At 67.0% G+C, this 55,642-nt stretch carries 50 protein-coding genes (2 of these 50 cut by a window edge); 18 read left to right on the forward strand and 32 right to left on the reverse strand.

Translation table 11 applies throughout. From position 1 onward, the window contains the following. Positions 1–9: the 3' portion of an ATP-binding protein gene (locus AB4Z32_RS05935; RefSeq protein WP_441934996.1), read on the forward strand. It extends 2,823 nt beyond the left edge of the window; the window shows 9 of its 2,832 coding nt (coding positions 2,824–2,832); the start codon falls outside the window, past its left edge; it ends in the stop codon at positions 7–9. Positions 10–16: 7 nt separating this feature from the next. Here AB4Z32_RS05935 and AB4Z32_RS05940 read toward each other — a convergent pair whose 3' ends face one another. Further along, a complete protein-coding gene (locus AB4Z32_RS05940; protein WP_441934997.1) occupies positions 17–946 on the reverse strand; it encodes a LysR family transcriptional regulator in 930 nt (309 codons plus the stop codon). A 112-nt stretch (positions 947–1,058) separates the two neighbouring features. On the opposite strand from AB4Z32_RS05940, the gene AB4Z32_RS05945 reads away from it, so the two are divergent. Beyond that, a complete protein-coding gene (locus AB4Z32_RS05945; RefSeq protein WP_441934998.1) occupies positions 1,059–1,802 on the forward strand; it encodes an SDR family oxidoreductase in 744 nt (247 codons plus the stop codon). Positions 1,803–1,805: 3 nt separating this feature from the next. Here the strand turns inward: AB4Z32_RS05945 and AB4Z32_RS05950 are convergent, their stop codons facing one another. Then, the gene (locus tag AB4Z32_RS05950; protein WP_441934999.1) at positions 1,806–2,726 is read right to left on the reverse strand and encodes a DUF535 family protein; all 921 of its coding nucleotides are present in this window, start codon (positions 2,724–2,726) and stop codon (positions 1,806–1,808) included. A gap of 162 nt (positions 2,727–2,888) precedes the next feature. Here AB4Z32_RS05950 and AB4Z32_RS05955 point away from each other — a divergent pair, with 162 nt between their 5' ends. Then, positions 2,889–3,239 (forward strand): DUF6404 family protein, encoded by a 351-nt coding sequence (locus tag AB4Z32_RS05955; RefSeq protein WP_441935000.1) that lies wholly within the window; start codon positions 2,889–2,891, stop codon positions 3,237–3,239. Between the two features lie 4 nt (positions 3,240–3,243). Here AB4Z32_RS05955 and AB4Z32_RS05960 read toward each other — a convergent pair whose 3' ends face one another. The 3 genes from AB4Z32_RS05960 to AB4Z32_RS05970 are packed head-to-tail and all read right to left on the reverse strand — an operon-like array spanning position 3,244 to position 5,416. Then, positions 3,244–4,407: a threonine aldolase family protein gene (locus tag AB4Z32_RS05960; RefSeq protein ID WP_441935001.1), complete on the reverse strand. Its 1,164-nt coding sequence runs from the start codon at positions 4,405–4,407 to the stop codon at positions 3,244–3,246. Next, entirely contained in the window at positions 4,404–4,910 is a 507-nt protein-coding gene (locus AB4Z32_RS05965) for a hypothetical protein (RefSeq protein WP_441935002.1), read from the reverse strand. The genes AB4Z32_RS05960 and AB4Z32_RS05965 overlap by 4 nt, the downstream gene beginning before the upstream one ends. Beyond that, positions 4,907–5,416: a hypothetical protein gene (locus tag AB4Z32_RS05970; RefSeq protein ID WP_441935003.1), complete on the reverse strand. Its 510-nt coding sequence runs from the start codon at positions 5,414–5,416 to the stop codon at positions 4,907–4,909. The genes AB4Z32_RS05965 and AB4Z32_RS05970 overlap by 4 nt, the downstream gene beginning before the upstream one ends. A 101-nt stretch (positions 5,417–5,517) precedes the next feature. Here AB4Z32_RS05970 and AB4Z32_RS05975 point away from each other — a divergent pair, with 101 nt between their 5' ends. Further along, positions 5,518–5,688 carry a hypothetical protein gene (locus AB4Z32_RS05975; protein ID WP_441935004.1) on the forward strand — a complete coding sequence of 57 codons (171 nt, stop codon included), beginning with the start codon at positions 5,518–5,520 and terminating at the stop codon, positions 5,686–5,688. A 102-nt stretch (positions 5,689–5,790) separates the two neighbouring features. Beyond that, entirely contained in the window at positions 5,791–6,786 is a 996-nt protein-coding gene (locus tag AB4Z32_RS05980; RefSeq protein ID WP_441935005.1) for an alpha/beta hydrolase, read from the forward strand. Position 6,787: 1 nt separating this feature from the next. Here the strand turns inward: AB4Z32_RS05980 and AB4Z32_RS05985 are convergent, their stop codons facing one another. The 4 genes from AB4Z32_RS05985 to AB4Z32_RS06000 all read right to left on the reverse strand — a co-directional run bounded on the left by AB4Z32_RS05985 (position 6,788) and on the right by AB4Z32_RS06000 (position 13,011). Then, positions 6,788–8,737, reverse strand: coding sequence for a response regulator (locus AB4Z32_RS05985; protein ID WP_441935006.1), 1,950 nt, complete (start codon positions 8,735–8,737; stop codon positions 6,788–6,790). Then, positions 8,734–10,236, reverse strand: coding sequence for a sensor histidine kinase (locus AB4Z32_RS05990; protein WP_441935007.1), 1,503 nt, complete (start codon positions 10,234–10,236; stop codon positions 8,734–8,736). Before AB4Z32_RS05990 ends, AB4Z32_RS05985 begins: the two co-directional genes overlap by 4 nt. A 30-nt stretch (positions 10,237–10,266) precedes the next feature. Beyond that, complete coding sequence (locus AB4Z32_RS05995) at positions 10,267–12,021, reverse strand: sensor histidine kinase (RefSeq protein ID WP_441935008.1); 1,755 nt, start codon at positions 12,019–12,021, stop codon at positions 10,267–10,269. A 114-nt stretch (positions 12,022–12,135) separates the two neighbouring features. Continuing rightward, positions 12,136–13,011, reverse strand: a complete 876-nt coding sequence (locus AB4Z32_RS06000) for a LysR family transcriptional regulator (protein WP_441935009.1) — start codon at positions 13,009–13,011, stop codon at positions 12,136–12,138. Between the two features lie 106 nt (positions 13,012–13,117). On the opposite strand from AB4Z32_RS06000, the gene AB4Z32_RS06005 reads away from it, so the two are divergent. Next, positions 13,118–14,098 (forward strand): quinone oxidoreductase family protein, encoded by a 981-nt coding sequence (locus tag AB4Z32_RS06005; RefSeq protein WP_441935010.1) that lies wholly within the window; start codon positions 13,118–13,120, stop codon positions 14,096–14,098. A gap of 13 nt (positions 14,099–14,111) precedes the next feature. Here the strand turns inward: AB4Z32_RS06005 and AB4Z32_RS06010 are convergent, their stop codons facing one another. After that, positions 14,112–18,596 carry a translocation/assembly module TamB domain-containing protein gene (locus tag AB4Z32_RS06010; protein WP_441935011.1) on the reverse strand — a complete coding sequence of 1,495 codons (4,485 nt, stop codon included), beginning with the start codon at positions 18,594–18,596 and terminating at the stop codon, positions 14,112–14,114. Further along, a complete protein-coding gene (locus AB4Z32_RS06015; RefSeq protein ID WP_441935012.1) occupies positions 18,596–20,503 on the reverse strand; it encodes an autotransporter assembly complex protein TamA in 1,908 nt (635 codons plus the stop codon). The genes AB4Z32_RS06010 and AB4Z32_RS06015 overlap by 1 nt, the downstream gene beginning before the upstream one ends. Positions 20,504–20,655: 152 nt before the next feature. Between AB4Z32_RS06015 and queC the strand changes: the two genes are divergently transcribed. Beyond that, entirely contained in the window at positions 20,656–21,369 is a 714-nt protein-coding gene (gene queC, locus AB4Z32_RS06020) for a 7-cyano-7-deazaguanine synthase QueC (protein ID WP_441935013.1), read from the forward strand. Positions 21,370–21,444: 75 nt separating this feature from the next. Here queC and AB4Z32_RS06025 read toward each other — a convergent pair whose 3' ends face one another. Beyond that, the gene (locus tag AB4Z32_RS06025) at positions 21,445–21,822 is read right to left on the reverse strand and encodes a hypothetical protein (protein WP_441935014.1); all 378 of its coding nucleotides are present in this window, start codon (positions 21,820–21,822) and stop codon (positions 21,445–21,447) included. Positions 21,823–22,064: 242 nt separating this feature from the next. Here AB4Z32_RS06025 and AB4Z32_RS06030 point away from each other — a divergent pair, with 242 nt between their 5' ends. The 4 genes from AB4Z32_RS06030 (at position 22,065) to AB4Z32_RS06045 (ending at position 25,965) form a co-directional block, all read left to right on the forward strand. Then, on the forward strand, positions 22,065–22,274 hold the full coding sequence (locus AB4Z32_RS06030) for a hypothetical protein (RefSeq protein ID WP_441935015.1): 210 nt from the start codon (positions 22,065–22,067) through the stop codon (positions 22,272–22,274). Positions 22,275–22,388: 114 nt separating this feature from the next. Continuing rightward, on the forward strand, positions 22,389–22,883 hold the full coding sequence (locus AB4Z32_RS06035; RefSeq protein ID WP_441935016.1) for a hypothetical protein: 495 nt from the start codon (positions 22,389–22,391) through the stop codon (positions 22,881–22,883). 91 nt (positions 22,884–22,974) lie between these two features. After that, positions 22,975–24,936, forward strand: coding sequence for a GAF domain-containing sensor histidine kinase (locus AB4Z32_RS06040; protein WP_441935017.1), 1,962 nt, complete (start codon positions 22,975–22,977; stop codon positions 24,934–24,936). 12 nt (positions 24,937–24,948) lie between these two features. Continuing rightward, positions 24,949–25,965: an EAL domain-containing protein gene (locus tag AB4Z32_RS06045; RefSeq protein ID WP_441935121.1), complete on the forward strand. Its 1,017-nt coding sequence runs from the start codon at positions 24,949–24,951 to the stop codon at positions 25,963–25,965. Here the strand turns inward: AB4Z32_RS06045 and AB4Z32_RS06050 are convergent. Further along, positions 25,911–26,330, reverse strand: coding sequence for a PPC domain-containing DNA-binding protein (locus AB4Z32_RS06050; RefSeq protein WP_441935122.1), 420 nt, complete (start codon positions 26,328–26,330; stop codon positions 25,911–25,913). The two genes, AB4Z32_RS06045 and AB4Z32_RS06050, sit on opposite strands and share 55 nt — an antisense overlap. 199 nt (positions 26,331–26,529) lie before the next feature. Here AB4Z32_RS06050 and AB4Z32_RS06055 point away from each other — a divergent pair, with 199 nt between their 5' ends. Next, positions 26,530–26,862 carry a hypothetical protein gene (locus AB4Z32_RS06055; RefSeq protein WP_441935018.1) on the forward strand — a complete coding sequence of 111 codons (333 nt, stop codon included), beginning with the start codon at positions 26,530–26,532 and terminating at the stop codon, positions 26,860–26,862. Between the two features lie 10 nt (positions 26,863–26,872). On the opposite strand, the gene AB4Z32_RS06060 is transcribed toward AB4Z32_RS06055, so the two are convergent. From AB4Z32_RS06060 to AB4Z32_RS06070, 3 genes are all read right to left on the reverse strand, one after another. Then, a complete protein-coding gene (locus tag AB4Z32_RS06060) occupies positions 26,873–29,077 on the reverse strand; it encodes an ATP-binding protein (RefSeq protein ID WP_441935019.1) in 2,205 nt (734 codons plus the stop codon). A gap of 50 nt (positions 29,078–29,127) precedes the next feature. Then, the gene (locus tag AB4Z32_RS06065) at positions 29,128–30,633 is read right to left on the reverse strand and encodes an HD domain-containing phosphohydrolase (protein ID WP_441935020.1); all 1,506 of its coding nucleotides are present in this window, start codon (positions 30,631–30,633) and stop codon (positions 29,128–29,130) included. Positions 30,634–30,825: 192 nt separating this feature from the next. Beyond that, positions 30,826–31,575, reverse strand: coding sequence for a DNA-formamidopyrimidine glycosylase family protein (locus AB4Z32_RS06070; protein WP_441935021.1), 750 nt, complete (start codon positions 31,573–31,575; stop codon positions 30,826–30,828). Positions 31,576–31,734: 159 nt separating this feature from the next. On the opposite strand from AB4Z32_RS06070, the gene AB4Z32_RS06075 reads away from it, so the two are divergent. Continuing rightward, positions 31,735–32,232 carry a DUF3016 domain-containing protein gene (locus AB4Z32_RS06075; RefSeq protein ID WP_441935022.1) on the forward strand — a complete coding sequence of 166 codons (498 nt, stop codon included), beginning with the start codon at positions 31,735–31,737 and terminating at the stop codon, positions 32,230–32,232. A 127-nt stretch (positions 32,233–32,359) separates the two neighbouring features. Then, positions 32,360–34,750 (forward strand): catalase, encoded by a 2,391-nt coding sequence (locus tag AB4Z32_RS06080; protein ID WP_441935023.1) that lies wholly within the window; start codon positions 32,360–32,362, stop codon positions 34,748–34,750. 60 nt (positions 34,751–34,810) lie between these two features. Here AB4Z32_RS06080 and AB4Z32_RS06085 read toward each other — a convergent pair whose 3' ends face one another. From AB4Z32_RS06085 to AB4Z32_RS06125, 9 genes are all read right to left on the reverse strand, one after another. After that, positions 34,811–35,911 carry a hypothetical protein gene (locus tag AB4Z32_RS06085; RefSeq protein ID WP_441935024.1) on the reverse strand — a complete coding sequence of 367 codons (1,101 nt, stop codon included), beginning with the start codon at positions 35,909–35,911 and terminating at the stop codon, positions 34,811–34,813. 20 nt (positions 35,912–35,931) lie between these two features. Beyond that, positions 35,932–36,420 (reverse strand): hypothetical protein, encoded by a 489-nt coding sequence (locus AB4Z32_RS06090; RefSeq protein ID WP_441935025.1) that lies wholly within the window; start codon positions 36,418–36,420, stop codon positions 35,932–35,934. 14 nt (positions 36,421–36,434) lie between these two features. Beyond that, positions 36,435–37,046: an RNA polymerase sigma factor gene (locus AB4Z32_RS06095; RefSeq protein ID WP_441935026.1), complete on the reverse strand. Its 612-nt coding sequence runs from the start codon at positions 37,044–37,046 to the stop codon at positions 36,435–36,437. Positions 37,047–37,112: 66 nt separating this feature from the next. Then, entirely contained in the window at positions 37,113–37,556 is a 444-nt protein-coding gene (locus AB4Z32_RS06100) for a thioesterase family protein (protein ID WP_441935027.1), read from the reverse strand. 40 nt (positions 37,557–37,596) lie between these two features. Continuing rightward, positions 37,597–38,946: a M20/M25/M40 family metallo-hydrolase gene (locus AB4Z32_RS06105; protein WP_441935028.1), complete on the reverse strand. Its 1,350-nt coding sequence runs from the start codon at positions 38,944–38,946 to the stop codon at positions 37,597–37,599. A gap of 69 nt (positions 38,947–39,015) precedes the next feature. Further along, positions 39,016–39,333 (reverse strand): hypothetical protein, encoded by a 318-nt coding sequence (locus AB4Z32_RS06110; protein WP_441935029.1) that lies wholly within the window; start codon positions 39,331–39,333, stop codon positions 39,016–39,018. Then, positions 39,330–40,154: a hypothetical protein gene (locus AB4Z32_RS06115; RefSeq protein ID WP_441935030.1), complete on the reverse strand. Its 825-nt coding sequence runs from the start codon at positions 40,152–40,154 to the stop codon at positions 39,330–39,332. The genes AB4Z32_RS06110 and AB4Z32_RS06115 overlap by 4 nt, the downstream gene beginning before the upstream one ends. Before the next feature lie 10 nt (positions 40,155–40,164). Then, a complete protein-coding gene (locus tag AB4Z32_RS06120; protein WP_441935031.1) occupies positions 40,165–40,737 on the reverse strand; it encodes a DUF882 domain-containing protein in 573 nt (190 codons plus the stop codon). Positions 40,738–40,850: 113 nt separating this feature from the next. Next, complete coding sequence (locus AB4Z32_RS06125) at positions 40,851–42,947, reverse strand: MASE4 domain-containing protein (protein ID WP_441935032.1); 2,097 nt, start codon at positions 42,945–42,947, stop codon at positions 40,851–40,853. 137 nt (positions 42,948–43,084) lie between these two features. Here AB4Z32_RS06125 and AB4Z32_RS06130 point away from each other — a divergent pair, with 137 nt between their 5' ends. After that, positions 43,085–45,856, forward strand: coding sequence for a M16 family metallopeptidase (locus AB4Z32_RS06130; protein WP_441935033.1), 2,772 nt, complete (start codon positions 43,085–43,087; stop codon positions 45,854–45,856). A 60-nt stretch (positions 45,857–45,916) separates the two neighbouring features. Here the strand turns inward: AB4Z32_RS06130 and AB4Z32_RS06135 are convergent, their stop codons facing one another. Then, complete coding sequence (locus AB4Z32_RS06135; RefSeq protein WP_441935034.1) at positions 45,917–46,684, reverse strand: PEP-CTERM sorting domain-containing protein; 768 nt, start codon at positions 46,682–46,684, stop codon at positions 45,917–45,919. A gap of 352 nt (positions 46,685–47,036) precedes the next feature. Between AB4Z32_RS06135 and AB4Z32_RS06140 the strand changes: the two genes are divergently transcribed. Further along, the gene (locus AB4Z32_RS06140; protein WP_441935035.1) at positions 47,037–47,420 is read left to right on the forward strand and encodes a hypothetical protein; all 384 of its coding nucleotides are present in this window, start codon (positions 47,037–47,039) and stop codon (positions 47,418–47,420) included. Positions 47,421–47,525: 105 nt separating this feature from the next. Here the strand turns inward: AB4Z32_RS06140 and AB4Z32_RS06145 are convergent, their stop codons facing one another. Then, positions 47,526–49,244, reverse strand: coding sequence for a M1 family metallopeptidase (locus AB4Z32_RS06145; protein ID WP_441935036.1), 1,719 nt, complete (start codon positions 49,242–49,244; stop codon positions 47,526–47,528). A gap of 145 nt (positions 49,245–49,389) precedes the next feature. Between AB4Z32_RS06145 and AB4Z32_RS06150 the strand changes: the two genes are divergently transcribed. Continuing rightward, positions 49,390–49,983, forward strand: a complete 594-nt coding sequence (locus AB4Z32_RS06150; RefSeq protein WP_441935037.1) for an isochorismatase family protein — start codon at positions 49,390–49,392, stop codon at positions 49,981–49,983. A gap of 24 nt (positions 49,984–50,007) precedes the next feature. Here the strand turns inward: AB4Z32_RS06150 and AB4Z32_RS06155 are convergent, their stop codons facing one another. Together AB4Z32_RS06155 and AB4Z32_RS06160 are read right to left on the reverse strand one after the other, a co-directional pair. Next, entirely contained in the window at positions 50,008–50,271 is a 264-nt protein-coding gene (locus AB4Z32_RS06155) for a hypothetical protein (protein WP_441935038.1), read from the reverse strand. Positions 50,272–50,396: 125 nt separating this feature from the next. Continuing rightward, a complete protein-coding gene (locus AB4Z32_RS06160) occupies positions 50,397–51,383 on the reverse strand; it encodes an LLM class flavin-dependent oxidoreductase (protein WP_441935039.1) in 987 nt (328 codons plus the stop codon). Positions 51,384–51,492: 109 nt separating this feature from the next. Between AB4Z32_RS06160 and AB4Z32_RS06165 the strand changes: the two genes are divergently transcribed. Further along, positions 51,493–52,695, forward strand: a complete 1,203-nt coding sequence (locus AB4Z32_RS06165; protein WP_441935040.1) for a serine hydrolase domain-containing protein — start codon at positions 51,493–51,495, stop codon at positions 52,693–52,695. Between the two features lie 246 nt (positions 52,696–52,941). Here the strand turns inward: AB4Z32_RS06165 and AB4Z32_RS06170 are convergent, their stop codons facing one another. From AB4Z32_RS06170 to AB4Z32_RS06180, 3 genes are all read right to left on the reverse strand, one after another. Next, complete coding sequence (locus tag AB4Z32_RS06170; protein ID WP_441935041.1) at positions 52,942–53,526, reverse strand: hypothetical protein; 585 nt, start codon at positions 53,524–53,526, stop codon at positions 52,942–52,944. Positions 53,527–53,610: 84 nt separating this feature from the next. Next, complete coding sequence (locus AB4Z32_RS06175; protein ID WP_441935042.1) at positions 53,611–54,564, reverse strand: alpha/beta fold hydrolase; 954 nt, start codon at positions 54,562–54,564, stop codon at positions 53,611–53,613. A gap of 57 nt (positions 54,565–54,621) precedes the next feature. Further along, positions 54,622–55,642: the 3' portion of an acetyl-CoA hydrolase/transferase family protein gene (locus AB4Z32_RS06180; protein WP_441935043.1), read on the reverse strand. The gene runs 485 nt beyond the window's last position; the window shows 1,021 of its 1,506 coding nt (coding positions 486–1,506); its start codon lies beyond the right edge, outside the window; it ends in the stop codon at positions 54,622–54,624.

The following is a 55,642-nucleotide window of genomic DNA, read 5'->3' on the forward strand; positions in this document are numbered from 1 at the left end:
GCGGCCTGACACCGGGTCAGCGGCTTGAAAAGCGTTCCGCGCCACCGCCGGTGCGGAACGCTTCCACCACATACTCCACGAAGACCCGCACCTTGGCCGGCAGCAGCTTGCGGCTCGAGTAGTAGATGGCCAGCGGGCGGTTCAGCCCGTGCCAGTCGGGCAGCACCCGCAGCAGTTCTCCGGTCTCCAGCAAGGGCAGTGCATGCGGCATCGGCAGCATCGCGATGCCCAGGCCGATGGCGGCCGCGCGCGCGATCGCTTCCGGATCGTCCAGCACCGCAACCGGCCGCACGTTCGCCACGACTTCCCGTCCCGCACCGCTCTTCAGGGTCCACGGCATCAGGCGGCCCGACCCGAGCGCGCGCCGCAGCAGGCCGCGATGGCGCGACAGCTGCTCCGGCTCTTCCGGCGCCGGGAAGCGCCGCAGATAGCCGGGCGCCGCCACCAGCACCGACCTCGCCTGCGCCAGTTCGCGCGCCACCAGGGCGTCCGTCAGTTCCACGCCGCCGCCGATGGCGACGTCGAAGCCATCACCGATCAGGTCGACCTGGCGGTTATCGAAATGCAGGTCGGGCACCACGTCCGGATAGCGTTCCAGGAAGCCCTCCAGCAGCGGCACGAAATACATGCGGCCGACCGCCGGCGCCATCGCGATCTTCAGGGTGCCGGCCGGCTTGCCGGCGTCCTGGCGCAGGTCGGCCAGGGCATCGGCGATCTCGGTCCAGGGCAGGCGCACCTGGCGGTAGAGCCGCTCGCCTTCCGCCGTCAGGCTGAGGCTGCGCGTGCTGCGCTGGAACAGGCGCACGCCGACGCCGGCTTCGAGCCGCGCCACGCTCTTGCTGACGGCCGCCGGGGTCAGGCCCAGGCGCCTGGCGGCGGCGGAAAAGCTGGCCTCGTCGGCGGCGGCGACGAAGCAGTCGAGGTGGGGGGAAAGATCGGTTTGCATGCTTTCATCTTATACCAATGGTTGAAAGTGTAATACCGGATTGCCGACTACCGGGAACAAGTGGTCCGGACCATACTTTCCTCACCAACCACCCACACGAAAGGAAAGCATCATGGACTCCAGACTGAACAATCGGGTCGCCTTCATCAACGGCGGTTCGCGCGGCATCGGCGCCGCCACCGCGCGCCGCCTGGCCCGCGAAGGCGCCAGGGTCGCGATCGGCTACCAGTCGTCCGCCATCGCCGCCGAAGCCCTGGTGGCGGAGATCGAAGCCGGCGGCGGCGAAGCGATCGCGATCCGCGCCGACGCCGCCGATGCCGACGCCCTGACCCGCGCCATCGACCGCGCCGCCGACCATTTCGGCCGCCTCGACATCCTCGTCAACAGCGCCGGCGTGCTGCGGCTGGGTTCCGTGGAAGAGTTCTCGCTGGCCGACCTCGACCAGACCCTGGCGGTGAATGTGCGCGCCGTGTTCGTGGCCTCGAAGGCCGCCGCCGCCCACATGCGGGATGGCGGGCGCATCATCAACATCAGCAGCACGAATGCCGTGCGCATGCCGTTCGCGGGCGGCGCCGCCTATGCGATGAGCAAGTCGGCGCTCACCGGATTGGTCAAGGGGATGGCGCGCGATCTCGGGCCGCGCGGGATCACCGTCAACAATGTGCAGCCGGGTCCGATCGACACCGACATGAACCCGGCCGAAGGCGAGTTCGCCGAGAGCCTGCACGGCCTGATGGCCTTGCCGCGCCATGGCCATGCCGACGAAGTGGCGGCGATGGTGGCCTACCTGGCCGGCCCGGAAGCGGGCTTCGTGACCGGCGCCGACCTGCTGATCGACGGCGGCTTCGCTGCCTGAGGATCAGTGCGCGGCGCTGCCGGCCAGGTGCCGCTGCAGCGCCAGCCGCGCCGACCGTTCGATCGCCTGCCAGCACCCGCGCCGCAGCGCGGCCCGCTTGCGGTGCCTGGCGGGCACGCCGGACAGCGGCTTGAGGTAAAAGGGCAGGGCGATGCGCCAGCACCGGCCCGCCATCGGCACGCCGCCGAGGCTTTCCCAGAAGCCGTCGTAGGCGTTCGCGAAATGCCTGGCGTCGGCCGGCTTCCAGGCGCTCTGGCATGCGGCCTTGACGGCCACGGCCTGCCGCATGCCGAGGGCCAGCGCGATGCCCTGCAGGGCGGCGAAACAGAAGAAGCCGGGCGAGTTGTGCAGAAAGGCCTGCTCGAAGGCGGCAAAGGCGGCGCCGGCATCGAGACGGTGGCCCTGGTTGCGTGCGATGAATGGGACGACGGGCGCGGCGACCCCGGCGAAGGCGCCCTCGACCCAGCTGAAGGACAGGCGGTGCAGGCAAACACCGCCGGCGCGCATGGCGATCGTCAGGTCGCCTTCCGCGCTCAGGCGCGGCGCCATCTCCAGCCGGATCTCGAAACGCCCGCCGCCGGCCGCATCCGCATGCCGCCACAGGAGCAGGCCGCCGTTGCGGTAGACGGCGCGCTTGTAGGCGGCGTCGAAGGCGCCTTCTTCGAAACGGTAATGGGCGAGTACGCAATGCACCCGCTGGCGCAGCGACAGCCCTTTCGCCAGGTAGTGGCGGTGGCTCAGGTGGTGGAAGACGTCGTCGTGCGCCAGGGCCACGTAGCGGCGATGGATGTCCAGCGCCAGCAGTTGCCGGTGCGCGTGCCGAAACAGCAGCACCCGCAGGCTGCGCGCGACGCAGGCCAGCCAGGACGGTAGAGGATAGTGGCGCCGCGCCAGCCAGTGCCTGGCCAGGAGGGTAAGGACCATGCGAGCTCCGGGAAGCGTGGTTTTACGGCGATTCTCTGCCGGGCCCGGTACTGCGTATTAGAGCTGCGCAAGATCCTTGCCGAAATACGTGCGTGAGAATTGACGCATTTCCCGGCCATCGTCGGCTGATATCATCGGGAAACGTTTTCGATGAGGGAAAGAATGGAATTCCAGGCAAGACGAGACAGGGCCATCGAGTTGCTGGAACAGAGCGGCATCGAATGCAGCAGCTACGCGCCGCCCTTGATGCGTCTGCTGTGGCGCTGCGGTGTGCAGGTGCGGCCGCCGCATTTCATGGGTTTCGCCGCCGCCGCCCTGTTGTCGGGCAGCTGGTTCGCCGTCGGCTGGGGCCTGGTCATGTGGGTCGGATTCTGGTCCCGCCACAACACGGAGATGCCCTCGGCCCTACTCAGCGCCTGCGGTGCCGGGCTGTTCTTCGGCTTGTCGATGGCCGGCTACTATGCCCACCAGCGCAGGAAGCATGATTTGCCGAGCTGGGAGTCGCTGGTCTAAGTACTTAGCCTGCCAGCGCCTTGAGCAGGTAATCGGTATCCCGCCGCAGGATCGACTCGTTGAAGCCGAGCTGCGCCTTCCCCTCGTTCAGTTTGCTGAGCCGTACGTTCGCCTTCTGCAGGCGCTCTTCCAGTCCGGCCAGGCGCTGCGGCGCGAACTCCAGCACCGCCAGGTTGCTGCCGTTCTCGATGCGTTTCACCTTGAAGCCCGGCGTGCGCTCCAGCGCCGCCAGCAGGCGTTCGCCGGCCGCGCGCACGCGCGCATAGCGCTCTTCGACGCCGTCCAGCGCGTCGAGGGCGGGCAGGGCGGCCTGCCAGCCGTGGTAGATCGCGCCGCCGAAGAGGTGGCGCAGCTCGCGCGCCTTCGCCATCAGCGGCCTGGGGCCGGACAGCACGCCGCCGAAGGGCGCGCCCAGGTATTTGTAGAGCGAGACGTAGACGGTGTCGAAGTGCGCGCAATAGTCCGTTACGCGAAAGCCCTCCATGCCGCTCATGAGCAGCAGGCGGGCGCCGTCCAGGTGCAGCGGGATCTTCTTCGCGCGCGCGATGTTGGCGATCCCGGCCACCAGCGCCGGCGTCAAGCTCGCGCCCTGGGCCCGGCGCACCGGGCTTTCCAGCGCGATCGCGCCGACCTTGATCGGGTAGGGCCCGGCCTCGGCGCGCTCGATCGCCGCGTTCAGTTCTTCCAGCGTGGGCGCGGCCCCGCCCGGCGCCAGCGGCACCAGGTTGATGCCGCTGAGGGTGGTGACGGTATTCGATTCGTCGCGGTAGACGTGGCTTTCCTGCTGCACCAGCGCGTGCCGGTTCTCGCCGCACAGCAGGCGCAGGGCGATGTGGTTGGCGAGGGTCCCGGTCGGCATGAAGACCGTGTCTTCCTTGCCCAGCAGGGCAGAGAACTTCGCTTCCAGTTCCGCCACCGCACCGCCCGCCAGGTAGCCGTCGGCCGGCTTCGCATGCCTGTCCAGCAGCGCCTGCAGGCGGGCCGGTTCGGCGGCCGGGTTGCGCGGCAGGGTGTCGCCGGCCAGCACGACCAGGGTGTCCATGTCCGCGGAAGGCATCGCGCCGCCTGGCGGCGCGCCGCCGTATTGCGCGTGGGCGCTGCTGCCCGCCGCCAGGCCCAGTGAAGCGATCGGTACGGCTTCGAGGAAACGGCGGCGGTTCAGTCTCATGTGTTCTCTCTTCTAAGGCGCAGGCGCCAGCGCATCAGGCTGGCCGAGAAGGTGGCGAAATAGCTGGCGGTCATGCCCAGGCAGTACATCGTCAGCGGGCTGTCCGAAAAGCGCGGATTCGGCTGGTTGCTGCCCTGGTTCATGTAGACCTCGATGCCCAGGTAGATCACGCGCGCCACCAGCAGCATCCCCACCAGCACGCCCATGCGCATCGGCGGGGTGAAGTAATAGCCCTCGGCGGTGTCTTCGAAGCGGGTGCGGCGCAGGCCGTAGATGCCGAGGGCGATGCCGGCGACGGCGCCGAGCGCCAGCGCGGCCAGCGACAGCGGCCGGCCGCCCATGCCGGCGGCGGGCACCAGCAGCATGGCGCCGAACACCAGCAGGCCGGTGTAGTGGCGCGACATGATCGAACGCTGGCGCGTCATCTGGGCTTTCAGGCGCTGGTAGATGCGCCAGACCAGGATAGGAAGAAGGAGGATGAGGGCAAGTGTGGTGATGCTCATTGGGCGATTGCGGCGGCGGCGGTGCGCTTGCGCCAGGCAAGCAGACCGGCCGCGAAAGTCATGTAGTAACCGGCGAGGACGCCGAAGATGCACAGGGTCAGGGGGCTGGTGACGAACTCGTGGTGGGCGAAGGAGCCCAGCGCATAGTACTCATAGGCGCGGTAGCCCATGCGGCCGATGAACAGCAGCGCGACCAGCATGCCGATCGGCGCGTGCGGCGTGAAGTAATACTCGTCGCCGGCCTGCTCGAATCTGGTGCCGGCGCTGGCGATCCGGCCCAGCACGATGCCGAGCACCAGTCCGGCGCCGAGGCCGGCAATGGCGATCGGCGCGGTCTGCAGGCTCAGCGCCGCCAGCATCAGGACCAGCAGCGGAAAGAAGACCAGGGTCGTGCGGTGACGCCACACTTTCGAGCGCTGGCGGGTCGTCAGGCGCTTGATGCGGCTGTAGACGCGCCACAGGACCAGCGGAGCGAGGACGGCGGCAACGACGGGAGTGGGCAGCATGGCGATTTCCTTGGTGTCGAATCCGCCATTGTAATCCAGCCGGGCGTCGGCAAACCGCTGCCCATGTTAATGTTTTGGCTCCGCCAGCAGGAGAACCGACCATGTTCGTTGCACCCATCGAAGCGCACCGCGCCCCCGATCCGGCGCCCATCGAAGAGCCGCCCAAGGAGCCTTTCGACTCGCCCGACCCGCACCAGCCGCCGATCCGCACGCCCATGAACGACGAACCGGACACCGATCCGAACCCGAGCGTCGCGCGCACGCTGCACTGATTATTTCCATCCCGCTACCCGCCGTGCATTGACGCACGGCCGGCTGCGCGCTTAATATTTAGATGAATGTCTAATTAGATGAACTTCAAATTTGGAGGCGCGATGAAACTGCATACCGGTATCCGATCCCTGAAACTGTGGCCGATGCTGTCGATGTTGTCGATGTTGCTGTTGGCGGTGGCGGCGCAAGCCCTTGCCGCTCCGGCCGGCGACCAGCCGATCTCGCTCGACACCGCCGGCGGCACGGTCGCGGGCACCCTGCACCTGCCGGCGGGCGAGGGCAAGGTACCGGTGGTACTGATCGTCGCCGGTTCCGGTCCCACCGACCGCGACGGCAACAACCCCGCCTTCCCCGGCCCCAACAACAGCCTCAAGCTGCTGGCCGAGGCGCTGGGCCAGGCCGGCTTCGCCTCGGTCCGCTACGACAAGCGCGGCATCGGCGCCAGCAGGGCCGGCGCGCCGGACGAATCGGCGCTGCGCTTCGACACCTACGTCGACGATGCCGCGGTCTGGATCGCGAAGCTGAAGGCCGATCCGCGTTTCGGCCAGGTGGCGGTGATCGGCCACAGCGAAGGCGCGCTGATCGGCATGCTGGCCGCCGAACGCGCCGGCGCGGCCGCCTATGTGTCGCTGGCCGGGGTGGCCGAAGGACCGGGCGCCGTGCTGCGCAAGCAGCTCGCCGGCAAGCTGCCGCCGACGCTCGCGGCCGACAACGAGCGCATCCTCGCCAGCCTGGAGCAGGGCAGGACCGTGGCCGAGGTGCCGCCCGCGCTGGCGATGCTGTACCGGCCAAGCGTGCAGCCCTATCTGATCTCGTGGATGAAGTATGTGCCGTCCCAACGCATCGCCGCGCTGCGCATGCCGGTGCTGATCGTGCAGGGCACGACCGACATCCAGGTCGGCGTCGAGCAGGCGCAGGCGCTGAAGGCCGCCAGGCCGGACGCCGTGCTGGCCATCATCCCCGGGATGAACCACGTGCTGAAAGAGGTACCGGCCGATCCGCAGCGGCAGATGGCATCGTATGGCGACCCGGCGCTGCCACTGCATCCGCAGCTGGCCGGCACGCTCACGGGCTTCCTGCGTAAAGCGGCACCCTAGGCTAGGCAGCGCCTGGAGCAGGCTTGCCGGCGATGGCCTGCAGCAGCCGCGCCATGTCGACCGGCTTCACGAGCCGGACATCGAAGCCGCTGCGCAGCGCGCGGTCGCCGTCGACTTCCTGGCCCCAGCCGGTCACGGCGACCAGGGTGGCCTCCGCGCCCCAGGGCTGCCGCCTGGTCCACTCGGCGATCTCGTAGCCGGTCGCGCCGGGCATGCCGATGTCGAGCACCAGCAGCCGCGGCCGGATGCGCGAGGCCAGTTCGATGGCGGCCTTGCCGTCGTAAGCCGTGTGCACCGTGTAGCCCTGCAGCGCGAGGAATTCGGCCAGCAGGTCGGCGGCATCGCGGTTGTCGTCGGCCAGGACCACCTCGAGCGGGACCCGCGTTTCGGCGCTTGCGGGGCCGGCGTCCGTGGCGGCGGCCGCCCGTTCGCCGGCCTGCTCCGCGGCCAGCGGCAACGTCACGCGCACCCGCGTGCCGAGGCCCAGGCCGGGGCTGAAGGCGGCCACGCTGCCGCCATGCAGCTCGACCAGGGACCTGACCACCGCCAGGCCGATGCCGAGTCCCGGCGTGCCGCCATGGGCCTTGGTCTGGGCCTGGGAAAACATCTCGAACACCTCTTCCAGCCGCTGCGCCTCGATGCCGATGCCGTTGTCGGCCACCTCGACGACCGCCCGGCCGTCTTCGCGCGTCACGCGGACGTCGATCTCGCCGCCGGCCGCCGTGAACTTGGCGGCATTGTTCAGCAGGTTGCTCAGCACCTGGGTCAGGCGCACTTCGTCGCCCTCGACCATCACCGCCTCCGGCGGCAGGGACATGCCGAGCCTGTGCCCCTTGTCCTTGAGCGCCGCGCGCACGCTGTCGCAGCCCATCTCGGCCACCCGGCGCAGGTCGATCCGCTGGATCTCGAGCTGCAGGCGGTCGTGCGTGATCCGGCTCAGGTCCAGCAGCTCGTCCAGCAGCCTGGCCATGTGGCTGACCTGGCGGTCGATGACCTCGGTCGCGCGGCCCACGGAGGCCGGGTTGGCGGCGGCCTGGCGCAGCAGGGCGACCGAGTAGCCGGCGGCGGCCAGCGGGTTCCTCAGCTCGTGGGCGAGGATGGACAGGAAGTTGTTTTTCTGGCGGTCCGCCTTTTCGAGCTGCCCGCGCTGGCGCTCCAGGTTCTGCCTGACGTTCACGTCGGCGGTAACGTCGCGGGCGGTGCCGATGATCATGGTCGGCATGCCGGCCGCATTGCGCATCACCTTGCCGCTCGATTCGATCCAGCGCACGATACCGTCGGCGCCGCAGGCGCGGAACTGGGCCTGGTAGTCGTGCCTGCCCGCCAGCGCGGCGTTCCATTGCGCCAGCACCGCCGTGCGGTCGTCCGGGTGGATGTCGTCCAGCCATGGCTCGGCGTCGGTATGGACGAAGCCCGGCGCCCGTCCGTACATCGGGCCGATGGCCTCCGAATACGACAGCTCGCGCGTGCCGAGGTCGAGCTGCCAGGTGCCCATGCCTGCCGACTGCAGGGCGATCTCCAGCCTGGCCTTGGCGATCGACTCGCGCGCCAGCGCCTGCTCGACCTGGTCGCGCTGGCGCACGCGTTCGAGGCAGGAGCGCACCGCATAGCCGATGCGCGGATAGTGCTTGGCGGTCTTGGTGATGTAGTCGTCCAGGCCTTCCTTCATGGCGGCGACCGCGACTTCCTCGGTGCCGCTGGCGGTGAACATGATCACCGGCCGCTCCGGGAAGCGGCGCTTCAGTTCGCGCAGCACGGTGATGCCGTCGCTGAAGCGCAGCTGGTAATCGGTGATCGTGACCTCGAAGCCGCCCTGGTCGAGCGCCGCCGCCAGGGTCTCGGGCGTGCCGGCCTGCAGGATGCCGATGTCGCCGAAATGGCGGCGCAGTTCGCGGGCGACCAGCGCGCGGTCGTCGGGACTGTCGTCGATCAGCAGGACGGTGAACGTCATACGCTGTCCTGCGCGGCCGGCAGCTCGACGCGGAAGCTCGCGCCTTCGCCGGGCGCCGAGCCGACGCCGACGCTGCCGCCCATGCGCTCGACGCCTTTCTTGACGATCGCCAGGCCGATGCCGGTGCCGGGGAATTCTTCCTCGCTGTGCAGGCGCTCGAATACGTTGAAGATCCTGGCCTGGGCCTGTTCGGGGATGCCGATGCCGTTGTCCTCGACGGTGATGCGCACCATGCCGCCGGCCTGCCGGGCGCCGATGCGGACCATCGGTGCCACGCCCGGCGCGACGAACTTGACGGCGTTCGATACCAGGTTGACGAGGGTCTGCACGAAAGTCTGGCGGTGCGCCCTGACATGCAGGTCGGCGGGCACGTCGACGCACAGTTCGGCGCCGGCCTGGCTGGTCTCGGCCTGCAGCATGGTGCGCATGTCCCGGATGGCCGCGGCCACGCCGACCGTCTCGATCGGGATCTCGGTGCGCGACAGGCGGGCGAACTCCAGCAGGTCCGACACCATCGTGTCGACCCGGCGCGCAATCGCCTCGATGCGGTTGACGTAGACCGCCGACTGCTCCATGCGGCCTTCGTCGAAGTCCTGCTTGAGCGCGTTGGCATAGCCCTGGATGGTGCGCAGCGGCTCGCGCATGTCGTGCGAGACCGAGAAGCCGAAGGTCTCGAGGGCTTCGTTGGCTTCCTGCAGCTGGCGGGTGCGTTCGGCGATGCGTTGTTCGAGGTCGGCGTTCAGGCGGTGGATCTCGAGGTCGGCGCGGCGCAGCGAGGTGACGTCGTTGACGATGCCGTCGACGGCGTCGTGCCCGTTCACCCGCACGCGCACGAGCTTGACGGTGTGGGCGCGGCCGCCGGCGCCGAGCTCGCCGCTCAGGACCTGCAGCTCCGCGGTGTCGAGCGTGGCCCCGAGTTCCGGCAGCCGCTGCTTCACTTCCGCGACCAGGGGATGGCCCGGCGCCTTCGAGTATTCGCCGGGCGCCAGCCCGAGCATGGTCCAGAAGGCCTTGTTGCCTTCCTCGAGCTCGCCCTCGAGCGACATGCGGAACACGCCCAGCTCGATGTTTTCGAGCAGCGAGGCCAGCCGGGTCTCGCTGCGGATCGCGCGCGAGCGGATTTCGGAGCGGTCGAGGCAGGTGCGCACCGCCACCGGCAGGCGTGCGTAGTGGCGCGGGCTCTTGATCACGTAATCGTCCAGCCCGTGCTTCATGGCGTCGACCGCGATCTCCTGGGTGCCGGTGGCCGTGAACATGACCACCGGCAGCTGGGGATCGTGGGCCTTGACCCGCTTGAGCACGTCCAGGCCGGTGGTCCAGCGCATCTGGAAGTCGGTGATCACCACGTCGAAGGGGAAGCCGGCTTCCTGGGCGCGCTCCAGGCCCGTGCGCTCGCCCACCTCGGTGACTTCGCAGCCGGGGAAGTGACGTTCGATTTCCCGCCTGGCCAGCAGGCGGTCGTCGGGATTGTCGTCGAGGATCAGGACGCGCAGGGACATTGTGAACCGATCGTATGCGGAATCGTTAAATTATAGAGGAGGTTCGGCGCCACATCGCATGGGCAGGCATAGCCGCAACACCGTGCCGGCGGCTGCCGCTTCGACCCGTACGCTGCCGCCCAGGCGCTCCATGGCCTTGCGGACGATCGCCAGGCCGATGCCGGTGCCCGGATAGGCTTCCTCGCCATGCAGGCGCTCGAACACGCCGAAGATGCGCTCGCGCTGCTCGGGCGGGATGCCGATGCCGTTGTCGGCAATCCAGACCAGCGCGTGATCGCCGTCTTCGCATCCGTGGATCCGGATCGAAGGCGCGACGCCGGGCGCGACGAACTTGATCGCATTGCCGATCAGGTTCTCGAATACCTGCACCAGGATGGCTTCGTTGCCGAGCGCGGCGGGCAGGGGAGAGGCGATCTCGACCTGGGCACCGCTGCGCGAGACCTGGGTTTCGATGTCGGACAGGGCCAGCCAGGCTACCCGTTCGAGGTCGACCGTCCGCAGCTTGAGCTCGGCCCGCGACAGCTGGCTGTAGGCCAGCAGTTCGGTGATCAGGCGGTCCATGCGGCGCGCGGCCTCGCGGAGCCGGGCCAGGAAGTGGCGCCCCTGTTCGCTCAGGCGCGGCGATTCGTCCTCGCGCAGGGCGTCGGCATAGCCTTCGACGTTGCGCAGCGGCGCGCGCAGGTCGTGTGCGACCGTATGGGCAAAGGCGCGCAGTTCCATGTTCGCTTCAGCCAGCCTTTCGGTACGTTCCTGGATGCGGCGTTCGAGCAGCAGGTTGGCGTCGGCCAGGTCGCGCTGGGCCTGTTTCAGCTCGGTCACCTCGTGGATGCCGATCACGGTCCCGGCCGGCTTGTCGTGCACCAGCATCGGATGGCAACTGAGGATCCAGTCGCGCGCGGTTTCCGGATGCAGGGGCGTGCTGCCCGACAGCGCGATGCGCGCGGGCGCCATGGCGCCGGCGACGATGTCGCGCAGCAGCGCGGGCAGGTCGAGCGTCCCGGGGGCGGCCGGCAGGATGCGCAACACCTCCTCGAGCGGCCGGCCGGCGGCCTGGGCGGCGTTCATGCCGGCCAGGTCTTCCGCCACCGGATTCATGAACTGGACCCGGCCGCGCAGGTCGGTGGCGATCACGGCGTCGCCGATGCTGCGCAGCGTGGCCGCCAGGCGCGCCTGCCCGGTCTGCATCATGAGGGCTTCGTGGCGGGCCATGGCGCGCACGAAGAACAGCAGTGCGATCGAGAGGAAGGCCACCGCGCCGGTGGCCACGATGGTGCGGGTCAGGTCGCGGTCGACCACGGCGGCGCGCAGGGCCAGCAGCCTTTCCTCTTCGCCGCGCAGGGCCGCTTCCTGGGCGGCGATGGCCCTGCGCAGGGTGCGCATGCCGGACTGGGTATGCCGCTCGGGATGCTGCAGCCCCTCGGCCAGCGCCTGCGTAAAGCCGTCGAGCAGGGTGCGGTAGCGCAGCAGCGCCTGTTGCTGGACCGGATTGTCGCGGGTCAGCCGCTGCAGGGTCTGCCACTCGTGCGGGATGGCGGCAAGCCCGGCGTCGAGCTCGGCGCGGTCCTGCGGGTCGTGGTCGAGCAGGAGCGATTTCTGCAGGGCATCCACTTCGTTGACCAGGCTGATGGTCTCCTGCAGGCGCACCAGCACGTCCTGGGTGTGCACCACCCAGCGCCGCGACTCCACCGTGCGGCCGATGCTGCCGATGAGCGTCGCGATCGCGGCGGCCAGGATCATGATGCTGGCCGCCGTTGCGTAGTTGACGTAGCGGGTTGTTCCTTGCATGAGCACTGGCCTTGTAAACCCCGTGTTTTATGCGCTGAGCATGTCGATCCATTCTAGCAAATGCACTCGGGGCCGGTCGCGTGCGAGTAACGGTGCGAGTAACGCACATCGGGATCACGCCAGGACCGGCCCGGCCTGCGCCAGCAGTTCGGCCAGCAGTTCCGCCACCAGGGTCACGCGCGGCGAGCGGCGCACGTCGGGATGCACCACCAGCCAGATCGGCCGGCTCAGCACCTGGGCGTGGTCCGGGTGCACCGCCAGCAGGCTGTCGCTGCGGCCGAGGAAGTGCGGCAGCAGGCCCACGCCCAGGCCGGCGCGGCAGGCCGCCAGCATGGATTGGGCATTGTTCGACCAGAAGGCGTACGGGCGGCCGGCGCCGAATCTGTCCAGCCATTTCTGCTGCGGCGAGGTCTTCATCGCCTCGCCGTAGCCGACGAATTCCCATTCCGCTTGCGGGCGCGCGAACCAGTCGGGGGTGGCATAGAGGCCGTATCCCATCTGCGCCAGCGGGCGTCCGGCCAGGCCAGGTTCCTCGGGACGCGACAGGCGCAATGCGAGGTCGGCTTCGCGCCGGTACAGGTTGGCCTGGCGCACCTCGGCGACGATCTCGATCGCGATCGCCGGCCAGCGCGACCGCAGGGCCGCCAGCCGCGGCACCAGCAGGGTACTGGCGAGCGCCGGCGGCGCCGACACCTTGACGACGCCGCGCAGGGTGCCGGCGCCGGTTCCGGCGCGTGCGAAGGACAGCGCCTCGTCCTCGACGCGGCGCGCATACGCCAGCAGGTGCTCGCCCTCCGCGGTCAGGATCCAGCGCTTCGGCAGGCGGTCGAACAGGCGCAGGCCGATCCGGGCTTCGAGCATGCCGATGCGGCGCGACACCGTCGAATGCTCGACCGCCAGCGCCCGCGCCGCCGCGCTCAGGCCGCCCTGGCGCGCCAGTTCGACGAAGTAGCGGATGTCGTCCCAGTCGAGCGGGCTGGGCTTTGTCATCTCGAGGTCATCGGTGAATTTTTGCACAATAAGTGGCGATTTTTTGGGATTTCGGTCGAATTTCAATCAATCTACCATGTGCTCGTCTTTTCAACAGGAGCATGGAATGGAAACCTTGATCGAACATGTCGTCATCCGCCGCCAGGGCGGACCCGAGGAGCTGCGGGTGGAACAGCTGGCGCTGGCGCCGCCCGCCGCGGGAGAGATCCGGATCCGCCATCTGGCGGTCGGGGTGAATTTCCTGGACGTCTACCACCGCAACGGTGTCTATCCGCTGCCGGCGCTGCCGGCCACCATCGGGGTCGAGGGCGTGGGCATCGTCGAGGCAGTGGGCACGGGCGTAAGCGGGATGCATCCCGGCCAGCGCATCGCCTACGCCGGCCGGCCGGGTGCCTACGCGGCAGTGCGCAACCTGCCCGCCGACTACGCGGTGGTGCTGCCGGACGCGGTGCCGACCGAGGCGGTGGCCGGCGCACTGCTGCGGGGGATCACGGCGCATATGCTGTTCCATCACGTGCGTCCGCTGCAGGCCGGCGACACGGTGCTGGTGCATGCGGCCGCCGGCGGCCTCGGCCTGGTGCTGGTGCAATGGGCGAAGGCGCTCGGTGCGCGCGTGATCGGTACCGTGGGCAGCCGCGCCAAGGCCGAGCTGGCGCTGGCCCATGGTCTCGACTGCGCGGTGCTGTACCGGGAAGAGGATTTCGTCGCCGCCGCGCGCGAGTTCACCGGCGGGCGCGGCGTCGACTTCGCGATCGACGGCATCGGCGGGCCGACCCTGCTGCGCAGCTTCGATGCGGTGCGGCCCTACGGCATGGCGGCCAGCATCGGCCAGGCCGGCGGCATGCCCGGACCGGTCGATTTGATGCAGATCGGCAACCCGCGCGCCATCTCGTTCTCGCGACCCGGCGTGATGCGCCTGATGCGCGATCCGGCGCTGTACCGCGAAGGCGCCGACGCGACCCTGGCGCGCCTGGCCGACGGCCTGCAAGTACGCATCGGCGCCGAACTGCCGCTGGCGCAGGCGGCCGACGCGCACCGGATGCTGGAAGAGGGCAGGACCACGGGCGCGTTGCTGCTGCGGCCCTGACCCCGGCTTGTCGTTAGTCGAACGCCCAGGAGTAGAGCACGTCCAGCGCCGTGTTGGTGCCGGTCTGCAGCGCCAGCGTGATGCGCGGGGTGAGCTTGTAGCGCAGGCGCACCACGCTGGTGGCGGTGGCGGCGCCCTGTTCGAAGCTCAGGTAGAGGCGGGAAGAGATGCGCTTGCCGACCGTGACCACGGTGTTCGCCAGGCCGGTATCCTGGCCCGCGCCCTGGCGCACGCCGAATTCGTCGACGCCCAGCGCGTTCGCCAGCTTGCTCTGGATGCCGCCGGTGCCGCCTTTGCCGCCCAGCAGGGCGCCGGCCGCCGCGCTCAGCACATCGGCTTCGTTGCCGGTCGTGCCCTCCATGCCGTGGCCCAGCACCAGCCAGGACAGCTTGTCGCTGTCGGACACGTTCGGCGTCGACACCAGCTTGGCCGTCGGCGACAGCGCCGTGCCGCGCACCTGCACGCCGGCTTCGACATTGGTCTCGCTGAGCTGCTCGCCATCCGGACGCTTGCGCACGGCCAGCACGTCGATCGACGGGTTGTCGTAGGGACCGCTGAAGGTGGCGACGCCGCGCTCGATCGACAGGCGCTGGCCGTAGGCGGCATAGGTGCCGCTCACGGTGCGCACGGTGCCGTTGATGCGCGGTGCGCCGTCGCCGACCTTGCGCACGTGGACGCTGCCGGCCAGGTAGGCGTCGGCGCCCATGCCGCGCAGGTGGAAGTCGTCGCCCAGGTCGGCCGTCAGGTCGATCGTCAGCGGCACCGCCGCTGCCTTCTTCGCCGCTCCTTCCTTGGCATTGGCGCGGCCGAGCACGATCACGTCGTCGGACAGGGTCGGGCGGTCCTGCGGCGCGAACTCCACCAGCGCGCGGTCGGCCTTGAAGCTGCCCTCGACCGCGAAGCGGCGCGCGTCGCGCACCACGCTGGCCTGGCCGCTGACGATCACGGTGCGGTCCGGGCGCGACAGCGCTTCGAGCTTGTCGGCCACCAGCTTGAGGTTCATGGCGGTTTCGCTGCCGGCAAAGCGCACGTTGCCGTCGATGGTGGCGCGGCCGCTGTTGCCTTCGAAGGCGAAGCGCTGCAGCTGCAGGCTGTCGCCGGCCAGCACCGCGCGCAGCTGGCCATTGCGCAGGCGGACGCCCTGGTCCGGCCAGCGCACCGCGAGGCGGTCGCCGTTCACGGTGCCGTTCAGGGTCGGCGCGCCGACCGTGCCTGTGCCGGTGACGGCCAGGTTCAGGGCGCCGTCCACTTCCAGGCCCGGCTGGCCGATCAGCGGCGAGACCCAGGCCAGCGAGCCCAGGTTGGCGCTGGCGGTCAGGCGCAGCGGGCTGTCGTTGTCGAGACGGCCGTGGATCATCTGCGCGGTGGCGTCGACCTTGGCGGTGCCGATCCGGCTGCCGTCGACCGCCAGCTGGGCGCGCAGGGCGCCGCCGTTGACGTCGGCGCGCAGGTCGAGCTGGCGCAGGCCCAGCACCACCGGGGCGACGTCGCCGGCGATCAGGTCGCCCTTCTCGCGGAACACGTGCAGGCTGCCGTCCAGCGCCGGCGCGGCGCCGCTGCCGGCGGGCGCGCGCATGTCGAGCGCCCAGTCGGCGCCGAGCGTCATGTCGCCGCGCAGGTTCTCGCGGATCGCGTCGGACGCCTGGGCCAGGTAGCCGACCGGGACCCCGGTGGCGCTGCCGCGGCTGGTCCAGCGCGGGCCGTTCTTGACCAGCGACTGGATCGTGACCGAACCGGCCGGCAGGCGGATCGTGGCATCGTTGACGCTGATCTGCTCGGGGCTGGCGAGTCCCTTGACGCCCGAACCCGGCGCGCCGGCGATGCGCAGCGGGGCCGGCGCCGCCAGCGCGAGCGCGTAGCGGCCGCGGTTCTGCAGCGTGTTCAGGGTGCCGGCCCAGGCGCTCAGTTGCCCATTCGTGGTATAGCCGCCGCTGATGGCGAGGTTGGCGTCGAAGGCATCGCCGCGCGCCGCCGCCGAAATCGTGTGGGCGCCGCGGGTGCCGGTCGATTGCAGGCGGGCCGTGGCGATGCGCGTTTCGCTGCCCGGCGCGCCGCCGGCGTAACCGGCGATCTGCACGTCGAGCGCCAGCGGGTCGGCCGCGCCGCGACCGGAACCGAGGTTCGCGGTGGCATGCAGCGACGTCAGGTTCTGGGCCTTCATGCGCAGGTTCTGGCCGTCCAGCGAGGCGGTCAGCGAAGGCGTGTCCATGGTGCCGGACAGGGTGCCCGAGCCGCGCAGCACGCCGCCGAAGTCGGGGCCGAGGGCGGCCAGCTGGGGCGCATCGATGCGCCATTGCAGGGTGTCGCGGCCGCTGCCGAAAGCTCCGCGCGCGGCCACCACGTTGGCGCCCAGGTGCAGGTCGACGTCGGCGTTCGAGACGTGGCGTTTGTCGGCCGTGAGCTTCGCATAGCCCCACAGCGGCGAATTCGACAAGGTCGATTGCTGCAGGGTGAGGTTGACCGAGCCGCCCATGTTCGCGCCGGTGCGGCCGCTGGCGTCGAAATTGCCGTTGATGCTGCCGGCGAAGGGCGAGCCGAAGGCGGCCGGGTTCAGCTTCTGCATCGAGCCGCTGGCCTTGACCTCGACCACCTTCGCATCCTTGGCGCCGGACAGCCAGGCTTCGCCGCTGGCGTGCAGGGCGCCGTTGTCGAGCTTGCGCTGCTGCGCCACCCAGCCCAGGCTGCGGGCGTCGACGTCGAAGCTGGTGCGCGGCGCATCCATGGTGCCGCTGACGACGCCGTTCGCCACCAGCGCGCCGTACAGGTCCTTGCGGATGGCCGCCAGCTGGCGGCCGTCCACGCGCCAGGCCAGCTTCTCGCCCGGCTTGCCGAAGGCACCGCGCAGGTCGACCGTGTTCTGGCCCAGCGCCAGGTTGGCATTCACGTCGTGCACGTGGACGCCGCCCGGCACGCCGCCGTCGGCATCCAGCTTGCCCTTGCCGGACAGCGGCTGGTCGAACAGGCGGCTCGGGCGCAGCGCGAAGTCGGCCGCGACCTGCCATTGCGGGGCCAGCGCCCCCGAGGCGTTGATCTCGGCATTGATGTCGGCCTTCGGGAAGTCGCCGAAGGCCGCCGGGTCGAGCCGGCTGGCGACGACGTTCGCCTTGAACGGCTTCTTGTCCGTCAGGCTGGCGCTGCCCGTCACGCGCACGCTGCCGGTGCCGGCGGCCAGGCGGGCGTCGCGCACGGTCAGCACATTGTTGGCAAGGGCGGCTTCGGCCACCAGGCGCAAGCCGGCGTCGGACAGGTTGACGTCCAGGGTCTGCGTGTCCTGGCTGTTCGCCACCTTCAGGTTGCCGGCGATGGCGGTCTTCTTCATGCTGCCGTGGATCTGCCTGAGGTCGATGCGGTCGGTGTGCAGCGCGAACTGCGCGGTGCCGATGCCCTTCTCGTCCGGACCGCGTTCGACGCTGCCGCTGCCGGTGAAGCTGCCGGCGCCGCCCAGGTCGAGCAGCACGTCGCCGATCTTCATCGACGAGAGGTTGCCGCCCAGCTGGCCGCGCATCGCCCGCAGCGGCAGGCGCTGCTGGTCGATGGTGCCCTGCGGTCCGTCGTTGGTCAGGTTCACGGAACCGCTGATGTTGCGGTCCGGGTCCAGGCGCGCGTCCACCGCCAGGTTCAGGTCGGCGGTCGGCAGCGAGGGGTTGAAGAAGCCCGGATCGATGTTCTTCGCATTCAGCGTGAACGCCTGCAGCGGGATCTCGGCGAAGGGCGACAGGACCAGTTTGGCCGTGCCCTGGGCGCGCGCGGCCTGGCCGCTGGCGTCGAGGACGGTCTTTTGCAGGTCGCCGCCGGCATGCAGCTTCAGCTGCGGCAGGATGGCGCCGGGCTGGGCTTGCGAGGTGGACTGGGAAGCGGGAGCCTGGCTCAGGCTGGCGTCCGCATTCAGCTTGTAGGGCAGGGTGTTGGCGATGGTGCCGCTGGCGGCGGCCAGGCCCCAGGGCGTGTTCGCCTTCGCGTAGTCGAGCTTCCACTGCTGCTTGTCGCCGTGCAGGCTGGCGCGGATGTCGTCGATCCGGGTCTCCGCGCCCTTGTTCACGAACACCGCCGTGGCCAGGCGCGCATCTTCCACCGCGATCTTGAAGGGCGGTGCCAGGCGGGTCGGCATCGTGCTCGGCTCGGTGCTTTGCTTGAGCGTTTCCATGCGCAGCGACTTCGCGTACAGCTTGTCGATCTCGACGCCGTGCGACAGGTATTGCCAGGGCTTCCAGTCGATGTCGATGTCGTTCATCGTCATCAGCGAGGTCTCGGTGCGGAACACCAGCTGGCCGACGTGCATGTGGCCGTACAGGGAACCGCTGACGCCGGAAAGCAGCAGCTTGCCGCCGCTGGCATTGGCGACGCGCTGGGCGATCATCTGCAGCGTGGTCTCGCGGCCGCCGTACCAGACCACGCCGCCGATGACGACGGCGGTGACGGCCACGCCGATCGCGACCCGGCGCGGCCAGCGGCGCGGCTTGTTTTCTTCCGGCGTGTCGGGAGTGTGTGCTTCGCTCATCAGAAGGTGAATCCCAGTGAGAAGTGCAGGCGGACCTTGTGCACCGCCTTGCCGTAGGCGACGTCGACGGCGATCGGGCCGACCGGGCTGCGCCAGCGCGCGCCCACGCCGTAGCCGACCTTCGGCTTCAGGTCGGCGAAGTTGTCGGCGGCATTGCCGACGTCGTAGAACACGGCCGCGCCCCAGGGCGGCTTGAACCACCAGTCGTATTCGGTGCTGGCGGTGAACAGGTAGCGGCCGCCCGTGATGGCGCTGCCGACCGGGATGCCCAGCTGCTGGTAGCCGTAGCCGCGCACCGACTGGTCGCCGCCGGCGCGGAACAGGAAGGTCGACGGCACGCCGTCCTTGTCCCTGGAGAGGACCGCGCCGAACTCGCCGCGCACGATCAGGGTGCCCGAGGTGCCGACCGGCTTGTAGCCGATCGCCCGCACATAGCTGCGCACGAAGGGCTGGTCGGTCAGGATCGGCAGCGGCGCCGCGCCCAGCTGCAGGTTGACGATGTAGCCGCTGTTCGGCAGCACCAGGCTGTCGAGGTGGCGCTTGGTGATCGAGAAGGTCAGCGGCAGGGCTTTCGCGCGCGTGGTGGGCAGGTGGTCGATGGTGACCTGCTCGGTCAGCGCTTCCAGCCGCAGGCTGCGTTCCAGGGTCGGCGAGCCCCAGGCGCGGGTGGCGTGGATGCTGGTGGTGCGGGTGATCTGGTCGCGCACGTCCTCGCGGTCGTAGCCGGCGCCGACGCTGTTGCTGTAGCCGTTCGAGGTGGTCGGCCAGAAGAAATCGGTGCGCACCTGCTGGTGCAGCTGCTCGTACAGCACATTGCTCTTCATGCGCTTGCCGAACACGTTCAGGTCGTCGTAGTTGGCCTGGGCCCGGGCCCCGGTATTGGTCGAGAAGCCGAGGCCGAGCGACACGTTCTTGCGCTTGTTCTCGGACACCCGCACCAGCACCGGCATCGTGACCGCGGCGGACGGGGCTTCGGGTTTGGCGCCCTGTCCCTGGTTCAGTTCGCTGACCTGTTCCTGCAGGGCCGAGGACATGTCGAGGCTCACCTCGACGCTGCTGAAGTAGCCGGTGTCCTGCAGGCGGCCCTGCAGGGCCTGCAGCGCGGCTTCGTTGTATTCGTCGCCCGGATGGATCTGGTTCAGGTTGTTGATGATGGAGGGCGAATAGCGGCTCAGGCCCTCGATCCTGAGGGCGCCGAAATGCACGTCCGGTCCGCTGTCGATGACGACCTTGAGGCGGGCCTTGTGGCTGTCCGGATCGACGGTGGCGCTGGAGTCGATCAGCTGGGCGCGCGGGAAGCGCGACTGCGTGATCTGGCGCACCATGCCGCGCTTGGCCGCTTCCCAGTCGGCGGTGCGAAAGCGCGAGCCGACCGGCAGGGTCCAGCGGTTGCGCAGGGAGGCAGCGTCGACCGGCGCTTCGGTTTTATCGAAAGGCACGAAGCCGCGCAGCTCGATGTCGACGTCGCTCACCGCCACCGCCTGGCCCGGATCGACGATCACGCGCGCGACCGGCGTGCCGCCCGAGGTATCCAGCCCGCTCGAGATCGTGGGCGTGTAATAGCCCTCGGTGGCGACCAGGGTTTTCGCTTCCTCGGGGGCGTTGCGCACCAGGCGCTGCAGCTGTTCGAGGTCGACCCGCGGGTTGCCGCGCCAGCGCATCAGGTCGAGGTTGCTTTCCAGGAGCTCGCGCAGGTTGCGCGGGGCGTCGATCTTCACTTCGTAGCGGACCGAGCGCTGTTCGGGCGCCTCGACCGGCAGCGGCGTGGCCGGCTGGCGCTCCTGTTCCTGCAGTTCCTTCTGGGTCTGTTCCTTGCCGGTGGTCGGGGCCGGGACGGGGTCCTGGGCCTGGGTTGCAACCTGGCCTGCAGCGCCCACGGAGGCACACAGCGCGTTCACGACCAGCACGATTTGTGCCAAAATCCGAGATCGCGCCGGCGCAAGTGTCTCCATCGTGTCGGGTCGTGCGGTTACCATGTCTCTCCATTCTCCAGTCTGCCGGCCACATCTTAACGGATTGTCAAAACCGGCGGCGGACGCTTTACTTCAGGAACATCAATATGCATCAAGCTGACACCGCGCTCGTCCTGTTCAGCGGCGGACAAGATTCCACCACCTGCCTGGCCTGGGCCCTGCAACGCTATGAACGGGTCGAGACCATCGGTTTCGATTACGGCCAGCGCCACGCGATCGAGCTGGCGGTGCGGCCGACTGTGCTGGCCAAGATGCGCGCGCTGTCGCCGGAATGGGACCGCCGCCTGGGCGAGGACCACATGATCGACCTGTCGCTGATCTCGAAGATTTCGGATACGGCGCTGACCAGCAACGTCGCGATCCAGATGCAGGAAAACGGCTTGCCGAACACCTTCGTGCCGGGCCGCAACCTGCTGTTCATGACGGTGGCGGCGACGGTCGCCTACCGCCGCGGCCTCACCGTGCTGGTGGGCGGCATGTGCGAGACCGATTTCTCCGGCTACCCGGACTGCCGCGACGACACCATGAAGGCGCTGCAGGTGGCCCTCAACCTGGGCATGGCCACGCGCCTGAAGGTCGAGACCCCGCTGATGTGGATCGACAAGAAGCAGACCTGGGAACTGGCCGAGCAGTGCGGCGGCGAGGCGCTGGTCGACCTGATCCGCTTCGACACCCACACCTGCTACCTGGGAGAGCGCGGCGCCGCGCACGACTGGGGCCACGGCTGCGGCAAGTGCCCGGCTTGCGAGCTGCGCGCGCGTGGCTACGCGCAATACGCCCAGGCCCGCCGCGGCGCCTGAGGCGCGATCGTCAACGTGCGTGGGCTCGTGATTCTAGCCCCCGGCTTGAATCACCCCATCCTGGGCACTAACTGCTTATACCGTCTGTTCGCGGATCGTGCGGTTCTTGTTGGAGCGCTTGACCAGGTACCAGACCAGGGCCAGCGGCAGCAGCAGGGGCAGCAGCAGCGGCGAGATCGCCAGCGCCAGCACCAGGGCACCGATGCCGAGGCCGCCGATCAGCAGGATGCCGACGCCGGCGAACACCACCGCCAGCACCGCGCCCACCACCAGCATGATCAGGCCGGCCAGCAGCGTGCCGCCGCCCGCGAACAGCATCGCCAGCAGGGCGCCCAGCGGACCGTCGATCTCGTCGCCGTCGACGTTGAAGACCATGTCGCCGCTGGAGACGAACACATTCCACAGGAGCAGGGCAAACAGAAACAGGATGACGAAAGCGGCGGTCTTTTTCATGATGGTCCTCGCGGTGTTCGGTTGTAGATTCGGGCTTTGAAGCGCTATGTCCGTGTCGGCATGGTTCCAATGTATCTGTATCGTTCGGACGCCTCCATCGGCATGCGACAGGCTGCAATTTTCAGGGGCCAGGCGTGCTCCGGCGGCCGACGAACGGTGGGAAAAATTGGCGGGAATCAAGCCTTGCAATGTCAAGCATGAGGTCTATACTGACAGCCTGCTCTGTCGCAGGAGGGAATCCTATGCATTACATCCAGGACCATCCGACCTGGGCGCCATTTGCCCGGCTCGACAGGGGTGGCCACAAGAATCCGCCGTCGGCGCCACCGGCCATTCCGCCCATCATCATCACGCCATTCAACAAGCAGATTCCGAATCCGGCGATCGATCCGCGCAGTACGCCACCGGGGCCGCCCATCGTCCCGCCGCGCAGGCCCGACCTGCGCATGTAGCCTGCGCATCCAGCCCGCGCGTCTCGCCTGTTTCTGTGCCGTCTCTTGCCCTCGCTGCCGGAATTTCCTATGATCTGGCCTCTGGGCGCTTGCCCGCAGCAGGATAGGAACGACATGAACGACGAAGCACCGGATCACCACGACGACGACGCACCGGTACAGGAAGCACGTGTGTGGCAGGACAATGGCTGGACCGCACGAGTCATCAAGAACGAGGATGACGAAGGCTGGGCCGTCGCGATGTACAAGGACGGCGAAGCGGAACCGGCCCTGGTCGGGCCCTGGACCATGGGCCGCGACAAGAAGAACCCGAAGCCGCTCGACGTGAACGCCTTCAACACCCTGGTCAAGACCGCGTATGAAGTGCTGCGCCGCCACGAGCAGCAGCTGCACGCCCGGCTGCACAAGAGCACCGTCGTGTCCGGCCCGGACGGCGAGCTGAAGGTCACGCTAGACATCGTGCCGGACGAGGACAATCCCTATGCCTTGCTGACCGCCATCGACGAGATGGGCGAGCAGGTGGCCCAGGTGCGGGTCGATGCCGGCTTCAAGTTGTCGCCGGCCTCCGCGCTGGCCTGGGTCGAGAACGATTTCCGCGCCCCGCGCTGAAATCGCCGCAAATAAGCCACAGTTTTCTCCTGGCAGGCGCGCGAGCTGATAATATTTCCCAGACGCACTATTTCGTGTTTTAGGGGGATCGATGGAAAACCGTCTCGCGCGCCTGGAAGCGGTGCAGGCCATGCTGCTCGAAATCGGGCACTTGTCCGCCAGCTGCACCGACATCACCGAATTCATCGGCGCCGTTCACCGCGCACTGGGTCGCATCATGTATGCGGAAAACTTCTATGTGACCCTGGCCGAGCGCGAAGACGGTACCGTGCGCTTCGTGTATTTCGTCGACACCGTCGATGAAGGCCCGAGCCCGGACGAGCGCGTGCGCCTGGCCTCGCCCGAGCAGTCGCCGACCGCCTGGGTGATGCTCAACAAGCAGGCGCTGTCGATGACCGCCGACGAGGAACGCGCCCGCGAAAACGGCAGTACCTGGGGCACGGGCAGCGTTGCCGAGCACTGGATGGGCTGCCCGCTGCTCGACCAGCAGCACGAAGTACTGGGCGCCATCGTGATCCAGAGCTACCTCCCGGAACACACCTACAGCGAGGAAGACCAGGCGCTGTTTGCCCTGATCGCCAACCACGTCTCGAATGCCCTGCAGGGCCTGCAGAGCATGGACCGGCTCGAGCGCGCCGTGCAGGAACGCACTGCGGCGCTGGCGCGTGAGGTGGGCGAGCGCCGCCGCGCCGAGCAGGTGCAGCATGCGCTCTACCAGATTGCCGACCTGTCGGCCTCGGCGCTGGACACCGACGAACTGGCCGCCAGCCTGCACCGCATCATCGGCGAGCTGATGGTGGCGAAGAATTTCCTGATCGCGCTGACCCATCCGGACACCGGCGAGATCAGCATCCCGTATTTCGTCGACGAGAAGGACCGCGACGCCCCCAGCAAGCGCTTCCCCTTCGGCATCGGCATGTGTTCGTACGTGCTCAAGACAAAGCAGGCCCAGCTGCACGACGCCGGCAGCTTCGCGCGCCTGATCGCCTCCGGCAAGGTCCAGAATCCGCTCGGCAGCACCGATATCGCCAGCTGGATCGGCGCGCCGATGCTGGTACACGACCGCGCCTATGGCGTGATGGTGGTGCAGAGCTACGACCCGACCATCCTGTATACCAAGACCGAGCTCGACCTGCTGGCCTTCATCGCCAGCCACGTGGCGGTGGCGATCGCCCGCATGCAGGCCGACCGCGCGATCCGCAAGGCCAAGGAAAGCCTGGAAAGTCAGAACGCGGCCCTGAACCAGGCGCTGACCCAGCTGCAGGAAGCGCAGACGGAACTGGTGCGCCAGGAAAAGCTCGCCTCGCTGGGCCAGATGGTGGCCGGCGTGGCCCACGAGATCAACACCCCGCTGGGCATTTGCGTGACCGCCACCAGCCACCTGGTGCAGGAACTCAAGCTCACCAAGGAAGAGCTGGCGGCCGGCGAGATGACGGAAGACAGCCTGAACGCCTTCTTCGACGTGGTCGACCAGTCGCTGCGGATCATGACCACGAATACCCAGCGCGCAGCAAACCTGGTGCGCAGCTTCAAGCAGGTGGCGGTGGACCAGTCCTCGGACAATATCCGCAAGTTCAACCTGTGCAAGTACGTGGGCGAGATCCTGCTCTCGCTGCAGCCCAAGCTGAAAGGGCGGCCGGTCAAGGTGGAGGTCGATTGCCCGCCCGAGCTGGAAGTCGACAGCTTCCCGGGCGCAGTGTCGCAGATCGTCACCAATATGGTGGTGAACTCGCTGGTGCACGGCTTCGAGCGCGACCAGCCCGGCAACATCACGATCCGCGCGCGCATGGAGGAGGACGACATGATCGCCTTCGACTACGGCGACGACGGCGCCGGCATGGACGCCGATACGCTGGCCAAGATGTTCGATCCCTTCTTCACGACCAAGCGCGGCAGCGGCGGCAGCGGCCTGGGCGCCCACATCCTCTACAACCTGGTGACCGGTTCGCTGGGCGGGACGCTGCGGGTGGAAAGCAGCCCCGGCAAGGGCCTGCAGTATTACCTGCGCTTCCCGCGCACGGCCAGGAAGGTGGAGCTGGCGCTCCCGGCTTGACGCGCGGCGCTGCTGAAGACCCTGACCGCGCAGCTCCTGACCCAGCTCATGCACGATATGAGCGGCACCCTGGGCGCGGACATCCGCATTTCCTTCAACGTCAGCGTGGAGGACTTCGAAGACGATGCGCTGAGCGACATCCTGCTCGGCGCCATCCGCGACCACCTGCTGCTGCCGGCCAGCCTGGAACTCGAGATGACCGAAACCCAGGCGCTGCAGGCCTGCGACCGCCTGTTCGGGCGCATCCAGCGCATCGTCGATGCCGGCATCAGCCTGGCGATGGACGATTTCGGCATAGGCTATTCGAGCATCGACACCCTGAGCAGGCTGCCGTTCACCACCCTCAAGCTGGACCAGGGCCTGATCGGACGCATGCTGGCCTCGCGCAAGGATGCGACGATCGTGCGCTCCTCGATCCGGATCGGCCACGAACTCGGCATGGAGGTCGTGGCCGAGGGCGTGGAGACCCAGGCCCAGCGCGATTTCCTGGTCGAATCCGGCTGCAAGCTGATGCAGGGTTACCTGATCAGCCGGCCGCTGCCGGTGGACGCATTTCGCCAGTTGCGCGCGACGGCGGACGGTTCGCGCAGCTTTCCGGTCGGGCAAGTGCACCTGGCCATCCTCGACCACGTGCAGTGGCGGCGCCAGCTCGTCAGCTATGCGGTCCAGCGCGCCACCTTGCCGCGCAATTGTCCGACCCGCAAGGCGGACGGCTTTCCGGAGATGAGCGCAACCCACTGCGCGCTGGGGCGCTGGTATTTCGGCGAAGGCCGCCATATCGCCGCCACACCCATCTACCACGCGATCGACGCCCCGCACCGCGAGCTGCACCGCATCGGCGACGACATCATCGAGAAAGTGCGCCGCGGCGCGACGCTGAACGAACTGGCCGGCTTGCTGAGCTCGATGAAAGCGGTGTCGACGACCTTGATCCGCCTGCTTGAGGACCTGGAAGATACCGGCCTGCAGGAACTCTACCGCGATGTCGCGATCGAGGACTCGGCGGGCCCGACGAACAATTCCTTGTAGCCGGTTGCCGGATCGATCTCCCGGCTGAAGCGGTGGCCGGGCAGCAGCATCACCAATACCTCGGCCGTGGTGCGCACCACGCAGCCCGGCCCCATATGCCCTCCCGTCACCTTGCCGGCCGCATCCGACACGGCGATGTGCAGGTGCGGCCCATCCGGCGACAGCGAGCCGCCCAGGCTCAGGATTTCGAGGTCGCCGCGCAGTTCCGTGCAATCCGGCGCGCCGGCGAAGCGGATGCGGGCCACGCTCAGGCTGCCGATGCCCTGCACCACGAAGGCGGCGCCCACGCCGTGGCTGGCGCACAGTCCGGCCAGCGTTTCACGCAGGTCGGCCTGGGCGGGAATGCGCAAGGGGAGGGGAGTCATGTCCATGGGATGTCACATTCTGGCGGCCGTAACTAACAGTTGCCTTGCGTCAATTCTATACATGTTGCCATTCGGCTTTTAACATTACCCGAATAACAACAGTCATTGTGACGATGTGATAGTTTTCCGCTAATCAATTCCGTATAGTATGCCGTGCCCGTCGAGGCAAACAACAAAAAACGTTCAAAACTGCGGAAAAATGTCACAAAAATTCACACTGATGGCCTGCCTGGGCATGCTCTTGTCCGGCTGCGCCATGTTCACGCCTGCTACCGAAAGTCGCTATGTCAGCGCGGACGGCACACTCCAGATTCGCGGCGAGCTGGTCGACAGCACCGGCGTCAAGATCTTCGTCAACGAGAACAAGGTCATCGACGAGCATGTCTCGCTGCTGCGCGGCGACGGCGAGTTTGCCGGTACCTTCCAGGGCAAGCGCGTGAGCGCGGACTGCTCGACCACCGGCGGCCGCAAGCTGCATGCGACCACCTGCATGGTGGCCGTCGGCGCCGAACGTGTGCGCCTGATCCTCTGAAGCAGGCCGATCAGGCCTGTCTCGACAGGCCGTCGAGCAGTTCCACCAGCTGGCCGATCTCGTAGGGCTTGGCCAGCACCTGCACGCCAGGCATGGTGGCGCGTTGGTCGGTGTAGCCGGTCGCCAGCACCACCGGCAGGCCGGGCCGGCGGTCGCGCAGGATGCCGGCCAGGTCGATGCCGCTGATCTTGCCGGGCATGACGATGTCCGAGAAGGCGACATCGATGTCCAGTCCGGCCTCGATCATCGCCAGCGCGCGCTCGCCGTCGGGCGCCACCAGCACTTCGAACCCCGCTTCCTCCAGGCCGCGCGTCACCGCTTCGCGCACCAGCGCATCGTCTTCGACGAACAGGATCCTGCCGCTGGCGTGCATCTCTTCCAACTGGGCGCTGCGGCCGGGCAGGGGCGACAGCGGCAGGATCGAGCGCGGCAGGTAGAGTTCGACCCGGGTGCCCTGGCCGGGCGTGCTGGACAGCACCAGCGAACCCTGCGACTGGGTCGCGAAGGCATAGGCCTGGGCCAGTCCGAGTCCGCTGCCCTTGCCCGGCTCCTTGGTGGTGAAGAAGGGGTCGAGGGCGCGCGCCAGCACCTCCGGCGCCATGCCGGTGCCGGTATCGGTGACGGTGACCAGTACGTAATCGCCGCCGCCGCGCCCGACGGTCGGCTCGAGCGCGCAATTGCGCGCGCTGACGGCGAGGCGGCCGCCCTCGGGCATGGCGTCGCGCGCATTGATGCCCAGATTGAGCAGGGCGAGATCGAACTGCAGCGGGTCGACCGTCACCGGCCAGAGATCGTCCTCGCAGCTCAGTTCGAGCTCGATCCCCTGGCGCAGCACGTTGCGGATCAGCTGCAGGGAATTGCGCAGCTGTTCGGCGGGGGCGACGGTCGACAGCTTGGCGTCCTGCAGGCGGCCGAAGGAGCCGAGCTGGCCGGTGAGGGCGGTGGCGCGGCTGACGGTGCGCTTGCAGGTGTCGATCAGGCTCTGCACCTTGGGCTGGTTCGAGGTCAGCGCCGCCAGCTGCAGCGCCGTGGTCAGGGTCTGCAGCAGGTTGTTGAATTCGTGCGTGATGCCGCCCGTCAGGCGGCCCAGGGTTTCCATCTTCTGGCTGCGCATCATGGCCGCCTGCGCCTGTTCGCTGGCGGTGACGGCTTCGGCCACGCGCTGCTCCAGCTCGGCCTGGGCGCGGCGGATCCGCTCGCTGGCCTCGGCCATGCGGCGCGCCACCACGTCGATCTCGACGATCTCCTGCGGCGCGTAGGCTACCTCGCGGCCCTCGCCCAGGTCTTCGGCGCTGCGGCCCAGGTATTCGATGGGGCCGATGGCGCGCCGGCCGAAACGGCGCGTCAGCACCACCGAGAGCACGAGCAGCGCGGCCATGATGCCCGCAAGGTAAGTTGCCGCATGCACGGGCACGCGCTGCAGCTCGCTTTGCGGGATGCTGACCAGTACCCGCCAGCCGGCGTCCGGCACCGTGCTGAAGAAGCCCCGGGCCGGGGTGCCGGCCATGTTGCGGCCCTTGAACGCGCCCTCGCTGCCGGCGGCGAACTGGCGCAAGGCGGCGCTGCTCACCGAGCGCCCGCGGTACTGCTCGGCGTCGCGCGAGCGCGCCACGATCTTCCCCTGGCGGTCGATGATCGCAGCCACCCATTCGGCCGGGAAGCGCTGCTCCGCCATCAGCTGCTGCAGGCTGGCGGCGGTCACGCCCATGTTGAGGAAGTGGCGGATGCGGCCGTCGATCCGCACCGGCACCTGCACCACGAAGTCATGCTGGCCGCCCAGCGGCGATTTGAACAGGTCGGATACCAGGGTGCGGTCGGCGCCGCGCGTTTCCATCAGCTCGGCGATGTTCGACGCACGCCGGGCCGGCAGCGGGCTGCCCAGCGGCACCCGGGTATTCAGCAGCTGGCGTCCGTCGGGCTCGGTCAGGATGATGGAGGTGTCCGGCGTCGGCGCCAGCACCTTGGCGTGCCGGTAGAACTCCTCGAGGTCGCCGCGCGCCAGCGAGGGCGAGCTGGCCAGGGCGCGCAGGATGCCTTCCTTGATTTCCAGTTCGTTGTCGACCAGCAGGGCGAAGGCGCGCACCGCTTCCTTGACGCTGTTTTCCTGGGCGCGCCGCTCCTCGAGATAGACGTAGCCGACCGCCAGCGTCGCGGCGCTGAAGGTCGGCACCAGGATCGCGAGGATCAGGATCAGCAGTCGGGTTCGGATGCGCATCGGAGCAAATTGTGTTCCGGGCAAGAATGCTCCGGCGCGCGTAGTCTACTTCAGTCTGGCCAGCGGCGGTTGATGTCGTCCGCCTTGTCGAGGTTCTTGACGAGGATATCGACGTAGTGCGGATCGAGATGGTGGCCCGCCACTTCGCGCAGGTAGTCGCGCACCTGCTCGATCGGCCAGGCTTCCTTGTAGCAGCGCTCGTGGGTGAGGGCGTCGAACACGTCGGCCACCGCCACGATGCGCGCATACGGATGGATCTGGTCGCCCTTCAGCCCCTGCGGGTAGCCGCTGCCGTCCCATTTTTCGTGGTGCTGGTGGGCGATCACGGCGGCCGCCTTCAGGATCGGACGCTGGGAGCCGTCGAGGATCTGCAGGCCGACGGTCGGGTGCTGCTTCATGATTTCCCACTCCTCGGGCGTGAGGCGGCCGGGTTTCAGCAGCACCGCGTCCGGGGTGGCGATCTTGCCGATGTCGTGCATCGGCGCCGCGTGCATCAGCACCGCGGTCTCGTCCTCGGACATGCCGGATTCCTCGGCCAGCAGGTGGCAGACCTGGGCCATGCGGCGCACGTGGTTGCCGGCCTCGTTCGAGCGCGACTCGACCACGTCGCCGAGGCGCAGGATCAGTTCGGCCTGGGTATCGGTGATCTCCTGGTTCAGCAGGATGTTGTCGAAGGCGATCGCCACGCCCGAGCAGAACACGTCGAGCAGCTGGACGTCGATCTCGGAGATCTCGTCGACGCCTTTCAGCACCAGCAGCGAAGCCTTGCCGCTGTTGTTCGGGAAGTAGCCGACGTAGGTGTCGCCGTGCAGCTTGGAGATGCGGTTGTGGCGCGCCTCGTCGAGCTGGGCCACCAGTTCGGGGCCGATGTCGCTTTCTCCCATCTCGCCGATGCGGGCCAGGATCTCGTAGCGGCTCTCGCCGGTGATGACGCTGGCGCCGGCCACCCGCAGCAGCATGCTCTGCTCGAGGCGCAGCAGGGCCACGACCTGCTGCAGCAGGCCGCTGGCGAAGTCCTTCAGGTTACGCTGCTGGAAGATATGGCTTGATGCGGCGATCACGCGTTCCAGGCCTTCGCGGTAGGTCAGCTGCACGCGGCGCGCATCCTCGACCTTCATGATGTCGCGATAGGCGCGCAGGGCGGCGAAGGTGGTGGTGAACAGCTTGGTGCGATCGAGTTCGGTCTTTTCCTTGTAATCGTTGATGTCGTAATCGACGATCACGCGTTCTTCCGGCGCCTGGCCGGGCTGGCCGGTGCGCAGCACGATGCGGGTGAACTGGTTGTCCAGGTCCTGGCGCAACCAGCGCGCCACTTCCAGGCCGCTGTCTTCGCGCTCCATCACCACGTCCAGGAACACCAGCGCGATGTCTTTTTCGCGCGCCAGCACTTGCTTGGCTTCCTCGCCGCTGTAGGCATGCACGAAGCTCAGGCCGCGGCCGTCCAGGCGGAAACGCGACAGGGTGAGCTTGGTGATGTCATGGATGTCCGGCTCGTCATCGACGAGCAATACTTTCCACGGGGCAAGCTTGGGCGCAGCGGCAGACAGGAATGACATGACGATGTCCAGTATCGTGATTGCGTCTGAAAAAAAGAACAAAGAAATCTTGCGTTACGGCAGTATTACGCGAATCGATTGTAGTATGAGCAGTACCCATTAACAACAAGAAACAGTTCGTAACTAAACCAAAAAGTCACAATGCCGCAACGTTTTTTAATGGTGTTTGCAATTTAAAAACATTTTCGCGGCTCATTGATAGCGCTTCTGGCAGCGTTCGCACCAGAAGCTGCGCCGGTTCGAGCGGCCGAGATTCGCCTTGTGGAAGGGGATGTGGCAGCGCGGGCAGGTTTTCTGGTTGTGCGCCAGCCAGTGCTTCTTGAGGGTGAATTCCTTTTTCCAGGCCAGGAAGTCGAAGCTGTACTGGCGGGCCTGCTCGACCAGGGCGCGCAGCTTGGCGGGCGGCAGGGCGCCGACCGTGGACAGCGGGTGCAGGCGGATGCGAAACAGCACCTCGTTCTTGATGATGTTGCCGACGCCGGAAAAGATCTCCTGGTCGAGCAGGGCGTCGCAGACCAGCATGTCCGCGTTTTTTTTCGATTCGGCCCGCAGCTTCTTGCGCGCCTTCGCAGGGTTCCAGGCATCGGACATCACGTCCGCTTCCCAGTCGTAGAGGGCATCGAGCTCGCAATCGACTTCCTTTACCGAGCAGGCGTAGAAATTGATCTCGCTGCCGTCGGCGAAACCCAGCGACAGCCGCGGCTCCTTTTCGCGCCGCTCGTCGATGCGGTAGGTGCCGAACAGCAGGAAGTGGATGCGCACGGCCATGGTGGGCATCTGGATGAAGAACTGCTTGCCCCAGGTGCGCAGCGCCAGGACCGGCTGGTTCAGCAGGCGCGCGGTATCGATGGCCCAGGTATTGCCTTCGGCGCGCACGATCGTCTGGCCCACGAAGCGGGCGGTCTGCTCCTTCAGAATGTAGAGCGATGGTCCTTCCGGCACGGCGTCCTCCCTTCGCCCTCATTGTCGGGCGGAAGAGTCCGCAGCCGGTGTGCGGGGACTAACATTTCATTACAAACGAAGGATAGAAGGAGACGGACATGGGCATCAAATGCAGCGTATATTGATATGGCAAGACGACTTCGACGAAAGGAAAACAAAATGAGCTCGCGCATGCAGAAACTGGCCCTCGCGGGCCTGTTCGCGCTGGTGGCCGGCAGCGCCGGCGCCGCCACCACGGTCACCTACATACAGCCGGATAAATTCACCGACGTGCCCTTCGTGCCCTGGGACCGCGAAGACACGCTCAAGCAACTGAGCGAGCACTTCGTCAAGCTGGGCAACAGCCTGCCGCAGGGCCAGGACCTGCGCATCGAGGTGACGGACGTCGACCTCGCGGGCCGCCTGATCCCGAGCGCGCGCGCGGGCCGCGACCTGCGCGTCATGACCGGCCGCGCGGACTGGCCGCGCATCGAACTGCGCTATTCGCTGGAGCAGAACGGCCAGGTCATCAAGAGCGGCGAGGCGCGGCTGAGCGACATGAACTACCTCGATCACAGCGTCCGTTACTTCGACACCGAACCGCTGCGCTACGAGAAGCAAATGATCGACGACTGGTTCCAGAAGACCATCGGACCGCTGCCGCGCAGCCGGCGTTGAAGCGGACTGCCTGGACCATCCGCTATTCAAAGGGTTGTCGGCCATATGTTAGTCAGCTAACCGTACGGTCGTGGCCTTGTGGACTAAGTTAAGTGTTCTTTCAACGAGGGTTCAAGAAGAGGACACGATGACCGCATCCAAGAAGACCTCCGGCGCCGATGGCGCCGGTTCCGTATTAAGTACCGTGTCCGGCCCCTCCGAGGCGGGGCCGCCCAGCCCTGCCAAGGCCGGCAATCCGGTCGAAAAACGGCTGTTCGACAAGGCCGCCGCGGAGAAGCAGCTGGCCGCCGACATGCCGTTCAATCCGAACAAACCTGGCGAGTACGGCGACGCGGCCCGCACGCCGGCCGAGGGCGATCACCACAAGCCCGCTACGCCGGCAGCCACCGGCAGTACCAGCAGCGAGATCGCCAGTTCCGACAAGGTCGGTGACGGCAAGCCGGCGATCGGCGCCAATCCCACCGTGGCACCATTGGACCGCGTACGCGTCGACCCGGGCGACCGCCACCTGACCACCAACCAGGGCGTGCCGGTGGCGGACAACCAGCACTCGCTGAAGATTGGCCTTCGCGGTCCGACCGCGATGGAAGATTTCATCCTGCGAGAAAAGATTACCCATTTCGACCACGAGCGCATTCCCGAGCGTGTCGTACACGCGCGCGGCTCGGCCGCGCACGGCTTTTTCGAAGCCTATGACGACTTCAGCACGCTTACCCGAGCAGCACCGTTCGCCGCGAAGGGCAAGCGTACACCGGTGTTCGTGCGGTTTTCGACCGTTGCCGGCGAGCGCGGTTCGACCGATGTCGCGCGCGACGTGCGCGGGTTTGCGGTCAAGTTCTATACCGACGAGGGCAACTGGGACCTGGTCGGTAACAACATCCCCGTGTTCTTCATCCAGGATGCAATGAAGTTCCCCGACCTGGTGCATGCCGCCAAGCCGGAGCCGCACCACGGCATGCCGCAGGCGGCGACCGCGCATGACACCTTCTGGGACTTTGCCGGGCTATCCCCGGAGATCGCGCACATGCTCATGTGGGCCATGTCCGATCGCGCGATTCCTCGCAGTTACCGTACCATGCAGGGCTTTGGCGTGCACACCTTCCGCCTGGTGAATGCGGAGGGCGAGTCGCGCTTCGTGAAGTTCCACTGGAATCCACTGCAGGGCACACACTCGCTGGTCTGGGACGAGGCTGTCAAGATTTCCGGTGCCGATCCGGATTTCCATCGTCGCGACCTGTGGGAAGCCATCGAGTCCGGCAACTTCCCGGAATGGGAACTCGCGCTGCAGGTCTTCACGGAAGAGCAGGCCGCTTCCTTCCCCTTCGATATCCTCGATCCGACCAAGCTGGTGCCGGAGGAGCTGGTACCGCTGACGCCGGTCGGCCGCATGGTCCTGAACCGGAACCCGGACAACTTCTTCGCCGAGACCGAGCAGGTGGCGTTCTGCACCGCTCATATCGTACCCGGCATCGACTTCAGCAACGATCCTCTGCTGCAGGGCCGCAACCACTCTTATCTGGATACCCAGATTTCGCGTCTTGGCGGGCCGAATTTTCACGAGATCCCGATCAACTCGCCGATCGTGCAGGTCCAGAACAACCAGCGCGACGGCATGCATCGCCAGGCGATCCATCGGGGCCGCGTGAACTACGAGCCGAATTCGCTGGGCGGCGGTTGCCCTTTCCAGGCCGGCAAGATGGGTTTCACCAGTTTCCCGGAGCGCTTTACCACCGAGGACAAGGTGCGTGGCAACCCAGCGCTGTTCGCCGAGCATTATGGCCAGGCGCGCCTGTTCTACCGGAGCCAGACCCCGGCGGAACAAGCGCATATCGCGAACGCTTTCCGTTTCGAGTTGACCCGGGTGCAGACCCCGGCAGTGCGCCAGCGCATCCTTGCCCTGCTGGGCAATGTCGACAACGACCTCGTCGCCAAGGTCGCCGAAGGCCTGGGGATGGAGGTGCCGGCGCCGCAGCCGCGCGCTTTCGATGGCGAGGTGCCGGACTATCCGCCGTCGCCGGCGCTGTCGCTGATGAGTCGGCCCGGCGAGACAGGCGTCCGTACGCGCCGCGTCGCGATCCTGGTGGCGCCGGGCGTCGATGAGGCCCAGGTCAACAACCTGTACACCGGTCTTTTGAAAGCCGGCGCGGTGCCGCGCCTGGTGGGCGCTATGCTGGGCAAGGTGAAGGCGGCAGGCGGTACCGCCCTGGATGTCGAGATCTCGCTGGAGGCCGGGCCATCGGTGATGTACGACGGCATGATCGTGCCGGACGGTGCCGCCGATACCCTGGCGCGCAATGCCCACGCGATCGACTTCGTGCGCGAGCAGTACCGTCACTGCAAACCGATCCTGGCGATGGGCAGCGGCGCCGACCTGCTGGCCAAGGCGATGGTGCCGACGACGCTGCCGGACGGCTCGAACGATCCGGCCCTGCTGGTGGATGGTGTGCTGGCCGACTTTCAGGCCGCGCTGGCCGGCCATCGCGCCTTCGCGCGCGAAACCGATCCGCCGATGGTGTAAAGGCGTTTCCGCATCCCTGCGACAAACGTGGACGCCGGCCGAGGCCGGCGTTTTTCATGCTTATTGCGCCTTGTCGGCCCTGGCGGCCAGCTTGGCCAGCGGATCCTTGACCGTGTAGTCGGACGGCACGGTGAACAGGGCGGGCGCCGGTTCCTCGCGTTTCAGATTATCCAGGCGGAATACGGTGTCGCCGCTGCGCGGATCGCTGTGCCTGGTGTAGACGGTCACCTGCAGGTCCGGCGCGTACCAGGTCTCGTCCGAGACCACGATCGGGTTGCGGTTGCCGATCTCGCCGGCCGGGATCTCGTAGCTGCGCAGCTTGCCCTCGGCCTTGATGCCGTTGAACTCGCGGGTACCGAGGTCTTTGGTGGCGGCTTTCGAGGCCCACTTCATGTCGCCGAACACGCCGGCCGTCAGCGGCGCCAGGCGCACCTGGGCGGCGCGCAGGGCCTCGCTGTTTTCCTCCAGCGCCTTCGACACCTGGATGTGCACGTCCTGCTGGATGTTCTGGCGGAGCTCGGGGTTCGCGCGGGCGACACGCTTGACGATGATCTCTTCGCTGCCGTCGTCCAGCTTGCGGCGTTCGACGCTCGGCAGGATGCCGTCCCTGCGCATCTGCTCGACCCGGGCGCGGGCTTCCTCGCCCGCTTGTCGTCCGGCCTCGGCAGCCTTGCGCGAGGCCTCGGCCGCCTGGCGGGCGGCGACGCGCGCGGCATCGCCGGCACGGGCGATCTTCGTCGCGGTGCGGTCCTGGGGCTTCAGGATCCAGGTGGCGCCGGCGACGGGATCGTGGATGGTGATCAGCTTCAGCTCGCCCTTGGCGTCGACCACTTCCTGGCGGGTGCGGCCGGCGCTGTCGCGGTAGGCCATGGTGGTGTGGCGGTCGGCGATCTGGTTGCCGTCGGACAGGTTCTGCTGGCGCTCCGTGACCATCTGCGCGCTGTAGGGGGCGTTCTTGATCGGACGGATCGCGGTGTCGCGGGTGATCGTGAACGTGGCCGGACCGGAGGCGCTGAACGTGCCGTCACGCCCCACGAAGAAGCGATCCGCCTGGACCTTGACTGCGCCGGCGCGCGGGTCGCCGGTGGGACCCTCTTCGGCCAGGGCGGGAATGGCCAGGCTGGCCAGCAGGACTGCAAGAACGAGTTGTTTGGTCTTCATGGCATCCTCGGTTTGAATATCTAATTAAGGGAAGTCAGGCGCACCGCCAGCGGCTGGCCGTCGGCGCCGAGCAGCATCTCGGCGCGGACGGTATCCCCGGCGTTTTCCGGGGTAAGCGGGACCCCCAGCGGCGCCAGGCTGCTGCGGGATACTTCGGTTTCGACCATGCGCGGCGCCGGCTCCTGCTCGATGCGCTCGGGCGACTCCAGCGCGATGAACAGGCCGCCGCCGTCGCGCGATATCAGCGGGCGGCTGCGGGCGTCCGGATCCACGGCCAGGCGCGGGTTGTGCAGCAGCAGGCTGAAGACGGTCACGGCCGTCACCGCGGTCGACAGGCCGCCGGCCAGGGCCCAGCGGCGCAGCGCCAGCCCGCGGTACCAGGGCGTTTGCGGAAACTGGCGGGCGAAAGCCTGCATCAGCTCTTTTTCCACGCCGCGCGGGGCGTCCTGTTTTGCCATCTCGGCGCGCAGGGCGTCGATCAGGGGGGCTATCGGTTCTCGGGTGTCCATGTGGGCTGTCCTTCTCATGCTTGGGCCAGGTCGGGCGCATTGCGCCAGCCGGCCAGGCGCTTTGCCAGGGCCGCGCGGCCGCGCGACAGGCGCGAGCGCACGGTGCCGATGTCGACCTGGCAGATGTCGGCGATCTCGGCATAGGAGAGTTCGTGCATTTCGTAGAGGATGACGACGTCGCGGTAGTGGGGCGCCAGGTGGGCCAGGGCGCGCCGCACCTGCTCGGCGGCTTCGTTGTCCAGCAGCCGCGCCAGCGGTCCGCCTTCGTCCAGCGCCAGGTCGGACTCGGGATCCTCTTCGGGGCCATCGTCCTGGGCGTCCGCGCCGGGCAGGGCGACGTGGCGCCGGCGGCCTTCCTCGCCCTTCAGGATCAGCTTGCGCGCCACGCCGAACAGGAAGGCCTGCAGCTGGCCACGCAGCGGATCGAAGCGGAAGCGCTCGGTCAGCAGGCCCATGAAGGCTTCCTGCACCACGTCGGCCGCGGTGCCGGGCGAGCCGCAGCGCAGCAGGGCGAAGCGGTACAGCGGCCCCTGGTGGCGCCGGTACAGGGCCGCGAAGGCATCTGCGGCGCCGCCGCGCATGGCGCGCAGCAGCTCGGTGTCGGAAGTGGCGGAGGTCGTGTTCATGGGTAGCGGTTCTTTACCCATATTCCGCCAAGGAACTAAAAAAGTTCCAGGTATTTTTGGATTTTTTTAATCGATCCAGTTCACCCGGTCGAATTTGGAACGGAAATCGTCCGCCATCGCGACGACCTGGCTGGTCTTGTAGTTGAAGAAGACGAAGCCCTGCTTGGCCATCGCCACCAGCTTCTTGTCGCGCGGGCGGGTGATGCGGAAGGTGATGTCGCCGCCGTACTTGTTGAAATCCATGACCCCGACTTCGAACAGCAGCTGGTCGCGCGCATGCGCTTCGGCGCGGTAGGTGGTGGCGAGGTCGGTGACGATGATGCCGGTGCCGTCGCGCTCGGTTTCGGGGACGCCGAATTCGAACAGGAAGCGGGCGCGCGCCTCGGAGATCATCGAGATCATCGAGTCGTTGCCGAGGTGGTTGGCGGCATTGATGTCGGTGACGCGCACCGTCAGCAAGGTCGTGTAGTAGTACTGGTCTTCGGGGAAGTCGAGTTGTAAGCGTGCCATGGTTCGTGAATCCACTCGGGAGCGGATAGCGTAGCTGGTCTCAGTCCTGGCGGGTCAGGCGGTAGATCAAGATCGCGGCGCGGATCGCGCTGCGTTCGATCGAAGCCACTTCCAGGCTTTCGTTGGGCGAATGGGCGCCGCCGCCGCTGGCGCCGAGGCCGTCGAGGCTGTCGACGTAGGGCGCGGCGAACTGGATGTCGCCGGCGCCGCGCGATTCCGGCGGCACCATGCCGATCGGGCCCAGGCCGGCGTCCTGGCTGGCCCGCGAATACTGTTCCAGCACCTTCAGGTTGCCGGGCGTGACCGCCATCGGCGGGTAGGAGTCGCGGAAGTTGATCGCCGCGCTGGCGCCCGGCAGGCTCCGGGCCACGATCTCGCGCATGCGCGCCTGGGCGCGGTCGCGCTGGCCGTAGTCGAGGTAGCGCAGGTCGCCTTTCACGGTGACGGTATTCGCGATCACATTGGTCTTGCCGAAGGCGGTGCCGCGCGAATGCTCGTCGTCGAAGGATACTTCGGTGCCGCCCAGGATCACGCCCGGGTTGAAGGTGAGGCCGGGTTCCACCACCTGCTGGCGGAAGGCGTCGAGGATGCGCGCCGCCTCGTACACGGCGCCATAGCCGCCCGGACCGAACACGCCCATCGAGTGCGCCTGTTTCCCCTTGACCTCGAGCTCGAAGAAGGCGGTCGAGCGCCGGCCCACGGTGGCGGCCGCCATGCCGTCCTTGCCGGTGATGCTGCCTTCGAAGCTGAGGGCGACGTCGCTGCGCTTGGCGATGTCGACCATGTCGCCGCGCGAGATGCTCTTCGGATTGCCGGCTTCCTCCTCGTCGCCGGTCAGCATGACGGCGATGCGGGTGTCGTCGAGCGCGCCCACGCGCTGCAGGGCGCGCAGGGCTTCGACGATGACGACGTCGCCGCCCTTCATGTCGGACACGCCCTGGCCCTTGATGGTCGTAACTTTGCCGTCGGGGCCGGGTTGCGGTTCCCAGGCCGGGGTGGTGCTGCCGGGTTCGAAGACGGTGTCGAGGTGGCCCAGCAGCAACAGGCGCTTGCCTTGTTTGCCCCGGCGCTCGGCCAGCAGGTGGCCGGCGCGCTGCATGTCGGACGGCAGCTCGATCCAGCGCGTCTTGAAGCCGAGTTCGTCGAACTGGTCGCGGAACAGCTTGCCGACCGCGCGCACGCCCGCCTGGTTCATCGTACCGCTGTTGATGAGGACGCTTTGCCGGAGCAGTTCCAGGGCTTGCGGCGCATGGGCGCGGATCTCGGCCACGATCCGCTGTTCCACCGGGCTCAGTTGCTGCGGAGTTTGCTGAGCGGGCTGCTGGGCCGCCGCCACCTGCATCGCCACGCCTGCCGCCAGCCCCAGCATTGCCTTCACCGTCCTGCGCATCGCATCTTTCCAAAGTAATGATGCTCAACTGTACACCGATTCGGTGCCGGCTGGCTGTATGGACAGGGTTCAGCGTTGCGGATCGGTGGGATAAGGCGGGCGCCGGCGCATTTTCCGGACGACGCCGGCGGGGTCCAGCAGCAGCACCAGTTCGGTGTGGCGGCCGGCGCCGGCATTCGCTTCGTAGAGCCAGGCTTCATAGCCGCTGTCGAACACGACGTTCCTGGTCGGACCGAAGGCGGCCAGCAGCTCGGCGCGCGTGGTGCGGCCGGGGACGACGGCTTGCGAAAAACGGTCTTCGGCGACGATCTTGCCGGGCTCGTTCGGGCTGGTGGCGCAGCCGCCCAGCAGCAGCGCCGCGGCGAATAAGGTGACGAAGGGTTTCATGGCGGGACCTCCGCCGGCGGGTCAATCATGTACTCGAAGCTGACCAGGGTGTCGTCCGGCCAGCTGCGGTCCCAGATCGGCGCGTAATAGGTGCGGTCGAGCAAGACCTGGCAGTCGCAGTATTCCAGCATGCCGGGGCTCTGGTCGCCGCCGGCGTAGAGCATGCGGAAGGGCAGGATCTCGGTGCGCTCGCCGGCGTGCAGGGTGACCGAGAACACGGGGCGCTCCGTAAAGAACAGGAAATTGCCGTCCGGGCTGTTGCAGACCTGTTCCGGCGTGGTGAGGGCGTTCGAGATCCAGCCGAACAGCGGCGAGCTGTTCGATACCAGTCCCGCCTCCATGCCGACCAGGCATTCCAGGCGCAGGTCGCCCAGGCGCCGCGTACCGGGCGGCAAGCCTGGCGTGATCACCTGGGCGCGCCAGGTCATGCTGGTGGTCTTGCGGTTGGCGACCACGGCGGCGTCTTCGCGCAAGGCCTGCTCGTTGCGCGGCAGCACGAAGGTATTGTCTTCCGCCACCGGGATCGGCACGGCGATGTGGTCGCCGAGGGCGCGCAGGGTGATGCCCCGCATGTTCACCTTCGGCGAACGCGGCAGCAGGCGGAAGCGCAAGGTGGCCTGGGGCGCCAGCGCGTGCTCGCGCTCGAATCGCTCCATGCCGCTGATCATTTTGCGGTAGGACTTGTCGACCGGATCGCGGGTCGAGGTCACGGTGACGGTTTGCGGCTTGCCCTCCGCCACCTCCGGATTTGCCTGCTGCGCCGGCGCCAGGGCCGGCATGGCAGCGAGGGCAAGCGCGATCGGGAAACCGTGCGGGCGCATCGCGGGCGCCTTACCAGTAGCGAACGCGGCCGACGTCCATGTGGACGAATTGCGAGTCAGGGTAATAGCCGACCCCGCCCGCCTTCTCCGCCATGACGATCTTGTGCAACTTGGCCAGGTCCTGGCCGGGAATGCGCACGTCGATGGCCTTGCCTTCCATGTGCAGACTGTGCTTTGCCACGCCGGTCGTGTTTTCGTGCAATTTCTCGTTCGTTTCCGGCGAGCGGTAGCCCGAAATCACGTGGATGGTCGGGTGGCTGCTGTACTGGGCGCTGATGCGGTCGAGCAATACCAGCAGCTTCGGATCGATGGCCGAGATCTTGTTGTTGCGGTGGTCGCGCAGCAGTTTATTAATGTCCTGCAAGGCGTCCGGTATGAACTCGCCTTCGGCCCAGAAGATGCTGCGCAGGCTTTCGCCGGTGTGGGTGTTGTACAGGCGCAAGACCCGTTCGTTCGGCGCCACGGCGGCGGCGGCGTTCGTGGGTGGAATATTGGCCGCCTTCGCGGACCGGATCACCGCCGGCGCCCCGAGGACAGAGGCCAGCATGGCGGAGCTTTTGAGGAATGAGCGTCGTTGGTTCATGAGGCTTTCCTTACGAGTTCGCAAGGAGACATGATACGCCTCATGTGCAATGCATGCAGGAGGCGTATTTCCCCAAGGGCTGTCAGTCCAGAACTACATGGTAGGGAAAGATTTCAATTCATATAAACTTGCCTGTTGCCATTCAGGGCGGTACGGATCGCCCGCGCCAGTTCCTCGTCGCTATATGGCTTGTTCAGCAGGCTCACACCCTGCTTCAGCTTGCCGTCCTGGATGACCGCGTCTTCCGAATAGCCCGAGGTGTACAGCACGCGGATTTCCGGGTGCAGCTCGCGGGCGACGGCGGCCAGTTTCGGACTGTTCATCGTGCCCGGCATGATGACGTCGGTGAACAGCAGGTCGATCCGGCGGTGCTGGCGCAGTACGATGGCCGCTTCGTCGGCGCTGCTGGCCCGCAGGATCCGGTAGCCGAGCGCCGACAGGATTTCGGCGACATTGTCCTGGATCGCGATCTCGTCGTCGACGACGAGGATGGTCTCGCTGCCGCCCGCGACGGCGGCGGCCGGCGCCGCAACCTTCTCGACCGCCGCTTCAATGGTGCGCGGCAGCAGGATGGTCACGTTCGTGCCGCGGCCAGGCTCGCTGTCGATCTCGATGTGGCCACCGCTTTGCTTGACGAAGCCGTAAGCCATGCTCAAGCCGAGTCCGGTTCCCTTGCCGACGCCCTTGGTCGTGAAAAAGGGCTCGAAGGCGCGCTCGCGGACTTCCGTGTCCATGCCGCTGCCGGTGTCGATGAAGGCCACGCACACATATTCCTTGCCGCCCAGTTGCAGCTGCTCGGCTTCGCCGTCGGCCAGCACCGTATTCGATACCTGGATGGCGAGCACGCCGCCGCCGTGCATCGCATCGCTCGCATTCAGCGTGAGGTTCAGGATGACGTTCTCCAGCTGCTGCTGGTCGACCCGCACGTTCCAGCTGTCGGGCGCGATCGCGAGGTCGATTCGTACGCGTTCGCCGACGGCGCGCTTGAGCAGCTCGTCCATGTCGGCCAGTACCTGGGCCATGCTGGTCGGCGCGGGCTGCAGGGGCTGCTTGCGGGCGAAGGACAGCAGCTGCGAGGACAGGCGAGCGCCGCGCCGCACAGCATCGCGTGCCGAGGTACAGCGCTGCAGCACCTTGTCGTTGGCGGCCGACAGCATGCGGATCAGGTCGAGATTGCCGCTGATGATATGCAGCACGTTGTTGAAATCGTGGGCGACGCCGCCGGTCAGCTTGCCCATGGCTTCCAGCTTCTGGGCATGCAGCAGCGCGTTCTGGGCATCTTCGAGCGAGCGCGTGCGTTCCCTGACGAGCAGTTCCAGCCGCTCCTGGTGGCGTTCGAGCTTGTCCTTGGCGAGCGCGAGTTCGTCGGCGTTGGAAGCTGCCTTCAGGTAGACGCGGTGGATGGTCTGCATGTACAGCACCAGCATGACGAGTGCGGACAGCAGCGCATTCAGGCGGCCGACATACCAGCCGACCGACAGCCGCGCTCCGCCGGCCATCGTGATGATGTTATCGAAGGCCAGCGCCAGGATCGCCACGCCCAGCCAGGCGCTGATGGGCGTGCGGAAGCGGCTGGCGCGCCACAGGAAGAACAGGGCCGCGAACAGGATCGCCTGGATAAGCGGGCCGTAACCGGTCCTGGTCACCAGGCTGTAGTCGTCGCCGACGTTCTGGACCGGCAGGAAATCGTGCAGGACCGTCACCGCCGCCAGGGTCGCGGCCAGCGCCACCGCCATGATCGTGGCGGCGCGGACGAAGCTGCGGCGGGCATCCGCGACGGTCCGGCCCTCGCCGCGCCATTCCGACACCGCATAACCGAGCAACATGCCGCCCGCGCCGAGGTGCCAGAAGAACCACAGCCAGATGGTCGTCTGCGCGCCGCCCAACAGGCGCTCCTTGGCAACGAAGGCGCCGGGCAGGGACAGGAACTGCGCGGCCAGCACCGCCGCGGTGTACACGCAACCGGACCATAGCCACAGCAGCGAACGGATGCGCGTTTGCAGGAAATAACCGTAGACAAGGTAGGATGCCAGCAGATAGGTGCCGATCAGCATAGCCTGATAGGCCGGCACAAAGGCCTGCACGTTCGGCCACTTGTGGCTGGCGATCGGCATCAGCAGCAGCGTGGCGAGCGCAACGAAAGCGGCGGCTGCGAAGGCGCCGATCTGGAAAGGGGCGAAGCGGGCGGGAGAGGAAGTATGGGAGATCATTGAGCTGCCTGTTTTGCAATGCTCGACGGGGTGCGTGGAGCAGCGTCATCAGGGAGGAGGAAGTCGTTAAGCATAACATGCTGCTGCGCGCCTCCCCGCTGGCATAGAATGGGCAGCCGGATTCCAGGAGGCACCGCATGCGTCTGTCGATTGTTTCTCGAACCGTGGGGGCGTTGTTGCTCGCGGTACTGGCCTCGTTCGCCGCAGCCGCGCCGCCGGCCGCCGTCGACATCCCCATCCCCGATATCCCCTACACGAGATTCGTGCTGAAGAACGGCCTGACCGTGCTCGTGCACGAGGACCACAAATCGCCCGTGGTGGCGGTGAACACCTGGTACCACGTCGGTTCCAAGAACGAGAAGCCGGGCAAGACCGGCTTCGCCCACCTGTTCGAGCACCTGATGTTTTCGGGCAGCGCCAACTTCAACAAGACCTTTCTTTCCGCCCTGGAAGGCATCGGTGCGAGCGACTTGAACGGCACCACGAACAAGGATCGCACCAATTACTTCGAGACCGTGCCGACCTCGATGCTCGACTACACCCTGTTTGCCGAGAGCGACCGCATGGGCCATCTGCTGGGCGTGCTCGACCAGAGGAAGCTGGACCTGCAGCGTGGCGTGGTGCAGAACGAGAAGCGCCAGCGCGAGAACCAGCCCTATGGCGTGGTCGAGCAGATCGTTACCGAGAATACCTGGCCGGCGGGCCACCCTTATTCCTGGACCACGATCGGCTCGATGGACGACCTCGACGCCGCTTCCATGAGCGACGTCACCAACTGGTTCAAGACCAACTACGGCCCGAACAACGTCGTGTTGGTGCTGGCCGGCGACCTCACGCCCGCCCAGGCGCGCGAGAAGGTCGAGCATTACTACGGAGATATTCCACCCGGCCCGCCGGTGGCAAAACAGCGCGCATGGATCGCCAAGCGCAGCGGCACCCACCGCGAGACCGTGCAGGACCGCGTGCCGCAGGCGCGCATCTACCGCGTCTGGAATGTTCCCGGAGCGGATACGCCGGAAGAAGCGCTGCTGGACCTGGCGGCCCACGTGCTGGGCGGCAGCAAGACCTCGCGCCTCTACCAGCGCCTGGTGGTCAGGGAGCAGCTGGCGACCTCGGCGTTTTCCAGCGACGATTCGAGCGAGATCGCCGGCCAGTTCGGCATCAACCTGACGGCGCGTCCCGGCGCCGACGTGGCCCGCATGGAAAGCATCGCCGACGAGGAATTGCGCGCACTCATGAAGAGCGGTCCGCGCGAGGACGAACTGCGCCTGGCCAGGACGGCGATCCTGGCGCAGTACGCGCGCAGCGTCGAGCGCGTCGGCGGCTTCGGCGGCAAGAGCGACATGCTGGCGCGCTGCATGACGTTTACGGGCGACCCCGACTGCTACAAGACCTACCTGAAGCGCATCCAGGCGGCAACCCCGGCGATGGTGCGCCAGGCCATGGCCGAGTGGCTCGGCGATGGCGACTATATCCTGGAGGTCGATCCTTTCCCGGGCGGTCTCGGCGCCTCGGTCACCACCCTCGACCGCGGCAAGGGAGCGCCGCTGGGCCAACCCGAAAAGCTGCACCTGCCGCCGATGCAGACGGCGACCCTGTCGAACGGCCTGAAGGTGGTGCTGGCCGAACGCCACGGCGCGCCGGTGGTGAACCTGTCGATGATGATCGATGCCGGCTACGCCTCGGACTCGCACGAGCTGCCTGGCCTGGCAAGCCTGAGCCTGCGCATGATGGAGGAGGGAACGCAGAATGGCGCAAACAAGCGGTCTTCACTGCAGGTCGGCGCCGAGCTGGAAGCGCTGGGCGCTTCCTTCGGCGCCGCCACCAACCTCGACGGCGCCTTCGTCAACATGAACGTGCTGGCGCCAACCCTGTCCCGTGCGCTGGGCCTGTACGCCGACCTGGTGCTGCATCCATCCTTTCCGCAGGCGGATTTCGAACGCCTGCAGCGCGAGCGCATCGCCGCGATCGCCCGCGAAAAGACGGTGCCGCGCGCGATGGCGCTGCGTGTGCTGCCGGGACTCCTGTATGGCAAGGACCACGCCTACGGCCTGCCGCTGACCGGCACCGGCACCGAGCAGGCGGTGGCGCGCATGACGCGGGCCGACCTGGTGCGCTACCACCAGGCCTGGTTCAAGCCGAACAACGCGACCCTGCTGGTGGTGGGCGATACCACGATGGACCACTTGAAGCCGCTGCTCGAAAAGGCCTTCGGCGGCTGGCAGGCGGGGGAAGTGCCGCGCAAGAACGTGAGCCGGGTGGCGCAGCCGGACAGAACCGTGATCTACCTGATCGACCGCCCCGGCGCCCTGCAGAGCGAGATCGTCGGCGCCCAGCTGGCGCCGCCGCGCAATACGCCGGAGGCGGTGGCGCTGAATCTGCTGAACGACGTCTTCGGCGGCACCTTCAGTTCGCGCCTGAACATGGACCTGCGCGAGGACAAGCACTGGTCCTACGGTGTCGGCTCCGGGCTGGTGGCGGCGGTCGGGCAGCGCATCCTGTACAGCGCTTCACCGGTGCAGACCGACAAGACGGCGCCGGCCCTGCGCGAGCTCGCCAGGGAATACGCCGACATCGCCGGCGCCCGTCCCATCACCGGGCCGGAACTGAAGGCGGCGCAGGACAACGAGACCCTGGGCCTGCCCGGCGCCTTCGAGACCATCTCCCAGCTCGGCAATGGCTACGCCACCATCCTGCAGTACCACTTGCCCGAGGACTACTACAACACCTACACGGACAAGGTCTGGGCCGTGAATCCGGCCGAGCTGAATGCGCTGGCGGCAAGGACGATCCTGCCGAATCAGCAGCTATGGATCGTGGTGGGCGACATGAGCAAGGTCGAGGCCGACGTGCGCGCCCTGGGGATGGAGGTGCGCAAGATTGATGCGGATGGAAAGATCTTGCCTTGAGGAAGATGAGCGCTTAGGCGGCAAGGAAGCCCGGCTTCGCAGGCTTCCTCGCATGAAACCTTATTTTGCTGCGGACTTGCGGCGGGCAGCGACGATCGCCAGCGCCCCGAGGCCAAGCAGCGCGAGGGAAGCAGGTTCCGGCACGTCGGCGCTGCCTTGGGTCTCAGCGCTTGCCACATATTGCAACTCGTTGACCAGCAGGCGCTGGGCATCGTTATTCGGCGAATGGAAATTGGTGGTCGTCTGGCCACCAAAGGCGACAAAGCCTTTGCCATACTGCATTGCGCCAAACACAATGCCTCCCTGCTGACTTTCGATCAGGTCGCTGATGCCGCCGCCGCTGACCGTGGCGTGTCCAAAGGATCCGCCTTGGTACGAGCTTGCGATGCCACCCGTGGTGAGTCCGGCGGCAACGCCCGCGGCGGTGACATTGACTTGGCCGCTAAAGCCGGGATATTGCAGGGTCACGCCAAAACCGAGGTCGATCGATCCACCCTGGTTCGGTGCTGCGTTCAGGAACAGACGGCCGCCGTTGTCGACGTAAGTGGCGATGGCGCTACGGTTGGCCGACAGGAAGCTGTTGAATTCGTTCGCATTACCGTCGCTACCGTCGAGGAATACGAAATCGGCGTTGGCGAAAACATTCGTGGAGAAACCATTCGACTTGACCCACTTGCCGGCACCGAAGGTAGTGTTCATGGCGGTGTCGTTCGTGGTGTTGTACCACGGGTTATAGCCACCGGTCGAATAGGCGATGGTGCCAGCCATCGCACTTGCGCTCACGCACATGGAGGCGATGGCTACAGCGATCATGGATGTAATTTTCATAATATTTCCCTAGTAAATGGTTATAGTTGCTTCAATATTATAGTTAAGCAATTATTGTGCCATTTGGGAAATATTTTCAAGAATCAAAGACTTATTGCTGTTCAAAAACCCTTTTTTTCTTGAGACTGTAAGAATTTCCGACAGTTGTCCAAGCCGACTTTGACTTGCTTGGCAGGATCGGTAGAGATGATGAACACAGGGGTTTGCAAAAAGATGTAACGACGCGCCCGGGTTGCCGGGGGAGGGAATGATTTTCTTGTTACGGTTTGGCACAATTGCCAATCGTGCGCGGCGGTACGGCGTGTAGGATACGTCCATACACTTTATTTTTTAATAATAAAAGGAGCCCATCATGAAGACCACCACCATTTCCGCTCTGCTGTTCTCCGTCGCCGTGCTGGCCACCGGCTGCCACAAGGCCGAAACCACCACGACCACGAACGACATGGGCCCGGCCCAGGCCGCGGGTAAAGCCGTCGACGATGCCGGTGCGAACGCCGCCGCAGCGACCCGTGACGCCGCCGCCAACGCCAACGCCGCCGCCGACCGCGCCAACGCGAAGATCGACGCCGCGGCCGACCGTACCGCCGCCAACATGCGCGAAGCCGGCGCCGAGGTGCGCCAAGGCTCGAAGGAAGCCGCTGCCAACGTGAAGGAAGGCGCCAAGAATGCGACCGCCGCAACCGGTCGCGCGCTGGAGCATACTGGCGAGAAGATGCAGGACGCTTCGAAGTAATCAGTTAGCTTAAAACACCGTCGCCAGCTTGAATCCGTCATTCCCGCGAAAGCGGGAGTGACGTTCATACGTCGCGGGAATGACGTCGACAGGGTGGCGCTTGAGTCAGGCCCCCGCCTTTTCTTTCTCCCGCTTCTTCCGCTGCTCCTCCTGCCACTGGTGATACCGCTCAATATGCTGCTCCCTGCGCAGCACCTTCGAATGCGGATCCAGCGTATAGCTCACCCCTTCCGGCAGCTCGACACTCCCCTTGCCATCCGCCATCGGCACGCTGAGCACACGGTCGCCGACCCTGACCTCGACCGGCATCGGGAAGGGCGTGTTCTTTTCCGTCTTCCATGCCAGCTGCAGGCTGTTGCCGCTGCGCGTGGCCTGCAGCTCCGGCAATTCCTTCTGGTACAGGTAGGCCTGGAAGAACCATTCCAGGTCGCGTCCGCTCACGCGCTTGACGATGGCCATGAATTCCGGCGTCGTGCCGTAGCGCGGGGCGAAGTTTCCGGGGCGCGGGTCGGGGGTGCCGTAGACCTCTTCGCGCACGGCCTGGAAGAAGGCCCGGTCGCCGATCAGGCCGCGCAAGGTGTGCATGACCAGCGATCCCTTGTTGTAGATGTCCTGGCCGGGGCCGCCGCGCTTGGTGTCGTAGACGTCTTCTTCCAGCCGTGGCTTGCCGGATACGATGGGCGCCTTGTTCTCGATCATGCCGCGCTGGTGCATCAGGGAGGCGAAGTATTCGAGGTCGCCGCGCAGGTACTGCATGTAGAGCGGCTGCATATAGCTGCCCAGTCCCTCGTGCAGCCACATATCGTCCCAGTTGGCGTTGGTCAGCTGGTTGCCGAACCATTCGTGGGCGAATTCGTGCTGCAGCAGTTCGTCGTAGCCATAGGCCGTCTTCGCGTACTTGTTGCCGTAGGCATTGATGGTCTGGTGTTCCATGCCCTTGTGCGGGGTCTCCACCACGCCCATCTTTTCGTCGCCGAAGGGGTAGGGGCCGATGGTGCTCTCGAAGAAGTCCAGCATCGGCGCGAATTCGGCGAACAGTTCCTTCGCGCCTTTCTCGTTCTGCGGCAGATACCACATGCGTAGCGGAATCACGTTGCCGTAGCGGCTCCGGTATTCGCCCGACAGCACCTGGTAGGGCGCGACGTTGATCGAGATGCCGTAGGTGCTCGGATTCTTCGTGCGCCAGTGCCAGGTGCGCCAGCCGTCCGCCTCGTCCATGCCCATGGCGATGCCGTTGCCGGCCGCGACCAGCGGGCTCGGCACCGTGATGTGTTCGTCGACCAGCTTGGGCTTGCCGGTCGGGTGGTCGATGCAGGGCCAGAACAGGTCGCAGCCTTCGCCCTGCACGGCGCTCGCCACCCAGGGCTTGCCGTCCGGCGTCTTCGACCAGACAAAGCCGCCGTCCCAGGGCGCGCGCTTGGCCACGTGGGGCTGGCCGTGATAGCGCACACTCACGACTGCCTGCTTGCCGGGCTGCAGGGTCTGCGGCAGGTCGATGGTCAGCTTGCCTTCCGGGTTGCGCCAGCTGGCAGCAGGCAGCGGCTGGCCGTCGACGTCGATGGCGTCGATCGGCAGGTTGCGGTCCAGGTCGAGCTCGATGCTATGGAGCGGCGCGCGGGTGCCGAAGGTGAGCGTGACGTCGCCGCGGATGCTGCGGGTGTCCGGCTCGATGCGCAGCTTGAGGTCGGCCTTGTCGAACTCGAGGGCTTGCTGGGCTTCGCTGCGGGGAGCGCCGGAACCGGTGCTGTATTCGGTCAGGAAAGGCTGCGGGGTCACGCAGCCCGCCAGCAGCGCGCTTGCGCCGACGATGGCGATTTTTTTCATGTTCTGCGGCGTTTGCCGTCTCTAGTTATGATCCCGGGAAATTTATCACAGAGCCCAGGCGAGGTCTGTATTAACGGGAGAACGCCCATTGCGCGCCGCTCTAGCCGCGTCTGGTGAATACTTCGGTCGAGGAGGACCTTATCTTATGAACGGCAAACTGAATCTCGACATCGCCCGCACCGCCCTGGTGCAGATCGACTTGCAGAACTTTAATGTGAACCGGGAACTGGCGCCGCACCCGGCCGAGCGTGTGGTGGGCAATTGCGTGCTGCTGTCGAGCGAGATGCGCGACCGCGGCGGCATGGTGATCTTCGTGCGCGTGCAGCTGGACGAGCTGCGCCTGCCGCTTGCCGACAATCCGATGTTCAAGCCCGGTACGCCGGCACCGCCGCCGGAAGCATCGTATATGGCGGAGTCGGCCCAGGTGCAGGCACAGGACCACGTGGTGACCAAGCGCCAGTGGGGCGCCTTCTACGGCACCGAGCTCGACCAGCTGTTGCGCCGGCGCGGCATCAAGACCATCATCATGACGGGCATCGCCACCAACTACGGTGTCGAGTCGACCGCCCGCGCGGCTTTCGACCGCGGCTACGAACTGGTTTTCGTGGAAGATGCGATGAGCAGCGGGAACGCGGAAGCGCACAAGAATTGCTGCGAGAACGTGTTCCGTAACATGGGCAGGGTGCGCTCGACCCGTGAACTCATCGACGCGCTGCAGGCCGGCACCGGCGACGCGTAAGCATCACCGGCGCCTGCTTATAGCTTATTTGCGAGTAGCGGTCGCCTGGCCGTTCTGCGCCTGGGCGTTGGCCTGGGCCTGGGCGCGGGCCTGTTCGCGCTCCTGTTTCTTGGCCATGTGATGGCCCACGGCGCAGCCCACGGCCGCGCCGGCCAGGTGGTGCTTGCCGAGGAAGTGGCCGCCGACGGCACCGGCGGCCGCGCCTTTCAGGCAGCTGGGCTTGGCGTAGGCGGCACCGGTCGAGGCCAGCGACAGCAGGAGGGATACGGCGATGAGTTTGGCTTTCATGATTATCTCCGGTAGCGGGTTGGTGATGCTAGCCTAGGCCTGGCGAACTGGACCGACTGTTCGCCATTCAACGGAAACAACGTTATCGGCGCCGCCGCGGTTGACCGCGGCAGGCGCCGGCCGCATCAGGCAGAGCGGGCGATCTCAGCCGTGATCTCGTAGGAACGCAGGCGCGCCGCGTGGTCGAAGATCTGCGAGGTGATCATCAGCTCGTCCGCGCCGGTGCGCTCCACGAAGGCCCTCAGTTGGGCGGCGACGGTGCCGGGCGCGCCGATGGCCGAGCACGACAGCACCGAATCGAGCATCGACCGCTCCGGCGGGCTCAGCAGATCCAGATAGCCTTCGACCGGCGGCTTCAGTTTGGTCGGGCGGCCGCTGCGCAGGTTGATGAAGGCCTGCTGCATCGAGGTCGCGCGGAAATGGGCTTCGGCGTCGGTGTCGGCGGCGAACACGTTAAAGCCGAGCATGACGTAGGGCTTGTCGAGCTGGGCCGAGGGACGGAAAGTGGCGCGGTAGAGCTCGATCGCCTGCATCATCATCTGCGGCGCGAAGTGGGAGGCGAAGGCATACGGCAGGCCGAGGGCCGCCGCCAGCTGGGCGCCGAACAGGCTGGAACCGAGGATCCAGACCGGCACGTCGAGGCCGGCGCCGGGTACCGCGCGGACCTGGCGGCGCGGCGAGTCGGCAAAGTAATCCATCAGCTCCACCACGTCCTGCGGGAACTCGTCGGCATCCGACGCCAGGTTGCGGCGCAGCGCGCGCGCCGTGGTGTGGTCGGAGCCGGGGGCGCGGCCCAGGCCGAGGTCGATACGGCCGGGGAACAGCGAGGCGAGGGTGCCGAACTGTTCGGCGATCACGAGCGGAGCATGGTTCGGCAGCATGATGCCGCCGGCGCCGATGCGGATCGTCGAGGTGCCGTTGGCAACATGGCACATCAGGACGGAGGTCGCCGCACTGGCGATGCCCGGCATGCCGTGGTGTTCGGCAAGCCAGAAGCGGTGGTAGCCCCAGCGCTCGCCATGCTGGGCAAGGTCGAGCGAGTTGCGGAAGGAATCGGAAGCGGTGCCGCCCTCAACGATGGGGGCAAGGTCGAGTATCGAGAGAGGAATCATGGGGGCATGATACGCCGATCGGATTTTTTTCGTGCGGAGGCACCGCGCTTGACCCCGCCTGGAGGCCTGCCTATGATGCATTGGTTCAATTTCGCCAACGACAGTAAACATGCCCCGCCCAGCCTTCCTCCCGTCCCGCCGCTCCCTGTTCGCCGCCGCCTGTGTCGCCCTGCTGCTCACGGGCTGCGCGCATGGCCGTCTCGACAACCCCGCCATCCCGCAGGTCGACGCCGCCATGCAGGAAGCCATCGGCGCCCACAAGCTGCCGGGCGCGGTGGTCCACATCGAGCATGACGGTGCGGTCTATGAACGGGCCTATGGACGCCTGAGCTACGAAGCCGATGCGCGTCCCGTCGAGACCTCCACGGTGTACGACGCCGCCTCGCTGAGCAAGGTGCTGTCCACCGCGCCTTCGGTGCTGAAGCTGGCGGAAGAGGGCAAGATCGACCTCGACGCGAAATTGAGCAGCTACTTTCCGGAATGCGCGAACGGCGGCAAGGAAGCCATCACGATCCGCCACCTGCTGACCCACAGCTCGGGCCTGCCGGCCGGGTTGCCGGCCAAGCCGGCCTGGCACGGCGATGCGGCCGCCCACGCCCTGGCCTGCGGCCAGGTGGTGACGCATCCGCCCGGCACGTTCTTCCGCTACTCGGACATCAACTACATCCTGCTGGGCCAGCTGGTGCAGAAGGTGTCCGGCATGCCGCTCGATGAATTCGCGCGCACCCGCATCTTCGCGCCGCTGAAGATGGTCGACACCGGTTACCTGCCGCTGCGCCGCATGGGCACTGGCGGCGCCGCGCTGATCGCGCCGACCCAGAAGGGCGCGGACGGCGCCGGTTCGGCCCACGGCGACCTCGCGCCCGGCCAGCTGCTGCAGGGTGTGGTGCACGACCCGACCGCGCGCCGCATGGATGGCGTGGCCGGCTCGGCCGGCGTGTTCACCACCGCCCGCGACGTTGCGCGCTATGCCCGCATGCTGCTGCGCGGCGGCGAGCTGGACGGTGTGCGCATCCTCAGCCCGGAAAGCGTGCGCCTGATGACCACGGCGCAGTCGCCAGGCGGCATCGAGGCGCTGCGCGGTCTCGGCATGGACATCAATTCGCCCTACGCGGTGCGTCCGCGCGGCACCGTGTTCCCGGTGGGCAGCTATGGCCATACGGGCTTTACGGGTTGCGTGCTGTGGATCGACCCGGGCTCGCGCACCTTCTATGTGCTGCTGTCGAACCGGGTCTACCCCGACGACAAGAGCAATGTGCTGGAACTTTATACCAGGCTGGGCACGCTCGCGGCGCAGGCCGCAAGCCCCTGATATGGATGCTATCCGGGACAAAAACGCATCAACGTGTCGCTTTTTTGCCGCTGATTTTTTGCCGTGCGGCTAACGCGCGCACGCTTTGCCGCGACCGTTCTAAACTGCGAACCCTCAATTTATCTTGTTGATATTGTTGAGCTTTTTGCCCCAAATCCATTAGGAGAGCGACATGAAAATGAATAAGTTACTGAAAGGCCTGCTGGGAGCTTCCGTTGCGATGGCGATGTTCGGTGCCGTGAGCGCTCAGGCGCAAACGAGCGGCAGCTCTTCGACCACCGGCGGCACCAGCGCCACTGCGCAGTCCGACCAGGCAACCGGCACTTCGTCGACCCACAAGAAGTCCAGCAAAAAGAAACATTCGCGCAAACATGGCAGCAGCGCGGGCTCGAGCAGCAGCGGTATGACCGGTTCGGGCGGCTCCAGTTCGAGTAAGGGCATGGACAGCAGCAGCGGCTCCTCGAGCAGCGGCAGCATGGGTACCGGCAGCTCGGGCTCGTCCGGCAGCATGGGTACCGGCAGCTCGGGCTCGTCCGGCAGCATGGGCACCGGCACTTCGGGCTCGTCCGGCACCAGCGGCAGCATGGGCACCGGCAACTCGGGCTCGTCGGGCACCAGCGGCAGCATGGGCACCGGCAGCTCGGGTTCGTCGGGCACCAGCGGCAGCATGGGTACCGGAACCGGCACCGGCACCACCGGCACCGGCACCAGCTCGTCCGGCATGAGCGGCACCGGCTCGGGTTCCGGCAGCGGCACCAGCGCCACCGGCACGACCGGCACCGGCACCACCGGCACGGGCACCAGCACCACCAGCGGCGGCACCAGCGGCACCGGTGGCCGCGGTTACTGATCGTTCAGCCGGTTCGCCGGCGCCCTGAACAACACCAGCTTGCGGGCTGGTGTTTTTCTTGGTGTTTAGTGTTGTTTAAGGAAGGCGGCTACCTGCGGATGGACCGCCGCCGGATCCTCGACCACCGGCAGGTGTCCCAGTCCCGGCAGCGAGACGAACTGCGCCTGCGGGATCGCATGCTGCACGTCGGCGTGTTCGGCATAGGGCACCGTCTTGTCGGCGTCGCCCCATACCAGCAGCACCGGCAGGCCCTTCTTGCCCACCTTCTCGAAATCCGGCAGCGAGGATTCGTTCGACAGATGGCGGATGGTCGACAGGATCGCGCGTCCGAAGCCGTCGTAGCGCATCTGCGGCTGGAAGCGCTCGGCCCAGCCGGCCACGTGTTCCGGATGCGCGAAGTCCTCGAGCTGGCTGGTGGCCAGCGAGGGCAGGAACCATGCGCGCGTCAGCCATTCGCCGACACCCGGCCAGGCCATCACGCTGATGTCGTGCGCCCGCGTGAGGGGCGCCACCAGCACCACGCTGCGCACCCGTTCCGGATGCTCGGCGGCGAAGCGTCCGACGATCGCGCCGCCCATCGACAGCCCGAGCAGGTCGGCCTTCGGCACCTGCAGGGTGTCCATCAGTTCCAGCAATTGGTCGGCGAACAGCCGGCGGTCGTAGTCGACCTTCGGCCGGTCGCTCCAGCCGCGCCCGTACAGGTCGAAGCGGATCACCCTGAAGCCGGCGGCCGCCAGGTCCGCGCTGGTCCTGTCGAACACATAGCTGGGCACCGAAAAGCCGTGCACCAGCACCACCGGACGTCCCTGTTCGGGGCCGGCGATGCGCACGTGGACGATCCCGTGCGACAAGCTGACGAACTGCCCGGGCGCCTGGCGCCGCGCGTCGGCGTCGAGCGGGCCGTGCTCCATATTGCGTGCGAGGGGAATGGCGACGAGTACGGCGGCGGCAACGGCGCCCACGGCAAGCAGGATCTTGCGCAGGCGGCGTTTCGGTGTCGGGGCGGGGGCAGCGGTCATGGTGGCATCATGCGGATGGGCAATACCGCTTATTGCACACCAGACCGCGGTCTTTCGTCAATCGTTGGACAGCATCGAGCCGGTTTCGCGGTAGCGGGTGTGCCAGGAATAGGCTTTCTCCAGCACGTGCGGGGTCTGGCCGCCGCGCTGCCGGGCCTCGAGCACGTACTCGCGCAGCATGGTCTTGTAGGGTTCGGCCGTGCAGTGTTCGATGATCGCATCGGCGCGCTCGCGCGGCGCCAGGCCGCGCAGGTCGGCCAGTCCCAGTTCGGTGACGATGATGTCGACGTCGTGCTCGCTGTGGTCGACGTGGGTCACCATCGGCACGATCGAGGACACGCGGCCGCCCTTGGCGATCGACTTGGTGGCGAAGATCGACAGGTAGGCGTTGCGCGCGAAGTCGCCGGAGCCGCCGATGCCGTTCATCATGTGGGTGCCGCTCACGTGGGTCGAGTTGATGTTGCCGTAGATGTCGGCTTCCAGCGCGGTATTGATCGCGATGATGCCGAGGCGCCGGATCACTTCCGGATGGTTCGACACTTCCTGCGGGCGCAGCACCAGGCGGTCGCGGTAGCGGTCGAAGTCGCGGAACACCTGGGCGCTCTTTTCCGGCGACAGGGTGATCGAGGAGCCGGAGGCGAATTCGAGCTTGCCGGAATCGAACAGGTCGAAGGTCGAATCCTGCAGCACCTCCGAATACATGGTGAGGTCGTGGAAGGGGCTGTTGACGAAGCCGGCCAGCACCGCGTTGGCGATGGTGCCGATGCCGGCCTGCAGCGGCAGCAGGCTGGCGCTCAGGCGTCCGGCGACGATTTCGTCCTCGAAGAAGCGCACCAGGTGGGCGGCGATGGCGGCGGTCTCTTCGTCGGGCGGCAGCACCGAGGAGGTGCTGTCCGGCTGGTCGGTGATCACGATGGCGACGATCTTCTCCGGCGGGATCTCGATGAAGGGCGTGCCGGCGCGCTGCTCGACCGACATGATCGGGATCGGCTCGCGCATCGGCCGCTTTTTGGGAATCCAGATGTCGTGCAGGCCTTCGAGGCCGGTGGTCTGGGCCAGGTTGATCTCGACGATGACC

Origin of the sequence: Massilia sp. 2TAF26, assembly GCF_052115005.1 — a bacterium.
GTDB lineage: Bacteria > Pseudomonadota > Gammaproteobacteria > Burkholderiales > Burkholderiaceae_D > Telluria.

Bases quoted from the DNA above. Each gene is read 5' to 3' on its own strand.
- AB4Z32_RS06005 (WP_441935010.1), top strand. From the start codon at position 13,118: ATGGAAACCTTGATCGAACATGTCGTCATCCGCCGCCAGGGCGGACCC.
- AB4Z32_RS06090 (WP_441935025.1), bottom strand. From the start codon at position 36,420: ATGGACACCCGAGAACCGATAGCCCCCCTGATCGACGCCCTGCGCGCC.
- AB4Z32_RS06040 (WP_441935017.1), top strand. From the start codon at position 22,975: ATGGAAAACCGTCTCGCGCGCCTGGAAGCGGTGCAGGCCATGCTGCTC.
- AB4Z32_RS06135 (WP_441935034.1), bottom strand. From the start codon at position 46,684: ATGAAAATTACATCCATGATCGCTGTAGCCATCGCCTCCATGTGCGTG.
- AB4Z32_RS06050 (WP_441935122.1), bottom strand. From the start codon at position 26,330: ATGACTCCCCTCCCCTTGCGCATTCCCGCCCAGGCCGACCTGCGTGAA.
- AB4Z32_RS06060 (WP_441935019.1), bottom strand. From the start codon at position 29,077: ATGCGCATCCGAACCCGACTGCTGATCCTGATCCTCGCGATCCTGGTG.
- queC (WP_441935013.1), top strand. From the start codon at position 20,656: ATGCATCAAGCTGACACCGCGCTCGTCCTGTTCAGCGGCGGACAAGAT.
- AB4Z32_RS06120 (WP_441935031.1), bottom strand. From the start codon at position 40,737: ATGAACCAACGACGCTCATTCCTCAAAAGCTCCGCCATGCTGGCCTCT.
- AB4Z32_RS06110 (WP_441935029.1), bottom strand. From the start codon at position 39,333: ATGAAACCCTTCGTCACCTTATTCGCCGCGGCGCTGCTGCTGGGCGGC.
- AB4Z32_RS06155 (WP_441935038.1), bottom strand. From the start codon at position 50,271: ATGAAAGCCAAACTCATCGCCGTATCCCTCCTGCTGTCGCTGGCCTCG.
- AB4Z32_RS05975 (WP_441935004.1), top strand. From the start codon at position 5,518: ATGTTCGTTGCACCCATCGAAGCGCACCGCGCCCCCGATCCGGCGCCC.
- AB4Z32_RS06010 (WP_441935011.1), bottom strand. From the start codon at position 18,596: ATGAGCGAAGCACACACTCCCGACACGCCGGAAGAAAACAAGCCGCGC.
- AB4Z32_RS06000 (WP_441935009.1), bottom strand. From the start codon at position 13,011: ATGACAAAGCCCAGCCCGCTCGACTGGGACGACATCCGCTACTTCGTC.
- AB4Z32_RS06115 (WP_441935030.1), bottom strand. From the start codon at position 40,154: ATGCGCCCGCACGGTTTCCCGATCGCGCTTGCCCTCGCTGCCATGCCG.
- AB4Z32_RS05940 (WP_441934997.1), bottom strand. From the start codon at position 946: ATGCAAACCGATCTTTCCCCCCACCTCGACTGCTTCGTCGCCGCCGCC.
- AB4Z32_RS05960 (WP_441935001.1), bottom strand. From the start codon at position 4,407: ATGAGACTGAACCGCCGCCGTTTCCTCGAAGCCGTACCGATCGCTTCA.
- AB4Z32_RS06095 (WP_441935026.1), bottom strand. From the start codon at position 37,046: ATGAACACGACCTCCGCCACTTCCGACACCGAGCTGCTGCGCGCCATG.
- AB4Z32_RS06130 (WP_441935033.1), top strand. From the start codon at position 43,085: ATGCGTCTGTCGATTGTTTCTCGAACCGTGGGGGCGTTGTTGCTCGCG.
- AB4Z32_RS05990 (WP_441935007.1), bottom strand. From the start codon at position 10,236: ATGTCCCTGCGCGTCCTGATCCTCGACGACAATCCCGACGACCGCCTG.
- AB4Z32_RS06125 (WP_441935032.1), bottom strand. From the start codon at position 42,947: ATGATCTCCCATACTTCCTCTCCCGCCCGCTTCGCCCCTTTCCAGATC.
- AB4Z32_RS06025 (WP_441935014.1), bottom strand. From the start codon at position 21,822: ATGAAAAAGACCGCCGCTTTCGTCATCCTGTTTCTGTTTGCCCTGCTC.
- AB4Z32_RS06035 (WP_441935016.1), top strand. From the start codon at position 22,389: ATGAACGACGAAGCACCGGATCACCACGACGACGACGCACCGGTACAG.
- AB4Z32_RS06055 (WP_441935018.1), top strand. From the start codon at position 26,530: ATGTCACAAAAATTCACACTGATGGCCTGCCTGGGCATGCTCTTGTCC.
- AB4Z32_RS06075 (WP_441935022.1), top strand. From the start codon at position 31,735: ATGAGCTCGCGCATGCAGAAACTGGCCCTCGCGGGCCTGTTCGCGCTG.
- AB4Z32_RS06100 (WP_441935027.1), bottom strand. From the start codon at position 37,556: ATGGCACGCTTACAACTCGACTTCCCCGAAGACCAGTACTACTACACG.
- AB4Z32_RS06030 (WP_441935015.1), top strand. From the start codon at position 22,065: ATGCATTACATCCAGGACCATCCGACCTGGGCGCCATTTGCCCGGCTC.
- AB4Z32_RS06160 (WP_441935039.1), bottom strand. From the start codon at position 51,383: ATGATTCCTCTCTCGATACTCGACCTTGCCCCCATCGTTGAGGGCGGC.
- AB4Z32_RS06145 (WP_441935036.1), bottom strand. From the start codon at position 49,244: ATGAAAAAAATCGCCATCGTCGGCGCAAGCGCGCTGCTGGCGGGCTGC.
- AB4Z32_RS05985 (WP_441935006.1), bottom strand. From the start codon at position 8,737: ATGACGTTCACCGTCCTGCTGATCGACGACAGTCCCGACGACCGCGCG.
- AB4Z32_RS06175 (WP_441935042.1), bottom strand. From the start codon at position 54,564: ATGACCGCTGCCCCCGCCCCGACACCGAAACGCCGCCTGCGCAAGATC.
- AB4Z32_RS06150 (WP_441935037.1), top strand. From the start codon at position 49,390: ATGAACGGCAAACTGAATCTCGACATCGCCCGCACCGCCCTGGTGCAG.
- AB4Z32_RS06140 (WP_441935035.1), top strand. From the start codon at position 47,037: ATGAAGACCACCACCATTTCCGCTCTGCTGTTCTCCGTCGCCGTGCTG.
- AB4Z32_RS05995 (WP_441935008.1), bottom strand. From the start codon at position 12,021: ATGCAAGGAACAACCCGCTACGTCAACTACGCAACGGCGGCCAGCATC.
- AB4Z32_RS05970 (WP_441935003.1), bottom strand. From the start codon at position 5,416: ATGCTGCCCACTCCCGTCGTTGCCGCCGTCCTCGCTCCGCTGGTCCTG.
- AB4Z32_RS06105 (WP_441935028.1), bottom strand. From the start codon at position 38,946: ATGCGCAGGACGGTGAAGGCAATGCTGGGGCTGGCGGCAGGCGTGGCG.
- AB4Z32_RS05945 (WP_441934998.1), top strand. From the start codon at position 1,059: ATGGACTCCAGACTGAACAATCGGGTCGCCTTCATCAACGGCGGTTCG.
- AB4Z32_RS05965 (WP_441935002.1), bottom strand. From the start codon at position 4,910: ATGAGCATCACCACACTTGCCCTCATCCTCCTTCTTCCTATCCTGGTC.
- AB4Z32_RS05955 (WP_441935000.1), top strand. From the start codon at position 2,889: ATGGAATTCCAGGCAAGACGAGACAGGGCCATCGAGTTGCTGGAACAG.
- AB4Z32_RS06085 (WP_441935024.1), bottom strand. From the start codon at position 35,911: ATGAAGACCAAACAACTCGTTCTTGCAGTCCTGCTGGCCAGCCTGGCC.
- AB4Z32_RS05950 (WP_441934999.1), bottom strand. From the start codon at position 2,726: ATGGTCCTTACCCTCCTGGCCAGGCACTGGCTGGCGCGGCGCCACTAT.
- AB4Z32_RS05980 (WP_441935005.1), top strand. From the start codon at position 5,791: ATGAAACTGCATACCGGTATCCGATCCCTGAAACTGTGGCCGATGCTG.
- AB4Z32_RS06080 (WP_441935023.1), top strand. From the start codon at position 32,360: ATGACCGCATCCAAGAAGACCTCCGGCGCCGATGGCGCCGGTTCCGTA.
- AB4Z32_RS06165 (WP_441935040.1), top strand. From the start codon at position 51,493: ATGCCCCGCCCAGCCTTCCTCCCGTCCCGCCGCTCCCTGTTCGCCGCC.
- AB4Z32_RS06065 (WP_441935020.1), bottom strand. From the start codon at position 30,633: ATGTCATTCCTGTCTGCCGCTGCGCCCAAGCTTGCCCCGTGGAAAGTA.